The following is a 57,149-nucleotide window of genomic DNA, read 5'->3' as shown; positions in this document are numbered from 1 at the left end:
TCGTATCGCAGGCGCAGGAACAAGGCGGGCGCGTCGTCTAGGTCGTGGGTGTCCCTCTCTTCGCCGTCCTTGTCGTAGACGCCCATTTCGCGCCGGGTCAGGTACTCCGCGCCCAGGGTCAGGGTAAGGTCTTCCAGCGGGGTGATGTCGATGTAGCCGCCGAGGGTGAGGGACGAGGTCTTCATGTACCCCTCGTGCTCCACGGGGCTGTCGTCGGCCAGGCGGTAGGTGGTGCCTTCCAGGCGGCCGCCCAGGCGGAATGAGAAGATGTCCGAGGTGCGATAGCGCAGCATGGTTTCGGGAATGCCCACCGTGGCCGAAAAGCCGGGGTCGTGCTGGTTGCCCCAATCGGCTGCGGCAAGGGGCATGGCCCGCACACCGATGGGGTGCGCCCAGGCGGCAACGCCACCGCGCAGGCGGACGTCGCCCAGCGCCCAGGTAAGCCCGGCCGAACCGGAAACGCTCCAGGCGTCGTCCATTTCCTCTTCCCAGCCCGCGCTCACGGCCGTACCGGCGAACCAGCCCAGTCCACCGACGCCCGACTGGCCGGAGATGTCAGCGCGCAGACGCAGCAGGTGCAACTGTTCCCATGGGGTGTCGCCCTTGCCGAAGGGCAGGTCGCTGGTGTCCGACCAGTCGTATCGGCGGTTCAGGTATTCGACGCCGAACCAGCGGTAGCGAATGGCCGCCCCCGTTTCGGTGACGGAAACGGAGCCGCCGCCGTCCACGTCGGCCTCGCCCACGGCGCGGCCCGTTACCGACACGTCGAAGTCGTTGTCGGCGGCATGGGACGGGGAAGGGGCAAGGCAGCAGGCCGTCCCCAGCAACAGCGCAGACAGGCGGACGAGGCAGGCGGTGCGCCCCAGGGCGGCGAAAATCGGACGGGACATGAACGGCTCCTGCATGCAGCGCGTGGGATGCACGCCGTGTTGCGGTTGACGAACGGGGAAGCGTCGAAGGGTGGTGCGGCGGCAACGTTCGGATAAGCGGACGCCGAAGCATGGCGTGGCATATTAAATGAGCCTTCATATTATTTTGTAGCTAATAATATTTAGGCGCATAATTTGTCTGGCGACGCATGTCAAGCGGATTGCCTGCGGCGGGCAGCGACAGGAGTGGCGGCGGGAGTGGGAAGGAAGCGGGAAGGATCAGGCGGTGCGGGCGCGCCGTGAGCGCGGGGCGTTTTAGCCCCGGCGGTCCCGGAATTCGCGCGCCGCGCGCACCATGGCCGGAGCCCAGTGGGGCACGGCGGGCGCGAAGATGTGGGTGTACGAGGCCATGGTGTTGTGGCGCAGCAGGCCGTCGCGGCCATCGCCCATGCCGGTGACATGGCCGGACTGGGCCGTCAGGCGCAGGACGCAGGGCAGGTCGGCCCCGGCATCGCAGGGCACACAGCGCGAGTAATGGAACTCGTGCCCGCGAAACGACGTGCCCACGGGGTGGAAGGGGTTGTCCAGCACGGGGGCGGCGTCCACGTAGCCGAGGCCTTGCGGCTTTGGGTGGAACTCGGTGCGCACCGGAAAGATGTCGGCCATGGGGTGCTCGACGCCATGCATGATTATGGACCGGCCCAGCACCATGAAGCCCCCGCATTCGGCGTAGATGGGCAGGCCCGCTTCGGAAAGGACGCGCAGCCGGTCCAGCGCGGGGCGGTTGGCCGCAAGGCGGGCCGCCAGTGTTTCCGGAAAGCCTCCGCCCAGGTACAGGCCGTCCAGTTCCGGCCACGGCGCGCCGTCCAGCAGCGAGAGGCGGACGAGATCGGCCCCGGCGTGGCGTAGGGCCTGGAGGTTCTCCTCGTAGTAGAACCACAGGGCTGCGTCGTGCACGTAGCCGATGCGCGGGCGGGGCGCGGCGGGCGGTGCGCCGTCCGGTTGCTCCGCGCCGGGCAGCAGCGACCACAGGTCGGCCACCGGTCCCTGCGGCGCGGGCGCGGCGGTGGCCACCTGGCGCAGGCGGTGCAGGTCCACGTGTTCAGCCATGATGTCCGCCACCCGGTCCAGCCCGGCCACGCATTCCTCGTGCTCCATGCCGGAGACGAGGCCCATGTGCCGCTCGGGGATGGGATTATCGGCGATCTTGGGCAGCACGCCCAGCACCGGCACGTCGGTGTAGTGCTCGATGGTTTCGCGCAGCACGGCGCGATGGCGCGCCCCCGCCGTGCGGTTCAGGATCACCCCCGCGATGTGCACGTCCGGCTCGAAGTGCCGCAGCCCGGCCACGATGGCGGCCGCCGTGCGGGTCATCTTGGTGCAATCCATGACCACCACTACCGGCGCGCCGAGGATGCGCGCCAGCTCCGCCGTGGAGCAGCTGCCGGACAGGTCCCGCCCGTCGAACAGCCCCCGGTTGCCCTCGATGACGGCGATGTCATATGGGCCGGGAGGGCTGAGCGGACCAGCCGGGCCGGGCCGCCGCAATCCGGCGTCGTCCCCTGCCGCGCCGGTCAGGCCGCATTGCGTCCAGAACAGCGAGCGCAGCATGTCCGCGTCGAGGAAATAGGGGTCCAGGTTGGTGGCGGGGTGTCCGGCAGCCAAGGCCAGCCACCAGGCGTCGATGTAGTCCGGCCCCTTCTTGCAGGGTTTCACCGCAAGGCCCGAGCGCGCAAGGGCGCGCACGACGCCAAGGGATACCAGCGTCTTGCCCGAGCCGCCGGAAAGCCCGGCGATGACGATGCGCGGAAGGTTCATGCAGCCAATGCGCCGGGACGTCCGGCCGGTGTGCGGTGGCGGAAAGGGAGGCGGCGCGCGGCCCGGCAAGGCCGGGCGGCACTGCCGGGGCGAGCTTCAGTGGGCCGCGTCGTGCACGGGCATGCACGGGCGTGCATATGAAAAGAGCGTATGAACCTTGCAGTCCATACGCCTTTTCGGAAAAACAGTTCCCCGGCGTGGAGAACTACTATTCGCCCTCGGCCCCGGCCTGCTTGCCGGCGCCCTTGAGGCCGTACATGGTGGTGCTGCCGGAGGACCAGTATTCCAGAACTTCGGCGTTCACCAGCGCGGTGAGGATCTTCTTCACTTCGCGCGGGCCCTTGTCGGGGAACAGGTCGAGAAAGTCGTTGAAGTAGAACTTGCTCTTCGAGCCGGCCTTGGACTGCAGGAATCCCACGACCTTGTTCTTGGCTTCTTCCATGGATAGCCCCTTTGGTTATCCGGGGGCGGCAAACCCGCCCCCGGAATGTGATTGCCGTCCGGCTTAGAACTTGAACTGGGTGCTCTGACGCCAGGTGTAGTAGGCCGGGTCGCGGAAGTCGTCGATGAGGTGGTGGGTGAACTCAAGGCCGGTCAGCTTGAAGAAGCTTTCCCAGCCGATGCGCTCGGCCCATTCGCCCAGACGTTCGTACTTGTTCGCGTTGGCGGCGTACACCTCGATGATGTGCTTGATCTTCGCGGTGAGCGAGGGCCAGCGCGGCATTTCGTTCGGGATGTAGGCCACGACGACCTTGGAGAACTTGGGCATGGAGATGCGGTTGGAAACCTTGCCACCCACCATGATCACGCAGCCGTCGCCTTCGCCGTCGGAGATCGGCAGGGCGGGGCACATGGTGTAGCAGTTACCGCAGTACATGCAGCGGTCGTTCTTGATGGCGATGGAGTTCAGCTTCTTGTCGCCGATTTCCACCTTGGTGGGACGCACGGCGGCGGTGGGGCAGGCGGAAACGGCCAGCGGGATTTCGCACAGCTGGTCGGTCCACTCGTGGTCGATCATCGGGGGCTTGCGGTGGATGCCCACCACGCCGATGTCGGAGCAGTGCACCGCGCCGCACATGTTGATGCAGCAGGCCAGCGAGATGCGGACCGGGGCGGGCAGACGCATGGACTGGAAGTCGGAGAAGACTTCGTCCATGATCGCCTTGACCGGGCCCGAGGCGTCGGTGGCGGGGGTGTGGCAGTGCACCCAGCCCTGGGTGTGCACGATGTTGGACACACCGGCGCCGGTGCCGCCGATGGGGAACTTGTTGGAGCCGCCGGCGAACTTGCGCGAGGCCAGGTCTTCCTTCAGCGCCTTCAGGCCCGCTTCGGTGTCGACCATGAACTCGACGTTGTTGCGGGTGGTGAAGCGCAGGAAGCCGCCGCAGTGCTTGTCGGCGATGTCGCACATCTCGCGGATGTGGGTGATCGACATCAGGCGGGCGGCGCCCACGCGCACGGTGTACACCTTGTCGCCGGATTCGGCGGCATGCATGAGCACGCCGGGTTCCAGGATTTCATGATACAGCCACTTCCCGAAGTTCTTGGCGATGAACGGGGGGAAGAAGGAGTCGTGCTTGCGGGGGCCGATGTCCGTGATACGGTTTTCCATCGGCTTTTCGGGATTGTACCCGGAAGAGATGAATGCCATGATGTGCTACCCCTCTTCTTATCTCTGGTGTCTCTTGCGGTATTCCGTGATGTCGCGATCCCAGCCGCCGGGCACTTCTTCTTCCTTGAAGAAGATGTACGGGTTGGAGCGAGGCTCCTGCACGTGCTGCGCCATGGGGGCGATCTCGGTCACCTCGAGCAGCTTCTGGAAGCTGAGACGCTTGATGGTCTCGCCCAGACGCTCGCGGTTCTTGCCTTCTTCCATCCACCAGTCCCAGATCTTTTCGATGACTTCCTTGATTTCATCGAACGGTTCGGTGGCTTCCACGAAGGGAACCAGCAGCGAACCCATCTGGGCGCCGTCGAGGACGGGCGCCTTGGCGCCGACCAGGATGGACGCGCCGCGTTCGTCACCGACGCGCAGGGCGCGGGGCATGGTGTTGATGCAGTGCATGCAGCGCACGCACTCGCTGGTCTTGATGGACAGCGCGGAGCCGTTCCAGGAGATGCACTTGGAGGGGCAGCGTTCCACCACTTCGGCCACGATGTCGAACTTGCCCCAGTCGCGGCCCGAGTGGGCGCCCGCGTTGGGCTTCAGTTCGCCGCCGACGTAGGCCTTGACGGCGGCCTGGTCGATCTTGATGTCGTCCTTCCAGGTGCCGATGACCGAGAAGTCGGAGCGGGCGATGGAGGCGACGCAGCCGTTGGGGCAGCCGTCGAACTTGAACTTGAACTTGTAGGGGAACGCCGGACGGTGCAGTTCGTCCTGGTATTCCATGGTCAGGGCGTAGCAGCAGGCCTGGGTGTCGTAGCAGGCGTATTCGCAGCGCGACATGCCGAGGCACGATTCGGGCGTACGCAGGTTGGAGCCCGAGCCGCCGAGGTCGGTGTTCATCTTGTGGGTCAGTTCGAAGAACAGTTCTTCGAGCTGCGGGGTCTGGGTGCCGAGCAGCACGATGTCGCCGGTGGAGCCGTGCATGTTGGTCAGACCGGAGCCGCGCAGGTCCCACAGGTCGCAGAGCTGGCGGAGGTAATCGGTGTTGTAGTACTTCGCCGCGGGCTGGTTCACGCGCACGGTGTGGAAGTGGGCCACGCCGGGGAACTGTTCGGGCTGGTCACAGTAACGGCCGATGACGCCGCCGCCGTAACCGAACACGCCGACGATGCCGCCGTGCTTCCAGTGGGTTTCACCCTCGTTGTAGGACAGCTCGAGCACGCCAAGCAGGTCTTCGGGGCAGTCCACAGGGATCTGGTAGTCCAGACCCTTGGGGTTTGCGGCCCGGTAGGCAGCTTCCTGCTTGATGTCGGACACGAAGCTGGGCCAGGGCCCGGATTCGAGCTGGTCCAACTTGGGGGTTGCATGTTTCGCCATTGCCTTACCTCCACATTGGTTTGTTGAAGTTCTGGACTCTCAACAGACACGCCCATCGCCCCTGGGGCGCAACAGGACGGCGTCTTCCGGAGGTAAGGGCTTTGGTCGGCGCGGCCCTTGCGCCCGGAAAACTCGTGATTTTTTGGACAAAGTAACGTCATTCCTAAAAGGATTCCGGCGCGTTGTCAAGCCCCGACGCGGGCCGCCGCAACAGGCCGCCACCGGGCGCGGCTGTTGCAACACCTTGTGGGGATTGCCGAAAGGGGCAAGGGCGGCGTGTCGGTGGCGCCGCGAAACCTTCTCCCGTTCCGGTGCCCGCCGCGCGTTTGCGCGGGGACGGGGCATGGCATCTCCCCGTCGGACATCCTGGTGCCGCCATGCAGGGGGTAGGCGACACTTCCCTGCTTGTAGCCCACCCCCCGGGGAATGACAACAGCTTGCGCGCATCGGCGGGATAGGGCATTGACCGTATGCCCGCGACCGGACGCGCGATGCCTGGGCCTTCGTCGGCCCGGCTGACGCGCCCGGCGGGCAATCGCAAGCATTTCAGCGTGTTCAGGAGTGCCCATGCAGGACGATCTTGGCCTTTACTATTACCCCGACCCCAACGACAAACGCACCCGCGTCTACGTGCGCTCGCAGGGCGGCAGCGTGGAATTCCGCCTGTGGCGGGCCGACCGGCCCGAGGTGTGGGAGCGCCACGAATGGGTGCCGCTGGAGGTCATCCGGCATGCCGCGGGGATGTACCGCGACATGGGGCGCGAGGCCGACCCCCTCAAGCTGTATGACGAGGCCGTGGCGCGCGCCCTCTTGAAGGCCAACTGAGGCGCGCGGGAGCGGCGCTCGTGAATTCCGGAGCAAGCCTTGCCGAAAAGGCGGGCTTGCCGGGAGGCCGCATGCACGAAGTCAGCCTTGGGGCCACCCTGCGCGACTACCTGACCGGGCAGGACGTGGACCACACCACCTACGAGGATTTGCGGCAGGCGCTGGCGCGGCTGCTGGTGGAAGAACTCGGGCACCCGCGCGGGCTGGTGGAGCCGCGCGTGCGGGTGCGGTTCGACGTGCCGCCTTCTGACGATGTGGCCTTTTCCCCGTCCTCTTCGCCTTCTCCCGAAGCATCCCAAGCATCCGAAAGCGCCGCCGATCCCGACGAGGGCTGCCGCGTGGTGGACCTGACCCTGCGCGACGACGACGGCACGCCGCTGTGCCTCGTGCTGTTCTGCCCCGGCGCGCCCGGCACCTACGCCCGCGAAAGCGTGGCGGCGGCCCGGCTGTTTCCCGGCGGTCCCGCGCCGCTGGTGGCCGTGACCGATACGCGCGACGCCCTGCTCATCGCCGCCGTGGATGGCGCGGTGCTAGGCGAGGGCATGCGGGCGTTGCCGAAGCGGGATGATTTGCGGCGGCTGGCGGCGGAGCACCCGTGTCCACCGCTGACGCCTGAACGCGCGGCTGGCGAGCGGAGGATACTGGGGGCGTATACGGCGTTTCTGAAGCGCTGCTGCGGCGAGGATGTGTGTTTGTTGTAGCCTGGCGGGGGGGAGAGGAGAGGTGTCGCGCGTTGATGGGTTCGATTGTCTTCGCAGGGGCGGCACCCGCCAAGGCCCATCCCCGGCGGCCAGCATTCTCTCCTTCTCCCACCGCTACGCGCGGTTGGTAATGAACACCCCGCAGGTCACCAGCGCGGCCCCCAGCAGCAGCGACACCGGCAGCGCTTCGCCCAGCATGGCCCACGCGCAGACGATGGCCGTCAGCGGCACGAAATTGATGAACACCCCGGCCCGCCCGGCGCCTATCTCCTTCACCGCCTCGTAGAACCAGGTGAAGCCCAGCACGGTGCCGAACACGCCAAGGTAGGCCGCCGCCACCCACAGCGCCGCCGGGTACTCCGGCAGCGCCGTCCACAGCCCTTCGTGCAGGGCGAACGGCAGCAGCATCACCGTGCCCACCGCGCACGACCAGGTCACCGCCGCCAGCGGCGACAGTGCGCGCATGACCACCTTGCCCAGCAGCGAATACGCGGCCCAGCTTGCCAGGCAGCCCAGCAGCGCCACATCGCCCCATGACAGGGCCGACGAGAACAGCGTCAGCGGGTTGCCCCGGGTGATGGCGATGACCGCGCCGCCCACGGACAGCAGGATGCCCGCGAGCTTGCGGCGCGACAGCGGTTCGCCCAGGAACAGGGCCGCGCCCACGGCGATGGCGATAGGGTTGTTGGTGACGATGACCGCCGCCCGGCTGGCGGGCACGGTGGCAAGCCCGGTGAAGAACAGGGCGTTGTAGGCGAACACCCCGGTGGCCCCCAGCAGCAGCACGCCGGTCCAGCCGTGCATGCCCCATGAGGTCAGGCGCGGCAGCGCGCCCTCGCGGCGGCGCACGTACCAGAACAGCAGCCCCGTGGCCATGGCGAAGCGCAGGAAGGCGGCGGAAAAGGGACCGGCGTGGGTGGCGGCGATGCGCCCGGCAACGAAGGTGCCGCCCCAGAACACGGTGGCCAGCAGCAGCTTGGCGTACAGCAACATGGACGACTCCCGCGTGCATGAAAGGCGCGGCGGCGCGGGCGCTCGGTGCGCGGGGCTCGTCGCGGGAACGGTGGAAAAAAATAACGCCGCAACGCCGCCCCCCGGACACTGTGGCGCGACAGCATGTTACAGCGGCATCGAATCCGTAACATGCCGGGATTGCGGCACGTTGACACGTACGGCGATATACGGGAAAAATACGGTACTGTCGAGGTGTTACCCCCAAGGTTTGCCCGGCAGCCCGTTGCACGACGGGAGATACCGAACGTTGCCCCAGAGCCGCGTCCTTGCGCCGGGCAGGACACGACCCGCCACGACCTTCCGTGGCACGCAACCGCAGGAGGCCCATGACCCGACGCCACCCCCTACGATACCTGACGACCATCCTGATGCTCTGCGCGCTGCTTCCCGTGCCGCTGTCCGCGTCGGCCAGCGAAGCGCCCGCCAGGCGCAGCCGCGCCTCGTGGTACAGCGACGAACTGCACGGCAAGAAGACCGCCAGCGGCGAAGCCTACGACATGAACGCCCTGACGGCCGCGCACAAGACCCTGCCCCTGGGCACCGTGGTCCGCGTGACCAACCTTTCCAACGGCCGCTCCGTGCTGGTCACGGTGAACGACCGGGGCCCCTATCGCGGCAACCGCGACATCGACGTCTCCTATTCCGCCGCGAAACAGCTGGGCATCGTCAAGCCGGGCAGCGCCGCCGTGCGCATCGAGGTGTTGGGCGACGCCAAGGGCCGCCCCCTGGACCCCGGCAGCGCCTATTTCGTCCGCATCAGGTCGTACTCCAGCAAGGCCGAGGCCGAACGGTTGGTCCGCAAGCTCGAACGCGAGGGCGAGGCCGCCGCGCGCGTGCGCCAGCGCACGGAAAACGGCCGCAAGCGCTGGATGGTCTGCGTGGGCCCCTTCCACGATTTCGACGACGCGCGCGCCCTGCGCCGCCACCTGATGCAGCGCCACGCCGACATCGACATCGTGGCCGACCGCGCCCGCGACTGACCGCCGCCCGCCCGCCCCCGTTCAGGTTCGCACATCCTTTCGCGCCCGGCCCGCTGCCCCGCCCCTTGCCCCGCGCCACGGGCCGGGCGGATGCGCGCGTGCGCCCGCCCGCCGGTTCCCGCGCCACGCCTTGCGCCGCAAGACGAGCCGCCGCCACGACGTCACGCCACCGCCCCGAGGTGGCCATTTTTTTGTGGATAATTTCCGCGCTGCTTGGCAATCTCGGATGAGACATATCGCCATCAACATCAGAGCAACCCACAGGGAACTGCCGCCCCATGCTCCAACGGCCCCCCCGCATCCTGACCATCGACGACGACATCAACGTCCGCTCGAACCTGGTCGCCTACCTTGAAGACAGTGGCTTCGACGTGGTCGAGGCGGAAAACGGCCGCCGAGGGCTGGAGGTGTTCGCCGAAAGCTCTCCCGACCTCGTGCTGGTGGACCTGCGCATGCCCGTCATGGGCGGCATGGAGGTGCTGGAACGCCTGCGCGAGAACGCCCCCGACGTGCCCGTCATCGTGGTCTCGGGCGTGGGCGTGCTGGAAGAGGCGGTGGAGGCCCTGCGCCACGGCGCGTGGGACTACGTGACCAAGCCGGTCACCGACATGCGCGTGCTGGAACACGCCGTGAACAAGGCGCTGGAACGCGCCCGCCTGCTGGAGGAGCGCAAGCGCTACCGCGAGCGCCTCGAACAGGAGGTGCAGGAACGCACCCGCGAACTGCGCGAGACCAACGACCGCCTGGTGGAGTACCAGGCCCTGTTGCAGGAGAAGAACCAGTTCCTGGAAGCCCTGGTGGAGGGCATGCCCAACCCGGTGTTCTACAAGACGCTGGAAGGCACCTACATCGGCTGCAACCGCGCGTTCAGCCGGCTGATCGGCCGCGCGTCCGAGGACATCGTGGGCCGCTCGGTACACGAGATATTGCCGCAGGAACTGGCCTGCCGCGTGGGGGAATCCGCCGGCCGGCTCGACGTCGCGGACGAGGACGGGGCGGGTTACTCGTGCATGATCGACCTGCGCGACGCCGCCGGCGAAGAGCGGGTGCTGGTGCTGTACAAGAGCTATTTCCGCGACCGCACCGGCCAGCGCGCGGGCGAGGTGGGCACCTTCCTCGACGTCAGCGAACTGAAGCGCAAGGAAGCCCAGATCGTCCACCAGGCCACCCACGACGAACTGACCGGCCTGCCCAACCGCATGGGCCTGCGCCAGCGCATGGAAGAGCATGCCCGCAGGGGCGGGCCCGAGGCGCGGCTGGCGGTGCTGTACCTGGACATGGACAATTTCAAGACCGTCAACGACAGCCTGGGCCACGCCGTGGGCGACGAATTGCTGCGCACCGTGGCGGGCCGCCTGGTGGGCATGGCCCCCCGGCGGGACATGGTGGCGCGCCTTGGCGGCGACGAGTTCGTGATGCTGCTGCCCCTGTCGCCGGAGGGCGACGGAGAGGTGGCCGAGGCGGAATCGGCACGCATCCAGGAGGCGTTCACCCGCCCCTTCAACGCCGCCGACCACGAACTGTACGTGATGCCCTCCATCGGCATCAGCGTCGCCCCCGACGACGGGCTCGATCCGGCCACCCTGCTGAAGAACGCGGAAATCGCCATGTACCGCGCCAAGGAGCAGGGCGGCGCGCGCTTCCGCCGCTTCACCCAGGCCATGAACGACGACGTGACCCGCCGCCTGGCCATCGAGAAGAGCATCCGCAAGGGGCTGGAGAACGACGAGTTCGTGGTGTTCTACCAGCCGCGCGTGGACATCATGGCTGGGCAGGTCACCGGCATGGAGGCGCTGGTGCGCTGGGCCCGGCCCGACGGCACCCTGGTGCCGCCGGTGGAGTTCATTCCCGTGGCCGAGGACACCGGCCTCGTGGTGGCGCTGGGCGAGCGGGTGCTGCGCGACGCGTGCATCCAGACCCGGCGCTGGACCGAAGAACTGGGCCCGCTGCGCATCGCCGTGAACATCTCCGCCCGGCAGTTCCAGCCCGACCTGCTGGACCGGGTGGAAGCCGCCCTGGCCGAATCGGGCCTGCCGCCCTCGCAGCTGGAACTGGAAATCACCGAAACCACCATGATGCGCGACCTGCCCACCTCCGTGGCCATCCTGGAACGGCTGGCGGCGCAGGGCATCTCCATCGCCATCGACGACTTCGGCACCGGGCATTCCTCGCTGTACTACCTGAAGAATTTCCCCATCGACACCATCAAGATCGACCGTTCGTTCGTGCGCGACGTGCCCGGCGACGAGGGCGACGCCACCATCGTCTCCACCATCGTCACCATGGGGCGCAACCTGTCGCTGAACGTGGTGGCCGAAGGCGTGGAAACCGACGACCAGCTGGACTTCCTGCGCGCCTACGGCTGCCGCGAGGTGCAGGGCTACTACTACAGCAAGCCCCTGCCCGCCGACGGATTCGCGGACTGGATGCGGACGGTTGGAACCACGGGAACCGCGAAGAGCAGGAAATAGGAACGGCCGCGAGCAGCCCAAGGCTGGCGGGGCCGCGCGGAAACGTTCCTCAACCCCGCCTCGCCCCGGCTCGCCCCGCCTTTCAATGACAACGGGGGCCGGATGCATCATGCATCCGGCCCCCGGTTCGTTGCGTATCCGATGCCGTGGAAAAGGCGGCTACACCTGCCCGCGCCCCAGGGTGATCAGCCTGGGCGTGGTGCGCGTGGCCTGGCGATAGCCGGAAAGCCGCTGCGATTCGCGGCGCGACTGCTGCAACTGGCTGCGGATGTTCTCGTGCAGCCTGCGGGCCTCCTCGGTCAGGCGGCCTTGCAGGCATTGCAGGCGCTGCAACTTGTCGCGCAGGTCGTTCAGCGCGGACGGGTCGCGGCGGCTCCAGGCCATCTCCACCAGTTCCGCCCGCTCGCGCGAGGCGGATTCGGCGGTCTCCACGTCACCGGCGGCAAGGGCCCCCAGTTCGCGTTCGCCCAGTTGCAGGGCCATGTCGAGCAGGGAAAGGCTGTCGGCCATGGCGGCTACCCCTTGCTGGCCTGCCGGATATCCTCGCGCAGGGCCTGGATGACCTTCTTCCAGTTTTCGCAGGCGGGCAGGAATTCGTATTCCAGCAGGTCGGCCAGCAGGATCCAGTCCTCGTTCTCGAGCACTTCGGTCATTTCGCCCAACAGGTCGGAAAAACGTTCCACGTTGTCGCTGAAGTCCTTGGTGGTGCGCAGCGAGAACTCGTTGCGCAGCACCCCGATCATGCCCATGAAGTCGCGGGTCACTTCCAGCAGGTCCTGGAACATGTCCAGGGCCTCGGCGTCGTCGGCCTGGCGGAACAGCACGGCCACCTGGCGCGAGCCGTCGGTCATCACCTGCACCACCTTGTACAGTTCGCGGGTGATGTTCACGGCCATTTCGCCCACGGGCATGCTGCGGATCTCGACGGAGCGGATGTCGCGCCGCTCGATGTCCTCGGCCTGGTGGGGATAGATTTCCGAGAACGCCTCGTCGTTGACGAGCACGTCGGTCACCACGCGGTTCTCGAGGTAGCTGCCCTCCATCACCCTGACGAGGATTTCTTCGAGATTGGCGAAGTTTTCCAGCTTGATGTCGGCCTGGCGGCCATCGATAACGATCATGGGGTCTCCCTCCTGCATCCCGGCACCGGGAAAATTTGTCACGTCCGCCTGCGGTAAAGCAAGAAACGGACCATGACGCAGGCAACGCGCCCCGGCAGGGGCACGGGCCATCGCCGCCCCATCGCGGCAAAACGGCATGGGAACTCAGGCCGAAGGGGAAAGGTGCTCCAGCCAGGCCCGCGCCAGCCCGCGATAGGCCGCCGCCAGGGCCAGCACGGAATCCAGCGTGCCGCCCGCCCCCTGCGACTCGCACAGCCACAGGTGGCCCAGCACGTTGAACAGCGCGCTGTTGTCCCACAGGGCCTGCACCCGGCTTACCGTGCCGAGGAAGCGCGACTTGGCCATGTCCGAGGGGCGCACCTTCAGCAGGCCGCCCTGCTCGCCCATGAGGTGCAGCAGCGCGTCGGCCTGGCGCAGCTCGTCCACGGCGCGGGCGCGCAGGGCTTCGGAGAGGACGCAGGGGGATTGCGGCGGCCGGATGGCGAGAACGGCCTGGTCGGGCTGGCCGCCGGAACGGGCCGGAGCCCGGTCAAGAAACTGACGATAGAAGTGGCGTTGCAGGCGTATCCAGCGGGTGCGGTCTTCGCCTTCGTGCCCGGACAGCGAAGCGAGATCCATGAACCCGCGTCCGGCCATGGCGGGGGTGGAGGCCGGGACGGCGGCTGCCGCAAGGGAAACATCCGCCTCGCGCAGGGTGCGCCACACCCGCGCCTCGCGGGGGGCGTCCGATGCGGGGTTCGCCTGCGGCCAGCGCCCGGTGGTCAGTTGGCCGTGGGCCAGGCCGAACGCGGTGTCGGCGGAAATGACCTGGCGGCAGCGCTCGGCGTGCGGGCAGGGCGCGCCGAACGGACATGGGTGGCAGTCCAGCGCGGGCTCCAGGCAGCAGCAGTCCTGGCGGTAGGGGCCGGTGTCCCACGGCTGGGCCGTGGCCAGAAAGATGGCCAGCACCGGCACATCCAGCCCGGCGGCCAGATGCATGGTGCCGGTGTCGTTGGTGACCAGCAGCCGCACGTGGCGCAGGGTGGCGGCCAGTTGCGGCAGGCTGGTGGCGCCGATAAGGTCGATGCACGGCGCCGGGGCCGCACTGGAGGTTCCGGCGTCTTCCGCCAGGGCCGCACGCAGCCGTTCGCCCAGCTTCCGCTCGCCGCCCGCGCCCAGCAGCACCGGCACCAGGCGCAGTTCGCGCCACAGCCGGGCGGCCAGCGCCGCGAAACGGGCCACCGGCCAGCGGCGGCGCTCTTCGCTGGCCCCAAGCTGCATGGCCACGTACCCGGCGTGCTCCGGCGGCGCGGCCTGCGCCAGCCGCACCCCGGCCTCGGCCAGGGCGTCCGGCTCCGGCGCGCGCAGCGCGTACACGGGGTCCACGCTGCCCACGCCCGCCGCCATGCGGAACAGGTCCACGAGGTTGAACGGGCTGCATCCGCGCTGCCGGGTGGATGCCTGCAAAAATGCCGACCACGGGTCCGCGTTGACCCCGAACCCGAACGGGTCCAGCCCGAAGCCGCGCAACTCTCCGTCGTCGCCTGCCAGCAGCCGCCCCAGCAGGCGGCCGCCCAGGGTGGCGGTAAGGTTCAGCACGGCATCGTGGGCATAGGCTCCGCGCAGCCTGCCGGTCCATTCCATGAGTCCGGCCGTGCAGGCCCGCCAGTCGCCGCCGGGCTGCACGCCCGCCAGCAATGCCGAGCCCGGCAAGGCGGCCACGTGGTCCACGCCTTCCAGCAGCGCCGCCGCGCCCGCGAAATTCTCCAGGCACACCAGCCCCACCCGGTGCCCCTGCGCGCGCAGGCCATGCACCACCGGCTGCGTCTGCAACAGGTCGCCGAAGCGGGTCAGGTTCACCAGCAGGAGGTTCATGGCGCATCCTTACCGTGAGCACGTCCGAAAGGAAACGGGCAACGAAGACATGCATTCCCACGTTTCAGCAGGCGTGCGGGCCGGTTGCAGGTGGCGCTGTCGCAAGAGGGATTTTTGTTCTCTGCCGAGGAAGATCGCCTTTTTATGGAGGAAGTGTACTCTTATCGTACTCGACCGGAATAAAAAGGCGATCTGACGAAGGCAGAGGCAAAAAGACCCTTGCGACGGCGCCACCTAATCGGCCACCACGAAGTTGACCGCGAACTCACCCCTCAACCGTTCACGCATCCGTTCGGCCTCGCTCAGGGTGCCCCACGGGCCCACCTGGACGCGCCAGAACCGGACCATGTCGGCCCAGTACATCCGGGCATTCCAGCCCTGGCCCTGCAGGCGGGTCACCAGGCGGCTGGCGTTGTCCTTGTTGGCGAAGGCCCCCACCTGCACGTAGAAGCGGCCGGTCATGTCGCCGTCCTGCAGGCCGGGCACGTCGCCCACGGTTTCCACGCGCACCCGGGCGGTACCGGGTCCCAGCATGCCGATCTGGTTGGCGGCGGTGTTGGTCAGGTCGATGATCCGGTCGCCCACGAAGGGGCCACGGTCGTTGACGCGCACGGTGGTGGAGCGGCCGTTCTGGAGGTTGGTCACCTTGACCACGGTGTTGAACGGCAGCAGCTTGTGCGCGGCGGTCAGCCCGTACATGTCGTAGATTTCGCCGTTGGCGGTCTTGCGGCCGTGAAAGTCCTTGCCGTACCACGAGGCGATGCCCTCTTCCGAGAACCCGTGCGCCGAGAGCAGCGGATGGTAGGTCCTGCCCAGGACCGTGTACGGCTTGGCGCGCGGCCCCTGCGGTTCGCCCTTGGGATACTTCACGGACTGGTCCGACGGCGGCGCGGAAATGCGGCGCGAACCGGAACCGCAGCCCGTGGCCAGCAACGCGGCAAGCAGCAGCAGAACGATGGGCAGAACGAGACGGGACGGCGCGGAACAGGTCTGGCTGGGGCGAAGGTGCGGCATTGAGGCTCCGTCGGGTTGCGCCGGATACGGCGGGTGCGGCGGCCATGAGCGAATCATGACGCAATCGGGCGGCAGCGGAAAACGGTGCTCGGGCGGGCACGGCCACACTACGCCGGGCATGGCGTGCCGGGCGCGGCGGGCGCGACGCGCCGTGCACCTTCCGGACTGTTACCGAAAACCGCTGCGCACGCAACTGCTTGCACATCCTGCCGCCACGGAACGCAGCAGGCCGCGCCGGACGAGGCCCCGCCCCCTTCCGGGCAGGCCGCTGCGGCGGGGCATCCGGCACCGCCATGCGCCGCGCCCGCCCGCAGCAGTCGGACCCTGCCCCGCCCCAACCCGCCATTCCGCCCGGTACAAACAAAACGGCCCGGAAGCGTCGCCGCCTCCGGGCCGTTTCATTCGGCTCCTACTCGTCGGAATCGCTGTCCACCACGTCCTCGATGGCCTCGGCCTGGCGGAGCAGTTGTTCGATCTGGATGTCCGCCCCGATGATCCCGGTGATCTCGTCGCGGTCGTCGGTGACCGCCGTGGACACGGTAAGGATCAACTGGCCGGTGAACTGCGACTGGTACACGTCGGTGATGTGCAGTTCGCCGGTCTGCATGGGCCGGATGAACCACGCGCGGTTGGAGAAGTCGAAACCCAGCGGCAACTGGTCGTACTTCGATTTGTACGCCGGGTCGGTGATGGCGGCGGAGAGCAGCTTGCCCGCCTTGTCGGTGAGGTACAGGTACTGGATGAACGGGTACTCGCGCACGAAGTCGCGCATGCACGGGTACTTGTCCTCGCCGCCAAGGCCGGTGATCTGGCATTCCTGGGCCAGCTTGATGATCAGGTGCGCCGAAAGCTCGCCCGCCAGCTTCTTGATCTGGTCGAATTCCGAGGCGAACAGCTCGGGCATGAAGCGCCGCACCAGGGCCTTCATTTCCTTGTTGGAGAAGGACGTGTTGCGGCCCTTTTCGTAGGCGTCCATGATCTTGGTGTAGATCTTGCCCACGGCCGGGTGCTTCTTGGACACGTGCCGGTCCTCGGCCAGGCCCAGGTACTGGTTGATCCAGTACGCCACCCCGGCGCGCCCCGACTTGTCGGTGATGATGATGGGCACCGGCCGGTTCAGGATCTTGCGCGTGTCGAAGATGTTGTAGATTTCCTCGTTCTTGGCCAGGCCGTCCACGTGGATGCCCGCGCTGGTGGCGTTGAAGTCCTTGCCCACGAACGGGTAGTTGTCCGGGATGCGGTAGTCCAGTTCCTTCTCGAAGTATTCGGCTATCTCGTTGATGACCCGGGTGTCGGCGGCGTCGTCGTCGCCGGTCAGCGAGACGTATTCGATGACCAGCGCCTCCAGCGGGGTGTTGCCGGTGCGCTCGCCGAAGCCCAGCAGCGTGCAGTTGACGCCCGAGCAGCCGTACAGCCACGCGGTGGCCCCGTTGATGAGCACCTTGTGGAAGTCGTTGTGGCCGTGCCATTCCAGCCACTGGCCGGGCACGCCGCCCTCGTCGGTCAGGGCGCGCACGATGCGCGGCACCGAGCGCGGCAGGGTGGCGCCGGGGTACGGCACGCCGTAGCCCATGGTGTCGCACATGCGGATCTTGACCGGCTGGCCGCTCTGCTTCGAAAGGTCCATCAGCTTGCGCGCGAAGGGCAGGCAGAAGCCGTGGATGTCGGCGCGGGTGATGTCCTCGAAGTGGCAACGCGGGGTGATGCCCCATTCCAGCGCCTGTTCCACCACGCGCAGGTAGCTGTCCATGGCCTTTTCGCGGTCCATGCCCAGCTTGAGGTACAGGTGGTAGTCCGACACGCTGGTCAGCAGGCCCACTTCCTCGAACTCCATGTCCCGCGCGATCTTCAGGTCGTTGACGTTGGCCCGTATCCACCCGGTGACGCGGGGGAACTTGTACCCCTTGGCCCGGCAGGCCTCGATGGCCTTGCGGTCCTTGTCGGAGTACATGAAGAACTCCGAGGCGTGGATGAGCCCGCTGCGGCCGCCAAGGCGGTGCAGCATGTCGAAGATGTGGACGATCTGCTTCACCGTGTAGGGCGGGCGGGCCTGCTGGCCGTCGCGGAAGGTCGTGTCCGTGATGAACATCGGCTCCGCCGGGCGCGGCATCAGGAAGATGTCGTCGAACTCCACGCGGCTGATCTTGGAATAGGGAAAGATCTCGCGGTACAGTTCGGGGTCGTCGCGGTTCTCCAGCCTGACGCGGGAGGAAGCGCGGTTGAGATGCAGCAGGCTCATGGCTAGATGGCCCTCCTTCGGGGGGTCTGATCGATACGCTGTTCCGCCTCGGCCACGAGGCGGTGCGCGCGCTGGCAGCCGGGCGCAAGGGCCACGGCCGCGTGCGCGGCGCGCAGGGCGTCTTCCGGCCTGCCGCCGTCAAGCAGGGATTCCCCCGCCTGGATGAACATGCGCTCCGGCTTGTGGCCGTACAATCCTTGCAGCAGAAGGCCGTACTCCTCGCCGAACACCGAGCGCACAAGCTCGTCACGGTCGAACAGCAGCCGCGCCAGCAGCCTGTTGCCGCCGTGCGCGGCGTAGTACAGGCACATCAGCCTGCGGATGCGGCCAAGGATGTAACGGATGCGCCGGATTTCGCGCTCCATGCTTTCCCGCGTCTGGGCCAGCATGGAGGCGAGCGGCTCGACGATGGCCCGCACTTCCTCTCCCATGTCCTGCTCGCGCAGGGCCCGGTACTGCGGCGCGTAGTGCTGGTGCTGGTAGGCGTCTTCCTTCAGCTTCACGCATTCATGAAAGGCGTAGCCCACGGCCCAGTCCAGCATGGGCGCCACAGGGTCTTGCGCCGGGTCGTTGCGGAAGAGGTGGTGCGCGGTGTCCTTGAGACGCCAGAGCAGCCCCTTGTTCATCATTTCGCCCAGAAGGTCGCGCATGACAGGGAAGGAAACGGCGCCGGCCTCGTCGAACCGGTGGAACTGCCCCTCAAGCACGACGCTCGCCATGCAGAAATCCCGCATGACGTCCCGTGCGAACTCGGCCAGATTGGCCTCTACCCAGCGTCTCGACATGGTGCGTGGTACTCCGAAGGGGGATGTATAGCGTGATTTGACAAGAACGGGAAGAGAGGGGTGGTGGGGGGCTCCGGCAAGGATGGTGGCCGCAAACGGGTACACCGGCGGGATGAGGGGCGAGAGCAGGCGACGGGGCAGCATTTCTGGAAATATTCCGGCTTACGTGGTGCGGCAGGCGGGTACGGCGCGGCTTGCAATGGATGCGCCGCTGCACTACGTTGCGCGGACGTGAGGGCGTGCAGCCGGCCGCAGGCAGGCAGCTTGCCGGGCACGGCGTTCGTTCCCTTTACCGCACCGTCAACGACAAGCGAGGCATTTCATGGCCCTGTTCACCAAGGAAGAGGCGCTGCGCTATCACGCGTCCGGCCACCCGGGGAAGGTGGAGGTGGTTCCCGTAAAGCCCTGCGCCACGCAGAAGCATCTTTCCATGGCCTACACCCCCGGCGTCGCCGAGGTGTGCCGGGCCATCCACGCCGACGTGGCGCTGGGCTACGACTACACCAACAAGGGCAACCTCGTGGCGGTGGTCAGCAACGGCACCGCGGTGCTGGGGCTCGGCAACATCGGGCCGCTGGCGGGCAAGCCGGTGATGGAAGGCAAGGGCGTGCTGTTCAAGATCTTCGCGGACGTGGACGTGTACGACCTGTCCATCGACCAGAAGGACCCCAAGAAGATCATCGAATTCGTGAAGATGCTGGAGCCCACCTTCGGCGGCATCAACCTTGAGGACATCAAGGCGCCGGAGTGCTTCGAGATCGAGCGGACGCTCATCGAGCAGATGGACATACCGGTGTTCCACGACGATCAGCACGGCACGGCCATCATTTCGGGCGCGGGTCTCATCGCCGCGCTGGAGATGACCGACCGCCAGCCGCAGGACGTGAAGCTGGTGATCAGCGGCGCGGGGGCCGCGGCCATCGCCTGCACCAGGTTCTTCGAATCGCTTGGCGTGCGGCGCGGGAACGTGTTCATGTTCGATTCGCGCGGGCTCATCCACAAGGGCCGCACCGACCTGAACGCCCAGAAGCTGGAATTCGCGCAGGACCGCGACCACGGCAGCCTGGCCGACGTCATGCGCGGCGCCGACTGCTTCCTGGGGTTGTCCGTGGGCGGCATGGTCACCCAGGACATGGTGCGCTCCATGGCCCCGAACCCCATCATCTTCGCCTGCGCCAACCCCGACCCGGAAATTTCCTACGAGGACGCCAGGGCCGCGCGCGCCGACGTGATCATGGCCACGGGCCGTTCCGACTACCCCAACCAGATCAACAACGTGCTGGGCTTCCCGTTCATCTTCCGGGGCGCGTTGGACACCCGCGCCACCGCCATCAACGAGGAGATGAAGCTGGCCGCCGCCCGCGCCTTGGCCGCCCTGGCGCGCGAACCCGTGCCCGCCGACGTGCTGGCCGCCTACGGCCTTTCGGAACTGGCGTACGGGGTGGACTACATCATCCCCAAGGCGCTGGACCCGCGCGTCATCGAGTGGGTGGCCCCGGCCGTGGCCGAAGCCGCCATGCGCACCGGTGTGGCGCGTCGCCAACTGGACCTGGCCGCCTACAAGGTGGAACTGCGCGAACGCATGCAGGCCGCGCGCGCCCGCATCGGGCAGTTTATCGATACGTATGGCCTGGACTTCTAGTTTGGTACTGCAAACCGTCCTTTTGCCCGCTGGCGTCGTCAAACGTCGCCTGCCATGGCTTTGCTGTCCTTATCCGTAAGACTCGCGCTGTGCGCTCGCCTAACGGCTAAGGCTCGGCCGAATACGATAAGAGTACGCTCTGCGGTCGCCATCCGTAATGCTCGAAGACTCGCAGAACGGCTGCCGCGCTTTGCGGTCCTCATCCGTAAGACTCGCGCTGCGCGCTTGCCTAACGGCTGAGGCACTCCCTCATGGCAGGCTAGTTTTCCTCGCCAGCGAACAAAAATCCTGGTTTGCACGCGCCCGGTAACGCCAAGGGCGCTTGGGAGGAGGCATTGCACGCCTCTCCGGTCAAAGTATTATTTGCTGGGCACCGGCGGCTTTATGCCGCCGGTGCCGTTGCGTGGACGCATCCGGTGCCTTATTTCCCAAGAATTGCTACGCCGCCGGAGAGGCGCGTGATGGAGGTGTGACGTGGACATTCGCTTTCAGGTGGGCGGACCTGCCCAGTGGCGCGCGGATGCGGTGATCGTGTTCCTGTTCGAGGGCGAAGCCTTGTCGGACGGGGCGCCGGAACTGCTGGAGGCGGCGCCGTGGCTGGGCATTGCCCCGGCGGTGCGTGATTTCAGGGGCAAGAAGGACGAGGTCGCCGTGTTCCACGGGCACCCGGACTTGGCCGTGCCGCGCGTGATCGCGGCGGGGCTGGGCAAGCGCGAGGCGTTCGCGGCCACGGCTCCGGCCGGGCTGCGCGCGGCGGCGGGCGCGGCCCTGCGCCGCTGCCGAGAACTGAAGATCGAGACGGTGGGCCTGGACGCTTCGTCCTTGGCTCGTTTTGACGCGCCGTCCCTTGCCTTGGTGGCTGCCGCTGCGGCGGGAGAGGGCGGCACCCCGCCCTGGTCCCCATTCGAGGAGGTCGTGTGCGGCGCGCTGCTGGGCCTGTACCGCTACGACCGCTTCAAGACCAACGGTACTGGCAACGGCGGGAATGGCGGTCCCGAAGCTGGCGAAGACGCCCGTTTCGAGCCGCGCTGGCTGGCTCTGCTGTGCGCCGAAGCCTCTGTGCCGGACGACCTGCACGCCGCCGCCCGCAGGGGAGAGGCGGCCGCCGCCGGGGTGGCCCTGGCGCGCGACCTGGTCAACGGCCCGCCCAACTTCGTCACCCCCGGCCATCTGGCCGGACAGGCCGAGGCCATTGCGAAGAAATACGGCATGCGGGCCCGTTCGCTGGGCCGCGCCGAACTGGTGGAGATGGGCATGGGGGCGTTCGCCTCGGTGTTCCGTGGCGCGGAGGAGGAGCCCCGGCTGGTGGTCATCGAGCATGCCCCCAAGGGCACCGAGGACCAGAAACCGCTGGTGTTCGTGGGCAAGGGCATCACCTTCGACACGGGCGGCATCAGCCTGAAGCCCGCCGCCAAGATGCACGAGATGAAGGGCGACATGGCGGGCGCGGCGGCCATCCTGGGGCTGTTCGAGGCGTTGGGCCGCTCCGACGTGCCCCGCCGGGTGGTGGGCATCATGCCCTGCACCGAAAACATGCCCGACGGCCGGGCCACCCGTCCCGGCGACATCGTGACCACCCTGTCCGGCAAGACGGTGGAGATCATCAACACCGACGCCGAAGGGCGGCTGGTGCTGTGCGACGCCCTGACCTGGGCCCAGCGCGAATACGCCCCCGAGGTGGTGGTGGACCTGGCCACCCTGACCGGGGCCTGCGTGGTGGCGCTGGGCACTGACGTGGCGGCGGTGTTCGCCAACGACGATGGGTTGTCCGGCCGCATCCGCGGGGTCGGCGACGTGGTGGGCGACCGTTTCTGGCCCCTGCCGCTGTGGGACATGTTCTTCGAAAACCTGAAGAGCGACGTGGCCGATATGGCCAACGTGGGCCCGCGCGAGGGCGGGGCCGTCAACGCGGCGCTGTTCCTGAAGCAGTTCGTGGACAAGGGGGTGCGCTGGGCGCACCTGGACATCGCGGGCCCGGCCTACACCGCCAAGAAGACCTCCACCTGCCCCGGCGGCGGCACCGGCTTTGCGGTGCGCACGCTGCTGGAACTTGCGCGCGGCGGCGTGTAAGGGCTGCATCCGGGAATCCGGGATACGGAAAACGGCCAGCGGGCCGCGAGGGGAAACCTTCGCGGCCCGCGTTCGTTGCGTGGGGCAGGGGGCGTGCCCGGCAGGCGCCGGGGAAATATCCGAAGGAGGCCCTACGCCTCTTCCTCGTCCAGCAGCAACCCCTCGGGCAGGAAGATGTCCGGCACCTCGCCCGCGAACACCCGGTTGCGGCCCTGTTCCTTGGCCAGGTACAGCTTCTGGTCGGCCTTGCGGATGTGGTAGTCGATGTCGCCTTCCGGGCCGCAGGTGTGCACCCCGAAGGACAGGGTCACGCCGACCGGGATGCCGTGGTACGAGTATTCCGTCTGTTCGATGAGGCCGCGCAGTTTTTCGGACAGCCGGGCGGCCCCGGCCTCGTCGGTTTCCGGCAACAGCAGCAGGAATTCCTCGCCGCCCCAGCGGCAGATGGTGTCCTGGTGGCGCAGGTTGTCGTGCAGCAGCCCGGCCACCGATTGCAGCACCTGGTCGCCGCACTGGTGGCCGTAACAGTCGTTCACCGACTTGAAGTGGTCGATGTCGCAGATGGCGATGGACAGCGGCCTGCCGGTGCGGCGGGCGCGCACCTGCTCGTATTCCAGCCGTTCGCACAGGGCGCGGCGGTTGGCGAGGCCGGTCAGTTCGTCGGTGCGGGCGCTTTCGGCCAGTTGCTGGGTCAGCAGGATGAGCAGGCGCTGGGTGTGGCGGCGGGTGTATTCGGCAAGCCCCGCGAAGATGCCGCAACACAGCAGGGCCACCATGTAGCGGATGCGGAAGGCCTGCGAGTAGTCGGCGTACAGGAAGGGATCGCCCGGCAGGAACAGGATGGCGCCCACCCCCAGCAGCAGGGAGGCCATCAGCAGGATGCCGATGGACAGGCCGAAGGTCAGCATGACCACGGGCGGAAAGATGAACAGCCACACGAAGCCGCTGCCCTCCACCCCGCCGTGGGCCACCAGGTACAGCGACAGGCAGAACAGCACCAGCACCAGCGCGGTGCTGGGCAGCACGTGACGCCCGGTGCGGCGCACCCAGAACAGCCCGAACAGGGCCAGGCCCAGCAGCACCAGCAGGAAGACCATGAAGGTGGTCTGCCCCTGGATGAAGTCCAGTATTCCCATCACCGAGGCGAACAGCGCCGTGACGCCATAGAAAAGGTTCGCCACTCCGGTGACGCGTGCGGTCTCCGGGTCGGCGTCTTCCTGCAGGCCATTGGCAAGCAGGGCGTTCACGCAGCGGTGCAGCCTGCTTTTGTCGAGCACTGAAGCCTCTCGTACAGCCATGAGGGCGGACAAAGCCGCGCATGCCCGCAACGCGCCACGGCGCATGCGGCCGGGCGAGGGTCGGGCTGGCTTGTTCCATGCGCGAGGGGAACGCAAGGGCGGTGCCGGGCGGGCCGGATGGCGGCGTCCTCCCCGCACGTTTCCCCGAACGTGCCGCACGCGCGCATACCGGAATGGGACCTGGATACAGCGAAATCGTGAATTCGTGACGGACCGGAACTCCCCCCGGCCTTCGGGCCGGAGTGGCCCCGCTGACGGACCGGAGCCGACGGCTTTCCCCTTTACGGCGGAATTCGGCTGGCCCTTTAGGGCTTGTCGGATATGGTCTGCACGAAGTACGCCCACGCCATACCACAGCGGCGGCTACCTGTCAGCGGCAAGTCCCGTCTCATGTCGTGCCCTACCGCAAAATGGGTAAAAATCCCACCTGGCGCGCGCTCCGTGCCGTGTACGCCCAATGATTGCGGGGTACTGTGACATTCGCACGAAATGGGGGAAAATACCGTTGACAAGGCCCCCCGCTGTCAATAGAAGGTGCCACTCTTCCCATGCATGCGCGCCCCTGTCCTGTACGGGCGCGCGGGGGAGGAGAGAGGCTCTGGTCGGCCCGCCCCCGTGGCGTGGCCGTGGCATGCACCTGTAGACGGGGTATGTATGAGGTTCGGGAATTGGCAAGAAACCGTACGCTGCAACAGTGGAGTGTCGACGACTCCGCTGAGCTCTATGGCATCCGCAATTGGGGTGCCGGGTACTTCGATGTCGCCCCGGGCGGCGATGTCGTCGTCTATCCTTTCGGAGACAACCGCGGTCCTGCCGTAAGCATCCCGGAAATCATCCGGGGCATGCGGGAGCGCGGCTATGACATGCCGGTGCTCCTGCGCATCGAGAACATTCTCGATTCCCAGATCACCAGTCTTCACCAATCCTTCCGCAAGGCCATCGGGTCGCTCGGCTACAAGGGCGAATACCGGGGCATCTTCCCCATCAAGGTCAATCAGCAGCAGCAGGTGGTCGAAAAGATCGCCCAGTTCGGTTCGCGCTACCACCACGGGCTCGAGGTGGGCAGCAAGGCCGAACTCATCGCCGCCGTCTCGCAACTGCGCGACCGCGAAGCCTGTCTGGTCTGCAACGGCTACAAGGACGAGGAGTTCATCGACCTCGGCCTGCACGCCGTGCGCATGGGCTACAAGTGTTTCTTCGTGGTCGAGATGGCCAGCGAACTGCCGCTCATCCTCCAGCGCTCCAAATGCCTTGGCGTGCGCCCGCTCATCGGCGTGCGCGCCAAGCTGTCCGTGAAGGCGGGCGGCCACTGGACCGACTCCGGCGGCGAGCGGTCCACCTTCGGCCTGACCACGGCGCAGATCGTGGACGTGGTGGACATGCTGAAGGACAACGGCATGCTCGACTGCTTCCAGCTGCTGCACTACCACCTGGGCTCGCAGGTGCCGAACATCCGCGACATCCGCGCCGCCGTCATGGAAGCCTGCCGCATCTACGGCGGGCTGGTGGCCGAGGGCGCGGCCATGGGCTACCTGGACCTTGGCGGCGGCCTTGCCGTGGACTACGACGGCTCGCACACCAACTACGTGAGCAGCCGCAACTACACCCTCGACGAATACTGCGCGGACATCATCGAGGCGGTGATGAACATCCTCGACGAGGAAGGCATCGCCCATCCGCACATCGTCACCGAATCGGGCCGCGCCACCGTGGCCTACTACTCCATGCTGCTGTTCAACATCCTGGACGTGAGCCGCGTGGAGATCGGCAACCTGCCCGACATCCTGCCCGACGACTGCCCCGAGCCCGTGCGCAACATGCGCGAGGCGCTCGCCGGGCTGACCCTGCGCAACCTTCAGGAATGCTACAACGACGCTGTGTACTACCGCGACGAAGTGCGCCAGCAGTTTCTGACCGGGCGCATCACCCTGCGCGAACGCACCCTTGGCGAGCGCTACTTCTGGGCCATCATGAAGCGCATCGCCCAGGAGAAGCAGAAGCTGAAGCACGTGCCCAAGGACCTTGCCGAGATAGACGTGGCCCTGGCCGACATCTACTACGGCAACTTCAGCGTGTTCCAGTCACTGCCCGACTCGTGGGCCATCGACCAGCTGTTCCCGGTGGTGCCCCTGCACCGCCTGAACGAGCTGCCCTCGCGGCAGGGCATCCTGTCCGACATCACCTGCGACAGCGACGGCCGCATCGACCACTTCATCGACCCGCAGGGCGTGAAGGGCACCCTTGACCTGCACCCCCTGAGGGACGGCGAGGAATACTACCTCGGCGTGTTCCTGGTGGGGGCGTACCAGGAAACCCTGGGCGACCTGCACAACCTGCTGGGTGACACCAACGTGGTCTCGGTGCGCGTGCACGAGGACGGCAGCTACGAATTCGTGCGCGAACTGCGCGGCGATTCCGTGGCCGACATCCTGTCGTACGTGGAATACGACCCCCGGCGCATCATCGAGGACATCCGCGAGGCCGCCGAACAGGCCGTGCGCGAGGGGCGCATCACCCCCTCGGACCGGTACCGGGTGATGCAGGCGTATGAGGATGGGCTTCGCGGGTACACTTACTTCGAACGCTAGGCACCAGCGCCGACAGGCGATTTCGCCCGCTGGACTTCGTCAGGCGGCGGGCCGCATATCGGTCACGTACCAAAGAGCGCGCTGCGGTCGCCAGCCGTAACACTCGCACAGCTCGTGTAACGGCTGCCGCACGCTCCCTCATGCGGCCCTTGCCTTCCTTGCCAGCGAACGAAATCGCACTGTCGGCGGGAGCAGCGGTGCTTTTGCCAGCGGTTGAAGCTCAAGACTCCTCAGTTCATCGAGCAGGGTACACCGTGGGCATGCCATGCAGTGAACTGCGTGGTATGCGGTAGATACAGGCGACAAGCGGAGCCGCCCTGCATCATGGGGCGGCCGTCGGGGATAACCACAGCAGTGTGGCGCGGCCGCGCGTCCGGCGGGCATGGGTGCATGCCGGGGCGGGCGGGGCGCGCAAAAAGGAGTGCGTCATGGCGCGTGTCCTCATCATCGGCGCTGGCGGCGTGGGCGGCGTGGTCGTCCACAAGTGCGCGCAGGTTCCCTCCGTGTTTTCCGAAATCATGCTGGCGAGCCGCACCAAATCCAAGTGCGACGCCATCGCCGCGGACGTGAAGGCCCGCACCGGGCGCACCATCGAGACGGCCCGTGTGGACGCGGACAACGTGCCCGAACTGGTCGCGCTGATTCGCGCGTACAAGCCGGACATGGTCCTGAACATCGCCCTGCCGTACCAGGACCTGACCATCATGGACGCCTGCCTCGAAACCGGCGTGCACTATCTGGACACGGCCAACTACGAACCGCTGGACGAGGCCAAGTTCGAGTACAAGTGGCAATGGGCCTACCGGGAGCGCTTCGAGAAGGCCGGGCTGATGGCCCTGCTGGGCAGCGGCTTCGACCCCGGCGTGACCAACGTGTTCTGCGCCTACGCCATGAAGCACCTGCTGGACGAGGTGCATGTGCTGGACATCATCGACTGCAACGCGGGCGACCACGGCCACCCCTTCGCCACCAACTTCAACCCGGAAATCAACATCCGCGAAGTGACCGCGCGCGGCCGCTACTGGGAACGGGGCGAATGGGTGGAGACCGACCCCCTGTCGTGGTCCATGAACTACGACTTTCCCGAGGGCATCGGCGCGAAGAAGTGCTACCTGATGTACCACGAGGAACTGGAATCGCTGGTGCTGAACCTGAAGGGCCTGAAGCGCGCCCGGTTCTGGATGACCTTTTCCGACAACTACCTGAACCACCTGAAGGTGCTCGAAAACGTGGGCATGACCCGCATCGACGAGGTGGAGCACGACGGCAAGAAGATCGTGCCCATCCAGTTCCTGCGCGCGCTGCTGCCCGACCCGGCCTCCCTCGGCCCGCGCACCAGGGGCAAGACCTGCATCGGCTGCCTGATGCAGGGGGTGAAGGACGGCAAGCCCAAGACCGTCTACATCTACAACGTGTGCGACCATCAGGAAGCCTACCGCGAGGTGGGTTCGCAGGCCATTTCGTACACCACCGGCGTGCCCGCCATGATCGGGGCCATGATGATGGTGACCGGCAAGTGGTCCGGCAAGGGCGTGTTCAACATGGAGCAGCTCGACCCCGACCCGTTCATGGACGCCCTGAACCGGCACGGGTTGCCGTGGGTGGTGGTGGAGAAGTAGGCATTCAGACGCTTTTGCCCTCCGACTGCGTCAGAAAGGTCTTCCGCTTCGGTCACGTACCAAATCCGTACGCTCCCTCAGCGGAAGACCTTTCTTCCTTGCCGGAGAACAAAATCCCTCTGAATGCCGATCGCCTTGGTGCGACGGGTAGAGCGAATTCCGGGGGATCGCGTCAGCGGTTCCCCGATTCTCGTCTTTAAGCACATGGTGTTGATGACAGGGCAATTTTCAGAAGAGACTTGCGATATTCTAGAATCTAGAATATGAAATAACCATGAACCTGCTTCCCCAAGATGTTCTCGTCATGCTCAAGCTGTCGGTGGCGCGGCGTACCCGGTGGACCTACGACCAGTTGGGGATGGCGCTCGGCATGAGCATGTCCATGGTGCACAGTTCCATCAAGCGGGCCACGCAAGCCCGGCTGTACGATGAGAACAGGCGCAGGCCCATGCGCGCCGCGCTGGAAGAGTTTCTGGTGCACGGCGTGAAGTACGCCTTTCCGCCGGACATCGGCACGGTGACGCGCGGGGTGCCGACGGCGTTTGCCGCCCCCGCATTGAAGGGGGAACTCCTGCATGATTCGGGCGCCGAAGCGGTCTATGTCTGGCCGTATCCGGAAGGGGAACATCGGGGAGTGTCCTTGTCGCCGTTGTACAAGTCCGTGCCCGAGGTTGCCCTGCGCAACGCCCGCCTGTACGACGCCCTGAGCCTGCTCGACGCCATCCGCATCGGGCGTGTGCGCGAGCAGCAGCGGGCGGCGGAACTTCTGAAAGGCATGCTGCGGAGCGACGATGCGCCGACTGCGTAACATTGGCCATGTGCTGGACGCCGCGCGCCTGCTGGGCGACCTTGCCGACGAGGTGGCCTTTGTGGGCGGGGCCAGTGTGGCCCTGCTGCTGACCGACCCGGCGGCCCCCGACGTGCGGCCCACGCTGGACGTGGACGTCATCGTCGAGGCCGCCACGCGCCACGCCTACTACCGCATGGCCGACCGTCTGCGGGCACGCGGCTTCGTGGAGGACATGGACGTGGTGTGCCGCTGGCGGCACGGTGAGCTGGCGCTCGACGTCATGCCCACGGACGAGGCGATCCTCGGTTTTTCCAATCGCTGGTACGCCGATGCGCTGCGCCATGCCGTGTCCATGACCGTGGACGGCGTGCCCTTGCGGGTGGCCGCCCCGGCGTATTTCCTGGCCACCAAGCTGGAAGCCTTCAGGGGGCGTGGCAACGGCGATTACATGACCAGCCACGACATGGAAGATATGGTGGCCGTGCTGGACGGACGACCGGACATTACGGATGATGTGACGGCAGCGGACGCCGCCGTGCGCGGGTATCTTGCCGCGGCCTTCGCCGCGCTGCTGGCCGATGAGGACTTTCTGGACGCCTTGCCCGGCTACCTGCCGTCCGACCCGGCCAGCCAGGGGCGCGTTCCGCTGCTCATGGCGCGCATGCGCGCCATCGCCACGGGCGGGGCGTAACCGCTTTCCGGTTTCCGAACTGCCGACAGCGCACCCGCATTCCGCTTTCGCAAGGAGTATACCCGGATGATGGACGAAGCCTATCTCGCCAAGCTCGACCCCAGCCGCTTCCCGTCGCCGTGCTTCGTGGTGGACGAGGCGCGCATCGCGGCCAACGCCGCCATTCTGGACACGGTGCAGCGCCGCACCGGGGCCAAGGTGCTGCTGGCGCTGAAGGGCTTCGCCATGTGGAGCCTGTTCCCGCTGCTGTCGCGCGCGCACGGCGGGGTGCTGCACGGCGTCTGCGCCAGTTCGCCGCACGAGGCGCGGCTGGGCCGCGAGGAATTCGGGGGCGAGGTGCACGCCTTCGCCGCCGGGTACAGCGACGCGGACATGGCCGAACTGGTGACCCTGGCCGACCATCTGGTGTTTAACTCGTTCGCCCAGTGGCACAGGTTCCGCCCGGCGGTGGCGGCGGCCGGGCGGCCCATCGAGTGCGGCATCCGCATCAACCCGGAGCACTCGGAAGGGGCCGTGGCCATCTACAACCCGTGTTCGCCGGGCTCGCGCCTGGGGGTGCGGCCGCACCACTTCGAGGCCGCCCTGGCCGAGGCCGCGGCGCGCGGCGGCGACGCGCTGGACGGCATCTCGGGCCTGCACTTCCACACCCTGTGCGAGCAGGACGCCGACGCGCTGGACCGCACCCTGCACGCGGTGGAGGCGAAATTCGGCGCGCATCTCGGCCGCATGAAATGGCTGAACTTCGGCGGCGGGCACCACGTCACCCGGCCGGGCTATGACCTCGACCTGCTGTGCCGGTGCATCGACCGCATGCGGCAGAAGTACGGGGTGCAGGTGTACATCGAGCCGGGCGAGGCCGTGGCCCTCGACGCCGGGGTGCTGCTGTGCACCGTGCTGGACGTGGTGCGGGCCGACATGCCCGTGGCCATCCTGGACACCTCTGCCGCCGCGCACATGCCCGACGTGCTGGAGATGCCCTACCGCCCCGGCTGCATCGGCTCCGGCCTGCCGGGCGAGAAGGCGTGGACCTGCCGCCTGGCGGGCAAGTCGTGCCTGGCGGGCGACGTCATCGGCGAATACTCGTTCGACGCGCCCCTGCAACCGGGCGATCGGCTGGCCTTCCTCGACATGGCCATCTACAGCATGGTCAAGACCACCACCTTCAACGGGCTGCAACTGCCCGCCATCGCCCGCTACCGTCCGGCGGATGCGGATGGGCGGGGAGCGCGGCGCGAGGTGGTGCGCGCCTTCGGCTACGAGTCGTTCAAGTACCGCCTGTCCTGATGTGGGACCGTGCTTGCCCGGCCCGGCCGCCATGCTTACCGTCCGGAAATGAGCGCATGCACCCGGAGGCCGTCATGATCGACATCAAGTCCGATGCCCTGCGCCACGTGGCCTCGCGCGGCGGGCACGTGGTATTGTACTACCAGCCCCTGCGTGGCTGCTGAGGCGGCGGCTCGCTGCTGAGCCTCCCCGCCGTGCGCGTGGGCAAACCCAAAGGACGCGAGGCCGCCCGGTTCCGGTGCGAGGAACGCGGCGGCGTGACCATCTGGTCCGACCCGGACCTGCGGCCGGAACGCACCGGCGGCGACGTGGTGGTGCGGCTGCGCCGCCTGCTGTGGCTGTGGCCGTATCTGGACATCATCGCGGGCGAAAAGTCCGCCCTGTAGCGCCGGGGGCGGGCGGCGGGCCATTGGCCAGACACGTTTCCGCTTCGTGGTTTCGGACCGCCGCCTCCCCGTGGGGCGGCCCTTCCGGATGGATGGGTAAACAGCCGCCTCCCCGCGCGGGAAGGCGTTACCGGAGCTTGCCATGCGGCACGCCCAAGGGCGTTTCCTGGCCTCTGAACTGGACGACATGGCGCCCGACAAGGCGCGTTTTCATGTGATTCCCGTGCCCTACGAGGAAAGTGTTTCCTATGGCGGGGGCACTGCGGCGGGGCCTGCGGCCATTCTTGCGGCATCGGACCAGCTGGAACTGTGGGACGGAGAATCGGTGCCCGCCGAGCTTGGCATCCACACCGCGCCCGCCGTGGACTGTTCCGGCGGGGCGGAGGCGGTGCTCGACCGCATCGAGACGGCCACGTCCACGGCCCTGTCCCACGGCGGCCTGCCCGTGCTGCTGGGCGGCGAGCACACCGTGACCCTGGGCGCGCTGCGGGCGCTGCACCGCCAGCACGGCACTTTTGGCGTACTCCAGTTCGACGCCCACGCCGACCTGCGCGACAGCTACGGCGGCACGCCCTACAGTCACGCGGCGGTGATGCGCCGCGCCGTGGCAGACCTGGGCCTGCCGCTGTTCCAGATCGGGGTGCGCGCCCTGTGCCGCGAGGAAGTGGACTGCCGCGCCGCCTTGGGCGTCGGGCATCTGGACGCCGCCGCGCTGGCCCGTCACGGCATCCCCGACCCGCTGCTGCCGCCGGACTTTCCCGAACGCATCTACGTGACCTTCGACGTGGACGGGCTGGACCCGTCCATCATGCCCGCCACCGGCACTCCGGTGCCCGGCGGCCTTGGCTGGTACGACGCCCGGCGCTGCCTGGAACTGGCCATGGCCGGGCGGCGGGTGCTGGGCTTCGACGTGGTGGAACTGGCCCCCATGCCGGGTTTTCACGCGGCGGACTTCGCGGCGGCGCGGCTGGTGTACGACATCATGGGGCTGGTGCAGCGGCTCTGCCGCTGACGGTGCGGCGGTGCTGGCGGGGCGGGCGGGACAGGCAGGGTCAGGCAGGGTCAGGCGCCGCGCAGGGGCCTTCGCCGGTCAGGCGCCGCCCTCGTCACTCCCGTCACGGGGCACGGTCAGCCTTCTGCCTCTGGCCAGCAGCGCGGTGAACCCGTCCGGCGGCAGGGGACGGCTGAACAGGAATCCCTGCACCTCGTGGCAGCCTTCCAGCAGCAGGAAGTTGAGCTGCTCTGGAGTTTCCACGCCCTCGGCGACGACGCGCAGCCCCAGCCGGTCGGCCATGGTGATGATGGTGGCGGCGATGGCGGCGTCGTTGGGGTCGTCGGGGATGTCCCGGATGAACGAGCGGTCGATCTTCAGGGAAGTCAGCGGCAGGTTCTTGAGCTGGTACAGCGAGGAGTACCCGGTGCCAAAGTCGTCCACCGAAAGGGCGATGCCCATCTCCGCCAGTTGGTTCAGCTTGCGGATGGCGTGGTCCACGTCGGTGACGATGGTGGATTCGGTGATTTCCAGTTCCAGCAGGTGCGGGGGCAGGCCCGTTTCGCGCAGCACGTCGTCCACCATGCCCACCAGGTTGGGGTGGCGGAACTGATGCGGTGAAAGGTTCACGGCCACATGCAGGCCGGCGTGGCCCGCGTCGCACAGGGCGCGGGTTTTCGCGCAGGCCAGGCGCAGCATGTGCTCGCCAAGGGGCACGATGAGCCCCGTGGATTCGGCCAGGGGAATGAACTCCGCCGGGTGCTCCTGGCTGCCGTCGGCGCGGGTCCAGCGGGCCAGGGCCTCCATGCCGGTGATCAGGCCGGTGTGCAGGTCCACCCTGGGCTGGTAGTGGGCGGTGATGTCCCCGGCGGCCAGGGCGCGGTGCAGGTCGCCTTCCAGCGACAGGCGGCGCACGGCGCGCTCGTTCATGGCCGGGGTGAACAGGTGGTAGCGGCGCTTGCCCTGCTCCTTGGCCCGCGACATGGCGATGTCGGCGTTGCGCACCAGGGTGTCCGGGTCGTCTCCGTCGTCGGGGAACAGGGCGATGCCCACGCTGGCGCCCACGAACAGCTCGTGCTCCTGCACGCGCACCGGATCGGTGAACCGGGCCAGCAGCCGTTCAGCCACCTGGGCGGCGTCACGTTCGTTCTCCACGTCCTGCAACACCACCACGAATTCGTCGCCGCCCACGCGGGCCAGAGTGTCCTGCGGGCGGACCATCTGGCGCATCTGTTCGGCGGCCTGCTGAAGGTAGATGTCGCCCACCATGTGGCCCAGGCTGTCGTTGACCTGCTTGAAGTTGTCCAGGTCCACCGACAGCACGGCCACCTTGCGCCCCTCGCGCCGCGCGCCGTTGATGGCCATGCCCAGGCGGTCGCGCAGCAGGGCGCGGTTGGGCAGGCCGGTGAGCGCGTCGTGGTGGGCCTGGTGCTGGATCTGCGATTCCTTGGCCTTCAGTTCCGTGATGTCGTGGAACACGGCCACGTAGTATTCGGTGCGGCCGGTGGGGCCGGGTATGGCGCTGATGCTCAGCCACTCGGGATAGACCTCGCCGTTCTTGCGGCGGTTCCAGATCTCGTCTTCCCAGCGGCCTTCCTCCACCAGGGCGCGCCACATGTCCTCGTAGAAGGCGCCGTCGTGGTGGTGCGATTTCAGGATGCGGGGGGTGTGGCCCACGGCCTCTTCGGCCGGATACCCGGTGATGGTGGTGAAGGCCGGGTTCACCGCCATGATGGTTCCTTCCGGGTCGGTGATGCAGATGCCTTCCAGCGCGTTGCGGAAGACCCGTTCGAACAGCCGGGCCTGCCGTTCGGCGGCGCGGCGGCCGGAAATGTCGTGCACCACCACCAGCGCGGAGCGCCCCCCGTTCCGGCCCGGCGTCAGGGACAGGGCCGGGGGCAGGGGTTCCACGCTCACCTCGGCCTCGTGGGTGCCCCGCGTGGTGCGGCACACCCCTTCCATGCAGAACCCGCCGGTGGGGCAGAACCCGCCCGTGGGGCCGGCGTCGTCGGCCGTCGCGCCGGGAATTCCGGGGGTCTCCGGGGGGCACCCGGACAGCAGGTGGTCGATGCGGACTTCCACGTCCTCGGGCAGCAGATCCGCCGTGCGCAGGGCCAGCAGGGTTTCGCGGGGGTAGCCGGAAAGGCGTTCGGCGGCGCGGTTGCAGTCCAGGATGCGGCCCCCCTGGCCGCGCACGTACACGGCATCCGGGGCCAGTTCGAACAGGGAGCGGAAGCGGGCCGTGCTTTCGGCCAGTTCCCCGGTGCGCTGGCGCACCTCCTCCTCTATTTCGGTCTGGACCACGGCGGTGACGTCGAAGGCAAGGCCCAGTATGGCGCCAGGGCCCGCCACCTCGGGCGGCAGGGGCAGCTTGGCCACGCGGAACACCCGCTCGGCGCCGCTGCCGGGCAGCATGCGTTCGCACATCAGGGGGGCGGAGGTGGCGGTCACCCGCCGGTCTTCGTCCAGCAGGGCGCTGGCCACGGCGGGGGGAAAGACGTCGCGCGGGGACAGGCCCACCACGTCGGTGCCGGGCACCCCGGCCAGGTCGGCATACAACTGGTTGGCGGCCAGGTAGCGGCCGTCGCCGTCGCGCAGGAACAGGGCCACCATGGGGTTGTCCAGCAGGGCGCGCAGCAGGCCGGGCGCCTGGCCGCCGGGCAGGCCGGAGGAAGGCGCGGGGGACGCCGTGGTTGCATCCGGCCCGGCATGCCCGGAGGATGCGCCCCGAGTGACGCGTAGTTCCATCCCGTCGTCCCGCATGTCGCCCGTCATCGGACCCCCCCTTGAAAGCATGGCGCGCGTGATCGCCCAGATGGCATGCCATATCAGAAAGCGCCGATGGCCGGAAGAGGCGCGGGGGCTCCTTGCCCGGCGCCTGCCCGTGGCGGGCGGCGAATCGGGGCGGGGGTTGCGCAGGTCGCGTCGGTCGTGCCATTGTGCATGCATCGGCATCCCCCCGCCATGCAGTGAAAACCGTCCGCCCGCGCCGTTGCGGGGCCAAACGGCGGCGACGGGGGATGCGCCCACGCGACGCCATCGGCGGGCACGGCATGAAGGAGTCCGCGTCATGTCCTACGCAAGAATACTGCTTCCCATGGATGGTTCGGAGCATGCGCGCCTGGCCTTGCGCCACGCGGTGAACCTGGCCCGCTGCGGCGGCGGGGGACACGTGGTGCTGATGCACAGCTTCGGCGAGATACCGGCCCTCATCGGCGGCAAGGCGCGCGAGGAACTGGTGCGCGAATGCACCCGTGAGGCGGAAGCCCTGCTGGCCGAGCCGCGTGCCCTGCTGGACGAGCTGGGCGTGTCCAATTCCGTGCGCATCGTGGACGGCGCGCCCGGCAGGGCCGTGGTCCGCGTATGCGACGGGGAAGGGTGCGACACCATCGTCATGGGTTCGCGCGGGCTGGGCGAACTGGGCGGCATGCTCATGGGCAGCGTCACGCATCAGGTGCTTCAGTTGTCCAGGGTGCCGGTTCTGGTCGTGCGCTAGACCGCCATGGTCATGGATACGCTCCGGATGTCCCGAACGCCTCAAATGCCCCGCACGCCGCGCCGCCCGCGCCGGGGTGGAGCATGACGGCGGCCACCCTGACCATCATGCAATGGGTGCTCATTCCCGCCATGTACGGGGTGTCCGTGTATGCGGCGGGGCACGCCCTGCTGCACAAGCGCGACCCGCGCGCGGCGCTGGGCTGGATCGCCGTGTGCCTGACCTTTCCCGTGGCCGGGCCGCTGCTCTATTTCCTGTTCGGCATCAACCGCGTGCACAGCCGCGCCGCCCGCCTGCTGGAAGAATCGGAAACCCGCCGCCTGCGCGAGGGCGGCCGCCTGCACGGCGGACCTGCCCGCTACGAGCCGCCGGGGGCCATGCCCGCGGGCATCGCGCCCCCGCGCTACGAGCGGCTGGCCAGGGTGGGCTACGCGGTCACCGGCCGTCCCCTGGCCGGGGGCAACCACGTGCAGCCCCTGCACAACGGCGAGCAGGCCTACCCCGCCATGCTCGAGGCCATCGACAACGCCGAGCACAGCGTCTTCCTGACCACCTACATCTTCGGCACCGGGGACGTGGGCCAGCGCTTCGTGGACGCCCTGGCCGAGGCCGCGGCGCGCGGGGTGGACGTGCGGGTCATCGTGGACGGCGTGGGCGGCCTGTACCACTGGCCGCGCGCGTGGCGGCGGCTGGCCCGGCGCGGGGTGCGGGTGGAGCGCTTTCTGCCGCCGCACCTGGTGCCGCCGCAGCTTTCGGTGAACCTGCGCACCCACCGCAAGGTGCTGGTATGCGACGGCAAGGTGGGCTTCACCGGGGGCATGAACATCGCCCAGAACCACATGGCCGCGCAGGGCTGCACCCGTTGCGTCACCGACCTGCACTTCCTGTTCAGCGGGCCCATCGTGGCCCAGTTGCAGGAAGCCTTTCTGCGCGACTGGGGCTTCGTCACCGGCGAATACGCGCCCGGCCCCCCGGTGCGCGAGGAACCCTGCGGCGATTCGCTGTGCCGCATGGTGCTGGACGGTCCCGGCTTCGGCTTCGAGCGGGTGCACGACCTGCTGGCGGGCGTGGTGGCCGGGGCGGAACACTCCATCCACATCATGACCCCCTATTTCCTGCCCTCGCGCGAGATGATCAGCGGGCTGCGCGCCGCCTCCCTGCGCGGGGTGGACGTGCATTGCGTGCTGCCCGGCCGCAACAATCTGCCCTTCGTGCACTGGGCCACCCGCAACATGCTGCCCTCGCTGCTGGAAAGCGGGGTGCGGGTGTACTACCAGCCGCCGCCGTTCTGCCACACCAAGCTGCTGCTCATCGACGGCTGCTACGCCCACGTGGGCTCGGCCAACATCGACCCGCGCAGCCTGCGCCTGAACTTCGAACTGACGGTGGAGGTGCTGGACACCACCGTGGCCCGCCAGTTGGGCCAGCACTTCGAGGCGGTGCGGGCCATGTCCGGCGAGGTGACGCCCGAATCGCTGACCGGCCGCAGCATGCCGGTGCGCCTGCGCGACGCGGTGTGCTGGCTGTTTTCGCCTTACCTGTAGGGGCTGGTCCCCGCCGTCCGCCGTTCTCCACCGGAAAAATCGCCCGTCACCGCGCGCCGGACGGGTTTTGCAGCCCACCGGCATCATGGCGCTTTTCGCGGCGGCGGAACGGCCATGGCCGGGCGCACCGGCGCACGGCGGGTTGGCGGATATGCGGAATGCAATGATGGCGGCATGTTGTCAGGGGGCGTCGGGGCACGCCGGGCGGCCTGGCGGGGGACAGGCACGGGGTTGACACCCCCCGCAGGGGGATTAGTAAGGGGGCTCGCAACGCAGTTTTCCCGGAAGGTAGCCTTCGGAATGAATACGCCTCTCCCGCGCCCGGTTTCGTGCGGTATGCCGCGCGGCCGGGACGCATCCGATACCGGTTTTCGCCCCTCGTCCCGTTCCCGCGATGCCCGTGGCGGCGCGTCCGCCCTTGGGTCATCCCTGGCGTCGGCGTGCTGCGCCGTGCTGGCGATGCTGTGCATGGTGCTGCTGCCCGACGCGGCCTTCGCCTGGGGTCCCGGCGTGCACATGGTGGCCGCGCACTGGCTGCTGCAGAACGCCTCGCTCCTGCCCGCCGCCGTGGGGTCCGCCCTGCTGGCCCACCCGGACGCCTTCCTGTACGGCAGCCTTTCCGCCGACATCTTCATCGGCAAGGGTTGCACCGTCACCCCCGGCCACAGCCACAACTGGAGCACCGGCCACGCCCTGTACCAGGCGGCGGACACCCCGCGCCTGCACGCCTACGCCTGCGGCTACCTTTCGCACCTCGCCGCCGACACCGTGGCCCACAACCACTACGTGCCCACGCTGCTGGGGGGCACCCCCGGCACCGGCAAGCTGAGCCACGTGTACGTCGAGATGCAGGCCGACCGCATGGTGGAATGGGACGCGGCCGAGGCCGCCCGCCTGTTCCGCCTGCCCAACGGCGCCGCGGACCGTACCCTGCTGGAGGCCACCCACGGCGGGCACTGGCCCTTCGCCTTCAAGAAGCGCCTGTACCAGGGCAGCCTGGCCATGACCGGCAAGCAGTCGTGGCGGCGCTCGCTGCGGCTGATGCACCGGGTCATGCCCCATGCGGCCGACCGAGCCTACCTGCGCGACATGATCGACGTCAGCGTGCGCGCCGTGCTGGACGTGCTGCGCGATCCGCACGGGTCGGCGGTGACGGGCATCGACCCCATCGGCAGCGATCATCTTGCCGAGGCCCGCGACGTGTGCCGGGGCGTGCGGCCCCTGGTGGCGCGCAGGCTGGACGGCATGCGCTTTCCGCTGGACGCGCGGCTGGTGGACCTGCCCTACCTGCCGGTGCCGTGCCGGGCGGCCTGAGCGCCGTATCTTTGCACATGACGAAGCCAGGACGGCGGGAGCGATCCCGCCGTTTTTTCGTGTTGCGACAGTATCCTTTTGGTGCGTACTTGCCGGGACGTTTCCATTGAGCCACAGTGCGCCATGGCCTGCGGGTGGGCGCGACGCCCTCGGCGGAGCCATCACCAGATCACCGGAAGCAGCCCAAGGAGCACCGCCCATGTCCGAAGCCGATCACCCCGTGGCCGTCACCGCCATGCTCACCGCCCGCCCCGGCCGGGAAGCCCGCGCGGCGGAACTCATCGCGGGCATCGTGGCCGCCACCCGGCGTCATGCAGGCATGCTGCGCTACGAGGCGCAGCAGCAACTGGACGAGCCGCGCAATTTCACCTTCATCGAGCAGTGGACATCCAGGGACGCCCTGGACGCCCATCTTGCCACGCCCGACCTGCTGGCCTTCCGCGAGGCGGCGGCCGAAGTCTTCGAAGGCCCGGCCGACGTGCGGCTGTGGCGGCTGGTGAAGTAGGCGGCCCCACGCCCCCAACCCCAGGGAGGACGGCATGACGACCATTTCCGGACGGGTGGACATCGGACTCAACGCCTTCGTGGTGCCCATGGCCCAGACCATCGTGGGCAGCATGGCGGACGGCAGGCCCAACTTCATGGCGGCGGCGTGGCTGACGCGGGTGAACTCCAAGCCTCCGCTGCTCGGCGTGGCCATCAGCAAGCGGCATCACACCCATGCCGCCATCACCGCCACCGGGCAGTTCAGCGTGAACGTTCCCACCGTGGAGATGACGGCGGTGACCGACTACGTGGGCCTCGTCTCCGGGGCGTGGGTGGACAAGTCCGGCCTGTTCGAGGTGTTCCACGGCCACCTGGACGCGGCCCCGCTGATCCGCCAATGTCCGCTGGCCATCGAATGCCGGGTGTACACCGCCGTGGACCTGCCCGGCGACACCTTCTTCATCGGCGAGATCGCCGGGGCGTGGTGCGCGGACGACTGCCTGGACGCCGACGGCGCGCCCGACCCCAGGCTGCTGCGGCCCGTGCTGCTGACCATGCCTGATAACCGCTACTGGTCCATGGGCGACGTGGTGGGCCGGGCGTGGCACGACGGCAAGGCCCTGCGGGGCGGGGGCGGCGAGGCCGGGTAACGCCGCTCATCCGCATGTCCGGAACAGAGCGGGGCGTGGCTTGCGCCACGCCCCTTCCGTTCCGGGTCGTTTCTCCCCGCTTCCCGGTCAGCTCTCAAGGCAGCCGCGCGTCCGGCATCCGCTATGCCGGACGCGCGGGGTATTCGTCTAGGCTTCGGGAGCGGCCGCTTCGGCGGGCTTGTCGGCGCTCTTCTCGGCCTTCTTGGACTTTCTGGGCGTGCCCTTCAGGCTCACCACGAACTTGCTGGGCGCGGGCTTGCGATGGTTGTTCTCCATCGACAGGCAGTGCGTGGGGCACGCATCGACGCACACCGAGCAGTACACGCAGGCAAAGGGATCGCAATCCCAGACGCCTTCCTTGGGATCCACGGTGATGCACTGCGAAGGGCACTTGATCTGGCAGCTCTTGCAGAAGATGCAGTCGTGGATGTTGTTCACCAGTTTGCCGCGGAACCCCTCGAACGGCGCCCGCGTCTCGAACGGGTAGAGCCGGGTGGAGTATTTCCCCATGATGTTCCGCAGCACGTTGCTGAGCATGTACATGGTCTTGTCTCCTTGCTTACCGCTCGGTGCAGCTGATGCACGGGTCGATGGTCAGGGCCACGATGGGCACGTCGGCAAGCTGCGCGCCGGGCAGCATGGCCAGAAGCGGCGGGATGTTGGCGAAGGTGGGCGTGCGGATGCGTACCCGCTCCATGTTCTTCGAGCCGTTGCCCTTGAGGTAGTAGAACAGCTCGCCGCGCGGCTGTTCCACGCGGCAGACCACCTCGCCGGTGGGCTTGCCGGGGACCTTGACGGCAAGTTCGGTGTCGGGCAGGCGCGAAATGGCCTGACGCACGAGATCCATGGATTGCAGCGTTTCCATGAACCGGACCTTGGTACGGGCCCAGCAGTCGCCCTCGGGCGAGGTGACGGGCTCGAAGTCCAGTTCGTTGAAGGCCGCGTAGCCAAGCTGGCGGGCGTCCAGGGCCACGCCGCTGCCGCGCAGGGTGGGGCCGGCCGCGCCGAGCTGCAGGGCCTGCTCGCCCGTCAGCACGCCGATGCCCACGGTGCGCTTCTTCACGGTGTAGTCGTCGAGCATGGTCTTCATCAGCTGGCGCAGTTCCTTCTCCAGCTTGTCCAGCTCGTCGAGGATCCAGCGCTGCTGGGTCTTGTCGAGGTCGCGGCGCACGCCGCCCACCACGTTGACCGAGATGACCACGCGGTTGCCCGCCGTGGCTTCGTTGATGTCCATGACGCGTTCGCGGATCTTCCAGAACTGCATGAACAGGCTTTCGAAGCCGAAGCCGTCGGCGAACAGGCCGAGCCACAGCAGGTGGCTGTGGATACGGTGCAGTTCCGACCAGATCACCCGCAGGTATCTGGCGCGGTCGGGCACCTCGACGTTCATCATGGTCTCGAGGCCGTGGCAGTAGCACATGGCGTGGATGCACGAACAGATGCCGCACACCCGTTCCACGATGTAGACCATCTGGTTGTAGTCGCGGATGCTGGCGAGGGTTTCGAGGCCGCGATGCACGTAGCCCAGCGCGGGCACGGCTTCAACGACGGTCTCGTCCTCGACGACCAGTTTCAGGTGCAGGGGTTCCGGCAGGACCGGATGCTGCGGACCGAAAGGAATGATGGTGCGGGACATGAGACCTACCTCTTAATCCTTTTTCTGGATGGTGGAGATCTTGCAGAACGGCGCCGACATGGTCGAGGTGATCTCGTCGTCCAGGTACAGGGTGCGGTTGAAGTCCAGCACCAGGCCGTCGAACTGCAGGTTGAAGTGGTCGCGCGACTCGTTCTCGATCAGCAGCGCGGCGAAGTAGACGGGCGAGATGCTGGGCACCGGCTGGTCCTTGGGATGGGTCAGCCGGAAGTGGGTCATCTCGTTCTCTTTGTCGTAGTGGTAGAAGATATCCACATTGCCGTCGCAAAGGTCCACCACGGACATGGTGACCAGGCGGTAGCCCTGGTCGAGCATGCTCTTGGCCTGCGCGACCACGGCGTCTGCGGCGATGGGCGTTGCGTTCAGTATTTCGCTGTGCGTGGGCATTGCTGTCCTCGTTGCCCCGTGCCGGGGCTCGCCGGTCGTTCCGGCGCTTGAGGGTTCGCGCCCGTCCCGTCCGCGGGGTGCGGAAGGACGGCGCGGACGTCGGCGGGGCACCCCGCCGTGCGGCCTAGTCGATGACGGTCACCTTGGGCATCTCGCCAAGGCCGAGCTTGGCCTTCACCACGTCAAGCGCGGTGACGACGCCGTCGATGATGGCGTCGGGCTTGGCCGGGCAGCCGGGCACGTAGACGTCCACCGGGATGACCTGGTCGACGCCGCCCACCACGTTGTAGCACTCGCGGAACACCCCGCCCGAGGTGCCGCACGCCCCGATGGCGATGACGGCCTTGGGGTCGGGCATCTGGTCGTAGATGTTCTTCAGCACCTTCTTGTTGCGGTGGTTCACCGTGCCGGTGACCAGCAGCACGTCGGCATGCTTGGGGTTGCCCACGTTGATGATGCCGAAACGCTCCACGTCGAAGACGGGGGTAAGGCAGGCCAGCACCTCGATATCGCAGCCGTTGCACGACCCGCAGTCGAAATGCACGACCCACGGGGACTTCAGACGGCCCTTGTTGATCCAGTTCTCAAGCAGACCCATTATCGCCTCCTCCCCTTAGCTGACGTAGAGCCAGAGCAGGTTGAACACCGACAACACAAGACCCACGCCCAGCGCGTTCTTGAGCATCCACGGCCACGTCATGCGCGCGCAGATGTTGTCGATCAGGATTTCCGCCGCATAGGTCACCACCAGCAGGACGAGCATGCCGACGATGCTGGTGTGCCAGAACAGCGAGCACAGGCCGAGGATGAGCACCACGTCGAACCAGTGCCCGATTTCCAGCAGCGCCAGGTGCGGCCCCGAGTATTCGGTCAGCACGCCGCGCACCAGTTCCTGGTGGGCATGGTGGCTGGCCGAGATGTCGAAGGGCGACTTGCGCAGCTTGATGGTCAGCGCGTAGCCCAGCGCGATGAACAGGAAGGGCATGCTGAGCAGCAGCGGCGTGTCCATGGCGTAGACGTCGGCGATCTTGAAGCTGCCGGTGGCCATGGAGATGCCCACGAACACCACGATGATCAGCGGCTCGTAGGCCAGCATCTGCAGGAGTTCGCGCTGGGCGCCCACCTGGGCGTAGGGAGAGGGGACGGACAGCGCGCCCACCACCTGGAACACCGCGCCGATGGTCATGACGAAGAAGAGCAGCAAGAGGTCGCCCTGCATGAAGAACAGGAACACGGCCAGGGCAGAGGACACCACGTAGATGTAGGCCGACATGACCTGCCACGAGTTGACCACCATGGGCGCCTTGCCCAGCAGTTTCAGCACGTCGTAGAAGGGCTGGAGGATGGGCGGCCCGAAGCGGGACTGCAGGCGGGCGGTGACGCGGCGGTCAACCCCGGCCAGAAGGCCCCCGAGCACCGGGGCGAGGGCAAGCCCGATGAGAGCGGCGACGAACGTGAACATTACAGCACCCCCCCGAGCATGACCGCAAGCAGCACGATGGCGATCACGTTGATGGACTTGGACAGCTTGGATTCACCGAACAGGGCTTCCAGATAGTAGTTGCCCGCGGCGGTCTCCACGAACCCGTTCATGGGGCCGTTGAAGCCGATCTTGCCGTTCTCCACCCGCTGCGAGCCGCCCATGTAGGGCAGGCTGGCGGCTTCGGGACCCACCTTCTTCGCCGCGCGCAGGGCGTACACGAAGCCCACGCCCAGCAGCAGGAACAGCGGGTACACCGCGAACACGCCGACGTTGTTCTCGAACACGCCCATGGAGACGGTGTAGGCGGACGCCTTGGCGTACAGGGCCGTGGCCGGGGCCACCAGCGCGCTGTAGACGAAGGGCGAGAGCAGCGACAGGCCCACGGCCCCGGCGGCCAGCAGCAGCAGCGGCAGGCGCACCGTGAAGGGCTGGTGTTCGGCGGGCGGGTTTTCGCCCGGCATGGTGGAGCCCAGCATCACGCCGGCCCAGCGGGCCCAGAACAGCACCGTCAGGGCGCTGCCCAGCGCCAGCATGATCACCAGCGGGGGCATGGCGGCGGTGGCGGTGGCGGCGGATTCCAGCGCCATCCACTTGGCCAGCAGCATGCCGAAGGGCGGCAGCATCATGGTCACGATGCCGATGACGGTGATCACCGCGGTGCGGGGCATCACCTTGAACAGGCCGCGCATGGCCTCGATGTCGCGCGAGCCGATCTTCTGCTCGATGGCGCCCACGCACAGGAACAGCAGGCCCTTGGAGATGGCGTGGAAGATGATCAGCATCACGGCGGCGGCGATGGCGGCCGAGGTGTTGATGCCCGCGCAGGCGATGATCAGGCCCAGGTTGGCGATGGTGGAGTAGGCCAGCACCTTCTTGCCGTTGCTCTGGCCCACGGCCAGGGCGGAGGCGCTGATGAAGGTGAACGCGCCGAAGATGGCCACGGCGGCGGACAGCATGGTGCCCTGGTAGGCCGGGGCCATGCGGATGACCAGGTACACGCCCGCCTTGACCATGGTGGAGGAGTGCAGCAGGGCGGAGACGGGGGTGGGCGCCACCATGGCGCCGCACAGCCAGCTCTGGAAGGGCACCTGCGCGGCCTTGGTGAAGCCCGCGAAGCACAGGAAGGCCATGGGCAGCAGCAGCGCCGCGGTCTTCATGCCCGGGGCGGACGCCTGGGCCAGGATGTCCTGCACCGAAAGGGTGCCCGCGCTCTTCTGCAGGAACATGAGCGCGGCCACGAAGGCGACACCGCCCGCCATGTTCATCCACAGGGCGAGGGTGGCGTTTTTCTTGGCTTCGTCGGTGCCGTCATGCCCGATGAGCATGAACGAGCACAGGGTGGTCACTTCCCAGAAGAAGTACATCCACGACAGGTTGTTGGCCAGCACCAGGCCGTTCATGGCGCCCAGGAAGAGCAACATGAAAAAGAAGAACCGCGGCTGGCGGCTCTTGGCGAGGTGCAGGTGTTCCTCGTGTTCCTTCATGTAGCCGAGGCCGTAGAAACAGATCAGGCCCCCCACGATGGAGATGATCAGCACCATGGTCAGCGACAGGCTGTCGGCGTAGAAGCCGGTGACCTGCGCCCCGTGGTCCATCAGGAAGAAGTCCAGATAGACCATGCCGAGCACCTGCAGCGCCGTGAGCCCCATGATGAGCAGGTGGCCCATGCGCAGCGCGATGAGGAAGATGAACCCGAGCAGGGCGAAATCAAGAACGGTGATCAGGCCGTTGAGGCTGATGCCAAGAATGGCTTGGGGCGAGTAGGAGAACGAGCCGAGGCCCGCCAGTCCCACCGCCGCCGCGGCGGTTATCGCCACCGATACCGGGACGATGATGTTGCGCGCGGCGTCGCCCCTGACGAAATAGACCGCCAGGGCAGCTAAGAGTGGAAACACGACGCTTCCGAAGACAAGGGTGTCCAGCATACGCACCTCGTAACAAAGGACAAAGGAGAGCTGCGACACCTCCGGGTGGATGTCGCCGCTCACGGATTGCATGCCCCTACAGGCATGGGCCCTTGGATTCCCGCACGGATTCTATGTCCCGCCAACACGGAAACGTCAAGGGAATTGTAAGGTAGTACAGGTGGTTGGTCGCACAGTCCAATTGGCAGGTAGGAATTAGCGCAAGTCTCTTATGTTAGCATTGCTTTTATTTGCGCAAGCATGGCGAGTAATCGGAGGTGCGCGAACGTTCCGGATTGCGCGTTATGCCGCAGGGGGCGCGGTGCGGGTGCGGCCAGACGGGGGCGCACCGGCAGGCAAGGGAGGGAGGCCCGGACGCGCGGGCGCTGCTGTCCTGCGCACTGTGCGGCGGGGGGCCGCGCGTTTCGGGGGCCTGATCCGGCCGGACTCGACCGGACCCGACCGGGCCCGACGCGCCGCGCGGCGGCCCGCATCCGTTGCCGCTGGCGGCTCGGGGGGCGGAAACGGGCATCGCGCCGGGTCATGGGCGCGGCAAGGCGGCCTGCGGAGCATGTGACGAACCGGCACAAGCGGGCCGCCGGGTGGAACCGCCGCGAAGGTTCCGCAGATGGGCATTTATTACAATGTGTTGACGGCCTATTGACTTTCTTAAACACTCGTTTAAGTAGGCCGAACGCCCTCCGGAGAAGACCGGAGATACCCGGCCCCTCCCGCGGGCCCGCACACGGCCCGCCAGCCCGGGCCGCTCCCTTTTTGCCGTGGCCGCCCCGTGGCCGCGCCCTTCCGGATACTTCATGCACGACGCCCTGCCGGACCGCAGAACCCCCGCCGCCCCGGCGCCGGACCATCCGGCCCCGGACCATCCGGTGGAGAACGGCCAGGCCCCGGACAGCCGGGCGCGCATCCTGTCCGCCGCGGGCGAGACCTTCGCGGAACTGGGCTTCCACCGCGCCTCGCTGCGCGAGATATGCCGCCGCGCGGGCGTCAACGTGGCCCTGGTGAAATACCATTTCGGCGACAAGAAGGGCCTGTACCGCGCGGTGCTGCTGCAACCCTTCCCCGAGCCGCCGCTGCCCCCGTCCGAGATGTCGGGCGCATCGGGCGCAGCGGGCGGACCCGGCATGCCCGCGCCCGCGCCTGGCGAAGGTTCCGGCGCCGCGTCCGTTCCTGCCGACCCGGAAGTCCGGCTGCGCGCCTTCATCCATTCGCAACTGCACCGCACGCGCGGCTCGCGTCGGCCGGAATGGTACAACCGGCTGCTGATCCGCGAGATGACCGACCCCACCGGCGTCATCGGCGACATCGTGGGCAAGGTCATCGGCACGCGGGCGGGCTATCTGGCGGAAACGGTGCGCGAACTGCTGGGCGAGCAGGAGCGCAGCCGCGTCGTGGCGCTGTGCGCGCTGAGCGTGGTGGGGCAGAGCCTGCACCACCACTTCGCGCGGAACGTCATTCCGCTGCTGTACCCGGAAATTTCGTACGATGCCGCCAGCCTCGACGAGTTGGAGGAACACATCACCGCCTTTTCCCTGGCGGGCATCGCCGCCCTGCGCGAGCGACTGCGCTCCCCGCAGCCCGAATCACCCGACGGCGCGACGTCGAGCGCCGCATCCACCCCCCCCACTCCCAGCCGCCAACGGAACCCCGCATGAACACCGACGTCCAGTCCAAATCCCGATTCCGGACCAGCACCGTTGCCCCGTCTCCCGCTGCGTCAGTCCGGCGCGTGGCGGCCCTCCTCGCGCTGATCGTCCTGCTGCCGCTGCTGGCCGCGCTGGTGGGCTGTTCCGGCGGCGACGACGCCGCCAAGGCCAAGCCGCAGAAGCGTCCCGTGCCGGTCACCACGGCCCTGTCCGAAAAGCGCGACCTGCCCGTGGTGGTGCGCACCGTGGGCAACGTGGAGCCCTATGCCACGGTGTCCGTGAAGTCGCGCGTGGACGGCCAGATCGTGGGCGTGCACTTCAGGGAAGGGCAGGACGTGCGCAAGGGCGACCTGCTGTTCTCGGTGGACCGCCGGGCCCTGGAGGCCGCCCTGAACGAGGCCCAGGCCAGGCTGCAACGCGATCGCGTGCTGCTGGCCAAGGCCGACGAGGACGTGCGCCGCTTCGAAACCCTGGTGGCCGACGGCTACGTCAGCCGCGAGCAGTTCGAGCAGTACCGCTCCACGGCCGATTCGCTGCGGGCCACGGTGCGCGCCGACGAGGCCGCGGTGGAGACGGCCAGGGTGCAGCTTTCGTATTCCACCATCACCGCGCCCATGTCCGGCCGCGCCGGGCAGGTCAAGGTGGACCAGGGCAACATGGTGCGGGCCGGGGCGGACACGGTGCTGGTGGTCATCGACCAGATAGAGCCCATCTATGTGGGCTTCGCCCTGCCGGAAATGCACCTGGCCGCCGCCCGCGCGCGCATGGCCGCCGGGGGCGTGCCGGTGGAGGCGCGGGTGCCCGGCCCCGGCACGGGCACGGCCGTTGCCGCGCGGGGCGCGGTGACCTTCGTGGACAACGCGGTGAACACCGCCACCGGCACCATCCGCATGCGCGGCACCTTCGCCAACGAATCACGGGTGCTGTGGCCCGGCCAGTTCGTGGACGTGTACGTGGAACTGGGCATCCTGCCCGGCGTGGTGGTGGTGCCCTCGCAGGCGGTGCAGACCGGCAGCCAGGGGCTGTTCGCCTACGTAGTGGGCCGGGACGACACCGTGCAGCTGCGCAAGGTGCGCACCGGCCTTGCGTACGGCGGCCTGGTGGTGGTGGAGGAGGGCGTGGCCGAGGGCGAGCGGGTGGTGGTGGACGGCCACCTGCGCCTGACCCCCGGCGCAGTGGTGGAGGAAAAGGCCCCCGCCGGGGCGGTTCCCGCCGCCAAATCCGGCGACCCGGCCGCCCAGTCCGGCCAGTCCGGCCAGTCCTCCCCGTCCTCCCCGTCCTTCTCGTCTGGCCAGCCCGGCCAGTCCGGCCAGCCCGGTGAACCCGGCGGCAAGGGCGCGGCCCCGGCGGAGGCGCGCCAGTGAACATCGCGGCGTTCTTCATCCGCAGGCCGGTGACCACCTGCCTGGTCATGCTGGCCATGTTCCTGTTCGGGGTGGTGGGCTACCGCAACCTGCCGGTCAGCGACCTGCCCAACGTGGACTTTCCCACCATCCAGGTGACGGCCGAGCTTTCCGGGGCCGATCCGGAAACCATGGCCAGCGCCGTGGCCACCCCGCTGGAGCGCCAGTTCGCCACCATCGCGGGCATCGACTCCATGACCTCGTCGAGCACGCTGGGGCGCACCCGCATCACCATCCAGTTCGCCCTCGACCGCGACATCGACGCCGCCGCGCTAGACGTGCAGTCGGCCATCTCGCAGGCGCAGCGCCGCTTGCCCGACGACATGACCACGCCGCCCTACTTCCGCAAGGTCAACCCCGCCGACCAGCCCATCCTGTACATCGCGCTCACCTCGCCCACCCTGCCCCTGTCGCAGGTGAACGAATACGCGGACACCATGCTGGCCCAGCGCATCTCCATGGTGGCCGGGGTGGCCCAAGTGCAGGTGTACGGTTCGCAGAAGTACGCGGTGCGCGCCCAGGTGGACCCGCGCGCCCTGGCCACGCGCGGCCTCGGGCTGGACGAGGTGGCCACGGCCATCGCCGACTCCAACGTCAACCTGCCCACCGGCACCCTGCAGGGCGACCATACCTCGCGCAACATCCAGGCCAGCGGCCAGCTGTTCGACGCGGCCTCGTACCGGCCCATGGTGGTGGCCTGGCGCGACGGCGCGCCGGTGCGCCTGGGCGAGCTCGGCCGGGTCATCGACAGCGTGGAGCAGGACAAGCAGTTCACCTGGTTCAACGACACGCGCGGCATCGTGCTGGCCGTGCAGCGCCAGCCCGGCTCCAACACTGTGGCCGTGGTCAACGCGGTGAAGGACCTCCTGCCCTCGTTCGAGCGGCAGTTGCCCGCGTCCGTGCAACTGAACGTGATGTACGACCGTTCGCAGACCATCCGCGAATCGGTGGACGACGTGAAGTTCACCCTGGTGCTCACCGTGTTCCTGGTGGTGCTGGTGATCTTCCTGTTCCTGCGCAGCCTGTCGGCCACGGTCATCCCCAGTCTGGCCCTGCCCATGTCGGTGGTGGGCACCTTCGCGCTGATGTACGTGTTCGGGCACAGCCTGGACAACCTGTCGCTGATGGCCCTGACCCTGGCCGTGGGCTTCGTGGTGGACGACGCCATCGTCATGCTCGAGAACATCGTGCGCCACAAGGAAATGGGCAAGCCGGTCATGCAGGCGGCCCTGGACGGCTCGAAGGAGATAGGCTTCACCATCATCTCCATGACCATCTCGCTGGCGGCGGTGTTCATTCCCGTGCTGTTCATGGGCGGGGTGGTGGGGCGGCTGTTCCGTGAATTCTCGGTGGTCATCATGGTGGCCATCGGCCTTTCGGGGGTGGTCTCGCTGACGCTCACGCCCATGCTGTGCAGCCGCTTCCTGAAGCCGCACGGCGCGGAGCGCCACGGCCGCGTGTACAACGCGCTGGAGGCGTTCTTCGACGGGCTGCTGCATATCTACGAGCGCACCCTGCGCATCACCACGCGCCACCACTTCATGACCTTCCTGGTGTCGCTGGGCGTGCTGGGGCTGACGGCGTGGCTGTTCGTGGTCATGCCCAAGGGCTTCCTGCCCAGCGGCGACACGGGCCAGCTTTCGGGCTTCACCGAGGCGGACCAGTCCATCTCGTTCGACGCCATGGTGCGCAACCAGACCGCCCTGCACGCGGTGCTGGCGGCCGACCCGGCCGTGGCCTCGTTCACCTCCGTCGTGGGCGCGGGCGGGCCCAACCTGGGGGGCAACGCCGGGCGGCTGATCATCATGCTCAAGGACCGCCACCAGCGCAAGGAAACGCCGGAACAGGTCATCCAGCGGCTGCGCCCGAAACTGAACACCCTGCCCGGCATCCAGGCCTTCGTGTCCAACCCGCCGTCCATCAACATCGGCGGCCGCACCACCAAGAGCCTGTACCAGTACACCATCCAGGGGCCGGACACCGAGGAACTGTACCGGGTGGCCCCCCTGCTGGAAGAACGGATGCGCACCCTGCCCGGGTTGCAGGACGTGACCAGCGACCTGCAACTGAAGAACCCCGAGGTGCGCGTGACCATCCACCGCGACAAGGCGGCGGCCCTCGGCGTATCGGCCCAGCGCATCGAAGAGGCGTTGCAGTCGGGCTTCAGTTCGCGGCAGGTGTCCACCATCTACGCGCCCACCAACGACTACGCCGTGCTGCTGGAACTGCTGCCGGAATACCAGCGCGACGCCTCGGTGCTGCCGCTTTTGTACGTGCGGGCCAATTCCGGCATGCTGGTGCCGCTGGACACCCTGGCCAGCCTCAGCGAAGGGGTGGGGCCGCTGTCGGTGAACCATTCCGGCCAGCTGCCCTCGGTGACCGTGTCCTTCAACCTGCGGCCCGGCGTGGCCCTGGGCGAGGGGGTGGCGCAGGTCGAGCAGGTGGCCGCGCCCCTGCTGCCCGCCGACGTGGTGGGCTCGTTCCAGGGCACGGCGCAGGCCTTCCAGAACTCGTTGCAGGGCATGGCCGTGCTGCTGGTCCTGGCGGTGTTCGTCATCTACATCGTGCTGGGCATCCTGTACGAGAGCTTCATCCACCCGCTGACCATCCTTTCGGGCCTGCCCTCGGCGGGCATGGGCGCGCTGCTCACGCTGATGTTCTTCGGGTACGACCTGAACCTGTACGCCTTTGTGGGCATCATCATGCTCATCGGCATCGTGAAGAAGAACGCCATCATGATGATCGACTTCGCCATCGAGTCCGAGCGCGTGGAGGGCCGCGCCCCGGCGGACGCCATCTTCCACGGCTGCCTGGTGCGCTTCCGGCCCATCATGATGACCACCATGGCCGCGCTCATGGGCGCGCTGCCCATCGCCGTGGGCTTCGGCGCGGGCGCCGAGGAACGCAGGCCGCTGGGCCTGGCCGTGGTGGGCGGCCTGATGGTGTCGCAGTTGCTGACCCTGTACATCACCCCGGTGTACTACATGTACCTGGACAGGCTGAGCCGTTGGCTGCAACGCAAGATGGGGCGGGCGCTGGGCAACGAGCGGGCCGCGCCGCAACCGCAGGCGTAGCCTGGCTGCGGGCGCGGACACACGAATACGATCATGACGAAACACCCCGCCGATGCAGCGCATCAGCGGGGTGTTTCCGTCCGGCGGGGCGGAGTGTGCGGTTGGGGACGGTCTTGCCCCTAGCGCACCGCGATGCCGTTGCCGCCCCGCCGCTTCACCGCGTACACGGCGCCGTCGGCGCGGGCCACCATGGCCTGCACGGCCAGGGGCGCGCCCTCGCCCGCGCTGGCGGCGTTGCCCGCGTCGGTCACCGGGGCCAGCTGGCAGGCGGCGTCGGCTCGGCCTTCGCCCTGCTGGCGGTAGCGGGCGATGCCGATGCTCAGGGTGCAGCCGTGGTTCTGGCACTGGGCGAAGCGGTGGCGGATGCGTTCGGCCACGGCGCGCACGGAATTCTCGTCCGGGCAGGCGAACAGGATGCCGAACTCGTCGCCGCCGATGCGGCAGGGGGTGTCGGTGCCCGCGCGCACCGCCTCGGCGATGACGTCGCCCAGCAGGCGCAGCAGTTCGTCGCCCGCCGAATGCCCGTGGGTGTCGTTGACGGCCTTGAAGCGGTCGCAGTCCACCAGCATCAGGTGGAAGGGCGGGCGCAGCCGGGCCTCGGCGGCCAGTTCGGCCAGGCGCCGTTCGAAGTGGCGGCGGTTGAACAGGCCGGTCAGGGCGTCGCGCACGGCCAGTTCCTCCATGTGCCGGGCGCGGCTGTCCGTGGCCTCCAGCCGGGCCATCAGGTGCCGTTCGCGGCTGGCCACCAGGTGGGCCATCCACTCCAGGTTGCGCTTCAGGCGCAGCAGGTCGTGCTCGTCCTCCTGCTCGTTGGGCAGCGACAGGGGGCGCGGCTGGCGGCCTTCGCGCAGGGCCAGGCAGAAGGAGTTGATCGCGCGGATGTCGCGCATGAGCACGAAACGGCAGATCAGCCCGGCCACGGGGATGCACAGCACCAGCGCCCCGGCCAGGTACAGGGCCACGGCCAGGACCACGTCCTCGAACACGGACAGGGGCAGCGCCCGCGGCAGTCCGGGCAGCACGGCGCGGCCCTGCGATTCCAGGTGGTGCAGCAGCACCCCGGCGGGCGCCACCACCACCAGGAACAGCGCGATGGCCAGCCGGGTGCGCGGGCTCAGGGTGTCCACGCCGCGCCAGAAGGCGTCGATGAGGCGGCGCAGCCAGCGCGGGGTGGCCAGGTGCAGGCCGGCGATGCTTGCGGCGGAGGTCCGGCCGGTGGTGCGGGCGGCGTTGGCGGCGTCGGTATTGCACGAGGGGGTGTGGTTCATGCGGGCACCGGGATCAGCAGGCCGCGCGGAGCGGCGCGACCGTCTTCCCACGTGTCTTCCCATGTGGCGCTCCGTGGGGCGGTGATGTCGTTGCGGCGGACGGGGTCGGCCGTGCCCGACCCGCCTGGGCCGTTGGGCGTTGCCGCCGTGGTGGCGGATGTTTCGGGCGACAGGGCGTGGCCGGTGCCGGAGAACGCCGGGGCGTGGTGGCCGTGGCGGCAGCAGGCGGCCACCGCGCAGGCGACGGCGGCGCCCGTCAGTTCGGAACGGGGCGGATGGGGCGTGCTGAAGGCGCGGTACAATTCGTCGCGCACGGTCACGAAGGCCCGCACCACGGCGGGGTCGAACTGGCTGCCCGAGCAGCGCAGCAGTTCCGCCTCGGCCTGCTCGAAGCGCATGGCCGGGCGGTAGGGACGGTGCTGGAGCATGGCGGACAGGCTGTCCGCCAGGGCGATGATGCGCGCGCCAAGGGGGATGGCCTCGCCGCGCAGGCCGTGCGGGTAGCCCCGGCCGTCCCACCGTTCGTGGTGGTGCAGGATCATGGCGGCCACGCCCTCGTCGGCCAGGTCCGCCACCGGGCTGACGATGCGCGCGCCGATGACCGGGTGGGCGCGCATGTGTTCCCATTCCTCGGGGGTCAGGGTGCCCGCCTTCAGCAGCACGGCGTCGGGCACGCCGATCTTGCCGATGTCGTGCAGGTGCCCGGCCACGTGCACCCGGTCGGCGTCGGCCGGGGAAAACCCCATGGCCTGCGCCAGCAGATAGGCGGCCAGGGCCACTTCCTCGGAATGCGAGCGGGTGTGGGCATCCTTGGCGTCGATGGCGTTGCCGAGCGATTCCGCGAACTGGTGCAGCAGGGTGCTTAGCATGGCGCGTTCCCCGCGTCGCCGGAAGGAGGCACGCCCCGGCGGGAAGGGGGGGCGGATATCCTGTCCGCTTTTTTGAAGTTGAAAATCATTCTCATGAACAGAAGGAATATCCCTATCATCCCGCGAGGTCAATAGGGGCGGAGTGGGGGAAACCCGGATTGTCCGGAAAAAGCGGACGGGCGGATCATTGGAACAACGGGCCGCCGGGCCTGACGAAACCGGGCGGAGGCCCGTCTGGCGGTCGCGGCGGGGAGGTGCGTGCCGCAGGGGTGGACGCCGCGCGCGCCCGGCCCCTTGCGGCAGACTCCCTATGGCAGGTCCCTACGGCAGGTCCCTACGGCAGATCTATGACGGCCTCGATCTCGATGTTCGAGCCCAGCGGCAGCGCCGCCACCTGGATGGTGGAGCGGGCCGGGAAGGGCGCGGCGAAGAATTCCGCGTAGGCGGCGTTCATGGCCGCGAAGTCGGCCAGGTCGGTGAGGAATACGGTGACCTTGACCACCTGGTCCAGGTCCGCGCCCGCGGCCTGGGCCACGGCCTGCACGTTGCGCAGGCACTGGCGGGCGCGCGCGCCCATGTCGCCTTCCACGAAGACGCCGGTGGCCGGGTCCACGGGCAACTGGCCAGAGACGAACAGCAGCCCGCCGCAGGCGAGGCCGGGGGAATAGGGGCCGACCGGGGCGGGGGCCCCGGCGGGGATGATGGCGGTGCGTTGGGCCATTGGCGCGCTCCTGCGATGCGGGTGGGGCGGATGTCCCGGCGGCGGTCCGCCGGGGGCACGGGGACGATGGCGCAGCCTAGCCGCGCGGCCCCGTGCTTGTAAAGCCGGGGGAGGGGCGTCCGTGCGGCCCCCACGCGGGGCTTGCGCTCCGGCCCGGCTTCCCATAGGCGGAAGGGCAACGAGGACCGCATGAAATACCTGCTCGCCGTCACCCCCCACGAAGACGCCCTGCACGTGCTGCGCGCCAGCTTTTCCGGCGACGTCACGGTCATTCCCTGCCGCACCAGGCCAGAGGCGCTGGCCCAGGCCACCGGCCGGGCGATGGACATGGTGATGATCGACCTCGGCCTGTTGCTGGAAGGGCGCGAGCCCTCGCGCCGGGTGCTGCACGAGGCGGTGTGGGAGGTGAAGCGCCGGGTGCCTTCGGCCGAAATCATCGTGCTGGCGGAAGCCGACGCCGTGCGCCACGCTGTGGACGCGGTGCAGGCCGGGGCCGGGGGCTACCTGTCGTACCCCCTGCTGGAGGAGGAGGTGCGCCTTGTCGCCCAGAAGCTGCACGAATCGGCGCTGGTGCGCTCGGAGTTGGACTACCTGCGCGACCGCCACTGGGCGGGCGACGCGGTGGACCTGGCCCACACCAACAGCCCGCGCATGCGCGAGGTGTTCGACAAGGTGCGGCTGGTGGCGGGCACGCGCAGCACCGTGCTGCTCACGGGCGAGACGGGCACCGGCAAGAGCCTCATCGCCCGGCTGATCCACAACCACAGCAACCGGCGCTCGCGGCGGTTCATCAGCGTGCACTGCGGGGCCATCCCTGACACGCTCATCGAAAGCGAACTGTTCGGCCACGAGAAGGGCGCGTTCACCGGCGCGGTGCGCAAGAAGCCGGGCAAGTTCGAGATCGCCGAGGGCGGCACCATCTTTCTGGACGAGATAGGCACGGTCAGCCAGTCGGCCCAGATCAAGCTGCTGGGCGTGTTGCAGGACCGGGCCTACCAGCGGGTGGGGGGCGAGGCGGTGCTGCGGGCCGACGTGCGGGTCATCGCCGCCACCAACGAGGACCTGGCCGCGCTGTGCGCGCAGGGGCGCTTCCGGCGCGACCTGTACTACCGGCTCAACGTGTTTCCCGTGGACGTGCCGCCCCTGCGCGAGCGCAAGGAAGACCTGCTGCTGCTGGCCGAACTGTTCGTGCGCCGCTACAACGCCCAGATGGTCAAGGACATCCGGTCCATCCACCCGGAGGTCATTGACGCCTTCATGGGCTACGACTGGCCGGGCAACGTGCGCGAACTGGAAAATCTCATCGAGCGGGCGTGCATCCTTGAAAGCAGCAACGTGCTCACGCCGGACAGCTTTCCGGCGGAATTCTTCGGCCCCGGCGGGGGCGGGCGGCTGGCCACCGTGGACACCACCCTGCCCCTGGCCGAGGCGCGCCGCCGCTCGGTGGACGTGTTCGAGCGGGCCTACCTGGAGCGGGCTCTGGCCCAGTGCGGGGGCAGCGTGCAGCGCACCGCCGCGCTGGCCGGGGTGACCACCCGGCAACTGCACAAGCTGATGACCCGGCACGGGCTGCGCAAGGAGGACTACAAGCTGCGCGGCTAGGAGCTGTTTCTAAATTGTTCTTTCGCGCGCCGGGCACGGGATTTCTTCCGTGACCGGCGCGCGGCGTTATGGCGGGGGGGGACCGGGTGTGAAGAAAGGAGAATTCTGAGGTCTTGTTTATGGTTATCGGAATTTTTAGTTCTGTTTATTGTATATATTATTTATACACAGTATGATACAATCGAATTTTGTAAGCGGAGATGGCGGGTTGATGGATAATCCGGGGGGCATTGATCGGCCAACCCGCAAAAATAGGAATTTTAAATTCCTGTTTTTGCCGTGCCTATACAAAAAGTCTAGAAACAGCGCCAACTTGGCGATATGGCGCGGAAAGTGCTCTGCGCGCGGCATGGATTCCCGGCAGCACCCGCACAAGGACCGGAGCGGCGCGGCCATTGTGCCCGCCGCACCCGAACACCCTGTCCCCGGCCTGGGCGGCGGGCTTCCCGAGGGCCTTAGGGAGCCCGCCAGCGCCGTTGGCGCGGCAGGGGCCCGGCAGCCGGTCCGGGACGGCGAATCCCTGGTGTCCGTCATCGGCTACGTGCTGCCGGACGCCTGGGGAGAGAATTACGAGGTTTCGGGCGTGCTCATCGCCGACGACCGCGAGCGCGAGCTGGTGGTGGGCAACGTGGCGGACCATCCGGCGCTGCTGACCCTGTGCCGCCGCAAGGTGACGGCCACGGGCCGGTTGGCGGCGCGCGACGGAAGGCTGCTGTTCACGGTGCGCGATTTCGTGGTGATGGACGCGGCGGGTTGAGATTCCGGGGGACTGCGGCCGGGACGGGACGGAAGGGAAAGGGCCCGTGCAGGGCGGGCGTGGCGGATGTCTGCGGATGTCTAAGGAAGAGGGCCGGATCATGATGGCGCGGACGGAGGAAGGAATGCGCGGCGCGGCGGCGCGCGCGGGCGGCAGGCTGCCTGCGGTTGCGGCCATGGTGCTGTTGTCGCTGTTGGTGCTGCTGTCGAACTGGATGCTCGTGAGCCCGGCGGCCCACGCGGCGGGCATGACCATGGGGCCGGAAACCCCCGAGGTGGTGGTGACCGGCGTGGTGGTGGTCACCGACGATGGCCCGCTGCTGGAAACCATGGACGACCGCATCTTTCTGCTGCGGGGCGTCACCGATCTGGAACTGGACGGGCTGGAAGTGGTGGTGACGGGCATCGCCAACCAGATCGAGGATGGCTATTTCACCCTTGACGTCACCGGTTATTCGGTGGTGGACGAGGATAATGGGGAATCCGCGCCGCAGGCGTCGCACCTGTACGGCGTGGATACCGCGTACCTGGGACGCAGGATTTAGATTCGGTTCCGGCAGGCGGATTGCCCGCAGCGCCACGGCGCGTGAAATATTGAACATGTAATATCATGGAATAGCACGCAATTTTCCGCGCGGGAAATTTTTTGCACACCGGGCCTCACCAAACGCTTGCGTTTTCAGGAAAGGGGTAATATTCCGCAGTGTTGTGTGGGTCCGAAAGGCGGACCCTTTCCCGTTCGCGCGAGAGCCATTTGTGAACACCATGGAAGGCATCAGGACTATTCAGGGGTACATCGTGCCGCTCACCCTGAAGGGGCACGACGACATGGCCGCCAAGG

At 67.9% G+C, this 57,149-nt stretch carries 48 protein-coding genes (2 of these 48 cut by a window edge); 25 read left to right on the top strand and 23 right to left on the bottom strand.

The window, feature by feature from the left end; all coding sequences use genetic code 11:
• The 5 genes from ACR4XJ_RS10135 to dsrA all read right to left on the bottom strand — a co-directional run.
• On the bottom strand, positions 1-890 hold the 5' portion of the coding sequence (locus ACR4XJ_RS10135; RefSeq protein ID WP_434755096.1) for a hypothetical protein. Its footprint begins 7 nt before the window's first position; 890 of the gene's 897 nt are visible here — the first part of the coding sequence; its start codon is at positions 888-890; its stop codon lies off the left edge, out of view.
• A 294-nt stretch (positions 891-1,184) separates the two neighbouring features.
• On the bottom strand, positions 1,185-2,687 hold the full coding sequence (locus tag ACR4XJ_RS10130; protein ID WP_434755095.1) for a cobyrinate a,c-diamide synthase: 1,503 nt from the start codon (positions 2,685-2,687) through the stop codon (positions 1,185-1,187).
• Between the two features lie 208 nt (positions 2,688-2,895).
• On the bottom strand, positions 2,896-3,129 hold the full coding sequence (locus tag ACR4XJ_RS10125; protein WP_333504709.1) for a dissimilatory sulfite reductase D family protein: 234 nt from the start codon (positions 3,127-3,129) through the stop codon (positions 2,896-2,898).
• A gap of 63 nt (positions 3,130-3,192) precedes the next feature.
• On the bottom strand, positions 3,193-4,338 hold the full coding sequence (gene dsrB, locus ACR4XJ_RS10120) for a dissimilatory-type sulfite reductase subunit beta (protein ID WP_333504710.1): 1,146 nt from the start codon (positions 4,336-4,338) through the stop codon (positions 3,193-3,195).
• An 18-nt stretch (positions 4,339-4,356) separates the two neighbouring features.
• The gene (dsrA, locus tag ACR4XJ_RS10115) at positions 4,357-5,670 is read right to left on the bottom strand and encodes a dissimilatory-type sulfite reductase subunit alpha (protein ID WP_333504711.1); all 1,314 of its coding nucleotides are present in this window, start codon (positions 5,668-5,670) and stop codon (positions 4,357-4,359) included.
• 567 nt (positions 5,671-6,237) lie between these two features.
• On the opposite strand from dsrA, the gene ACR4XJ_RS10110 reads away from it, so the two are divergent.
• Both ACR4XJ_RS10110 and ACR4XJ_RS10105 read left to right on the top strand, forming a co-directional pair.
• Positions 6,238-6,495, top strand: a complete 258-nt coding sequence (locus ACR4XJ_RS10110) for a hypothetical protein (RefSeq protein WP_333504712.1) — start codon at positions 6,238-6,240, stop codon at positions 6,493-6,495.
• Between the two features lie 71 nt (positions 6,496-6,566).
• The gene (locus ACR4XJ_RS10105; protein WP_434755094.1) at positions 6,567-7,196 is read left to right on the top strand and encodes a type I restriction endonuclease subunit R; all 630 of its coding nucleotides are present in this window, start codon (positions 6,567-6,569) and stop codon (positions 7,194-7,196) included.
• A gap of 114 nt (positions 7,197-7,310) precedes the next feature.
• Here the strand turns inward: ACR4XJ_RS10105 and ACR4XJ_RS10100 are convergent, their stop codons facing one another.
• Positions 7,311-8,189: a DMT family transporter gene (locus ACR4XJ_RS10100; protein WP_434755093.1), complete on the bottom strand. Its 879-nt coding sequence runs from the start codon at positions 8,187-8,189 to the stop codon at positions 7,311-7,313.
• Between the two features lie 347 nt (positions 8,190-8,536).
• On the opposite strand from ACR4XJ_RS10100, the gene ACR4XJ_RS10095 reads away from it, so the two are divergent.
• Together ACR4XJ_RS10095 and ACR4XJ_RS10090 are read left to right on the top strand one after the other, a co-directional pair.
• Entirely contained in the window at positions 8,537-9,190 is a 654-nt protein-coding gene (locus ACR4XJ_RS10095) for a septal ring lytic transglycosylase RlpA family protein (protein ID WP_434755092.1), read from the top strand.
• Between the two features lie 278 nt (positions 9,191-9,468).
• Positions 9,469-11,661: a GGDEF/EAL domain-containing response regulator gene (locus ACR4XJ_RS10090; RefSeq protein ID WP_434755091.1), complete on the top strand. Its 2,193-nt coding sequence runs from the start codon at positions 9,469-9,471 to the stop codon at positions 11,659-11,661.
• Between the two features lie 159 nt (positions 11,662-11,820).
• On the opposite strand, the gene ACR4XJ_RS10085 is transcribed toward ACR4XJ_RS10090, so the two are convergent.
• From ACR4XJ_RS10085 to ACR4XJ_RS10060, 6 genes are all read right to left on the bottom strand, one after another.
• Complete coding sequence (locus ACR4XJ_RS10085; protein WP_333504719.1) at positions 11,821-12,171, bottom strand: hypothetical protein; 351 nt, start codon at positions 12,169-12,171, stop codon at positions 11,821-11,823.
• Positions 12,172-12,176: 5 nt separating this feature from the next.
• Positions 12,177-12,782 (bottom strand): hypothetical protein, encoded by a 606-nt coding sequence (locus tag ACR4XJ_RS10080; RefSeq protein WP_333504718.1) that lies wholly within the window; start codon positions 12,780-12,782, stop codon positions 12,177-12,179.
• A 144-nt stretch (positions 12,783-12,926) separates the two neighbouring features.
• Positions 12,927-14,636: a glycosyltransferase family 9 protein gene (locus tag ACR4XJ_RS10075; RefSeq protein WP_434755090.1), complete on the bottom strand. Its 1,710-nt coding sequence runs from the start codon at positions 14,634-14,636 to the stop codon at positions 12,927-12,929.
• Positions 14,637-14,870: 234 nt separating this feature from the next.
• Positions 14,871-15,650, bottom strand: coding sequence for a septal ring lytic transglycosylase RlpA family protein (locus ACR4XJ_RS10070; RefSeq protein WP_434755089.1), 780 nt, complete (start codon positions 15,648-15,650; stop codon positions 14,871-14,873).
• Positions 15,651-16,059: 409 nt separating this feature from the next.
• Entirely contained in the window at positions 16,060-17,889 is a 1,830-nt protein-coding gene (locus ACR4XJ_RS10065) for a triose-phosphate isomerase (RefSeq protein ID WP_434755088.1), read from the bottom strand.
• 2 nt (positions 17,890-17,891) lie between these two features.
• Entirely contained in the window at positions 17,892-18,608 is a 717-nt protein-coding gene (locus ACR4XJ_RS10060; RefSeq protein ID WP_434755087.1) for a hypothetical protein, read from the bottom strand.
• Between the two features lie 388 nt (positions 18,609-18,996).
• On the opposite strand from ACR4XJ_RS10060, the gene ACR4XJ_RS10055 reads away from it, so the two are divergent.
• Both ACR4XJ_RS10055 and ACR4XJ_RS10050 read left to right on the top strand, forming a co-directional pair.
• Entirely contained in the window at positions 18,997-20,316 is a 1,320-nt protein-coding gene (locus ACR4XJ_RS10055) for a malic enzyme-like NAD(P)-binding protein (RefSeq protein ID WP_434755086.1), read from the top strand.
• 474 nt (positions 20,317-20,790) lie between these two features.
• Positions 20,791-22,386, top strand: coding sequence for a leucyl aminopeptidase (locus ACR4XJ_RS10050; RefSeq protein WP_434755085.1), 1,596 nt, complete (start codon positions 20,791-20,793; stop codon positions 22,384-22,386).
• A gap of 131 nt (positions 22,387-22,517) precedes the next feature.
• Here the strand turns inward: ACR4XJ_RS10050 and ACR4XJ_RS10045 are convergent, their stop codons facing one another.
• Complete coding sequence (locus ACR4XJ_RS10045) at positions 22,518-23,663, bottom strand: GGDEF domain-containing protein (RefSeq protein ID WP_434755084.1); 1,146 nt, start codon at positions 23,661-23,663, stop codon at positions 22,518-22,520.
• 689 nt (positions 23,664-24,352) lie between these two features.
• On the opposite strand from ACR4XJ_RS10045, the gene speA reads away from it, so the two are divergent.
• The 7 genes from speA to speB all read left to right on the top strand — a co-directional run bounded on the left by speA (position 24,353) and on the right by speB (position 32,054).
• A complete protein-coding gene (speA, locus tag ACR4XJ_RS10040) occupies positions 24,353-26,272 on the top strand; it encodes a biosynthetic arginine decarboxylase (RefSeq protein ID WP_434755083.1) in 1,920 nt (639 codons plus the stop codon).
• Positions 26,273-26,700: 428 nt separating this feature from the next.
• Complete coding sequence (locus tag ACR4XJ_RS10035; protein ID WP_434755082.1) at positions 26,701-27,891, top strand: saccharopine dehydrogenase family protein; 1,191 nt, start codon at positions 26,701-26,703, stop codon at positions 27,889-27,891.
• Between the two features lie 274 nt (positions 27,892-28,165).
• A complete protein-coding gene (locus ACR4XJ_RS10030) occupies positions 28,166-28,699 on the top strand; it encodes a hypothetical protein (RefSeq protein WP_434755081.1) in 534 nt (177 codons plus the stop codon).
• Positions 28,683-29,372, top strand: coding sequence for a hypothetical protein (locus tag ACR4XJ_RS10025; protein WP_434755080.1), 690 nt, complete (start codon positions 28,683-28,685; stop codon positions 29,370-29,372). Before ACR4XJ_RS10030 ends, ACR4XJ_RS10025 begins: the two co-directional genes overlap by 17 nt.
• Positions 29,373-29,438: 66 nt before the next feature.
• The gene (nspC, locus tag ACR4XJ_RS10020; RefSeq protein ID WP_434755079.1) at positions 29,439-30,656 is read left to right on the top strand and encodes a carboxynorspermidine decarboxylase; all 1,218 of its coding nucleotides are present in this window, start codon (positions 29,439-29,441) and stop codon (positions 30,654-30,656) included.
• A 257-nt stretch (positions 30,657-30,913) separates the two neighbouring features.
• Positions 30,914-31,042, top strand: a complete 129-nt coding sequence (locus tag ACR4XJ_RS10015; protein WP_434755078.1) for a hypothetical protein — start codon at positions 30,914-30,916, stop codon at positions 31,040-31,042.
• A gap of 142 nt (positions 31,043-31,184) precedes the next feature.
• Positions 31,185-32,054: an agmatinase gene (gene speB / locus ACR4XJ_RS10010; protein ID WP_434755077.1), complete on the top strand. Its 870-nt coding sequence runs from the start codon at positions 31,185-31,187 to the stop codon at positions 32,052-32,054.
• A 78-nt stretch (positions 32,055-32,132) separates the two neighbouring features.
• Here the strand turns inward: speB and ACR4XJ_RS10005 are convergent, their stop codons facing one another.
• Positions 32,133-34,781 carry a sensor domain-containing protein gene (locus ACR4XJ_RS10005; RefSeq protein ID WP_434755076.1) on the bottom strand — a complete coding sequence of 883 codons (2,649 nt, stop codon included), beginning with the start codon at positions 34,779-34,781 and terminating at the stop codon, positions 32,133-32,135.
• A 322-nt stretch (positions 34,782-35,103) separates the two neighbouring features.
• Between ACR4XJ_RS10005 and ACR4XJ_RS10000 the strand changes: the two genes are divergently transcribed.
• The 5 genes from ACR4XJ_RS10000 to ACR4XJ_RS09980 all read left to right on the top strand — a co-directional run bounded on the left by ACR4XJ_RS10000 (position 35,104) and on the right by ACR4XJ_RS09980 (position 39,523).
• Positions 35,104-35,529, top strand: coding sequence for a universal stress protein (locus tag ACR4XJ_RS10000; RefSeq protein WP_434755075.1), 426 nt, complete (start codon positions 35,104-35,106; stop codon positions 35,527-35,529).
• An 83-nt stretch (positions 35,530-35,612) separates the two neighbouring features.
• On the top strand, positions 35,613-37,073 hold the full coding sequence (cls, locus tag ACR4XJ_RS09995; RefSeq protein ID WP_434755074.1) for a cardiolipin synthase: 1,461 nt from the start codon (positions 35,613-35,615) through the stop codon (positions 37,071-37,073).
• A gap of 459 nt (positions 37,074-37,532) precedes the next feature.
• On the top strand, positions 37,533-38,387 hold the full coding sequence (locus tag ACR4XJ_RS09990) for a zinc dependent phospholipase C family protein (RefSeq protein WP_434755172.1): 855 nt from the start codon (positions 37,533-37,535) through the stop codon (positions 38,385-38,387).
• 199 nt (positions 38,388-38,586) lie between these two features.
• Entirely contained in the window at positions 38,587-38,892 is a 306-nt protein-coding gene (locus tag ACR4XJ_RS09985; RefSeq protein WP_333505133.1) for a putative quinol monooxygenase, read from the top strand.
• A 34-nt stretch (positions 38,893-38,926) separates the two neighbouring features.
• Positions 38,927-39,523 carry a flavin reductase family protein gene (locus ACR4XJ_RS09980; protein ID WP_434755073.1) on the top strand — a complete coding sequence of 199 codons (597 nt, stop codon included), beginning with the start codon at positions 38,927-38,929 and terminating at the stop codon, positions 39,521-39,523.
• 147 nt (positions 39,524-39,670) lie between these two features.
• Here ACR4XJ_RS09980 and ACR4XJ_RS09975 read toward each other — a convergent pair whose 3' ends face one another.
• The 6 genes from ACR4XJ_RS09975 to ACR4XJ_RS09950 form a co-directional block, all read right to left on the bottom strand.
• Entirely contained in the window at positions 39,671-40,066 is a 396-nt protein-coding gene (locus tag ACR4XJ_RS09975; protein ID WP_434755072.1) for a 4Fe-4S dicluster domain-containing protein, read from the bottom strand.
• Between the two features lie 16 nt (positions 40,067-40,082).
• Positions 40,083-41,159 carry a nickel-dependent hydrogenase large subunit gene (locus ACR4XJ_RS09970; protein WP_434755071.1) on the bottom strand — a complete coding sequence of 359 codons (1,077 nt, stop codon included), beginning with the start codon at positions 41,157-41,159 and terminating at the stop codon, positions 40,083-40,085.
• A 12-nt stretch (positions 41,160-41,171) separates the two neighbouring features.
• On the bottom strand, positions 41,172-41,564 hold the full coding sequence (locus ACR4XJ_RS09965) for an NADH-quinone oxidoreductase subunit C (RefSeq protein WP_434755070.1): 393 nt from the start codon (positions 41,562-41,564) through the stop codon (positions 41,172-41,174).
• A 124-nt stretch (positions 41,565-41,688) separates the two neighbouring features.
• Positions 41,689-42,162, bottom strand: coding sequence for an NADH-quinone oxidoreductase subunit B family protein (locus ACR4XJ_RS09960; protein ID WP_007524163.1), 474 nt, complete (start codon positions 42,160-42,162; stop codon positions 41,689-41,691).
• Positions 42,163-42,177: 15 nt separating this feature from the next.
• The gene (locus ACR4XJ_RS09955) at positions 42,178-43,026 is read right to left on the bottom strand and encodes a respiratory chain complex I subunit 1 family protein (protein ID WP_434755069.1); all 849 of its coding nucleotides are present in this window, start codon (positions 43,024-43,026) and stop codon (positions 42,178-42,180) included.
• The gene (locus tag ACR4XJ_RS09950; RefSeq protein ID WP_434755068.1) at positions 43,026-44,972 is read right to left on the bottom strand and encodes an NADH-quinone oxidoreductase subunit 5 family protein; all 1,947 of its coding nucleotides are present in this window, start codon (positions 44,970-44,972) and stop codon (positions 43,026-43,028) included. Before ACR4XJ_RS09950 ends, ACR4XJ_RS09955 begins: the two co-directional genes overlap by 1 nt.
• Before the next feature lie 794 nt (positions 44,973-45,766).
• Between ACR4XJ_RS09950 and ACR4XJ_RS09945 the strand changes: the two genes are divergently transcribed.
• The 3 genes from ACR4XJ_RS09945 to ACR4XJ_RS09935 are packed head-to-tail and all read left to right on the top strand — an operon-like array spanning position 45,767 to position 51,092.
• Entirely contained in the window at positions 45,767-46,624 is an 858-nt protein-coding gene (locus ACR4XJ_RS09945; RefSeq protein ID WP_434755067.1) for a CerR family C-terminal domain-containing protein, read from the top strand.
• On the top strand, positions 46,621-47,979 hold the full coding sequence (locus tag ACR4XJ_RS09940; protein ID WP_434755066.1) for an efflux RND transporter periplasmic adaptor subunit: 1,359 nt from the start codon (positions 46,621-46,623) through the stop codon (positions 47,977-47,979). The genes ACR4XJ_RS09945 and ACR4XJ_RS09940 overlap by 4 nt, the downstream gene beginning before the upstream one ends.
• Positions 47,976-51,092, top strand: a complete 3,117-nt coding sequence (locus ACR4XJ_RS09935) for an efflux RND transporter permease subunit (RefSeq protein ID WP_434755065.1) — start codon at positions 47,976-47,978, stop codon at positions 51,090-51,092. Before ACR4XJ_RS09940 ends, ACR4XJ_RS09935 begins: the two co-directional genes overlap by 4 nt.
• 119 nt (positions 51,093-51,211) lie before the next feature.
• Here the strand turns inward: ACR4XJ_RS09935 and ACR4XJ_RS09930 are convergent, their stop codons facing one another.
• The 3 genes from ACR4XJ_RS09930 to ACR4XJ_RS09920 form a co-directional block, all read right to left on the bottom strand.
• Positions 51,212-52,360, bottom strand: a complete 1,149-nt coding sequence (locus tag ACR4XJ_RS09930; protein WP_434755064.1) for a diguanylate cyclase domain-containing protein — start codon at positions 52,358-52,360, stop codon at positions 51,212-51,214.
• Entirely contained in the window at positions 52,357-53,229 is an 873-nt protein-coding gene (locus ACR4XJ_RS09925) for an HD-GYP domain-containing protein (RefSeq protein WP_434755063.1), read from the bottom strand. The genes ACR4XJ_RS09930 and ACR4XJ_RS09925 overlap by 4 nt, the downstream gene beginning before the upstream one ends.
• 334 nt (positions 53,230-53,563) lie before the next feature.
• Positions 53,564-53,950 (bottom strand): Rid family detoxifying hydrolase, encoded by a 387-nt coding sequence (locus ACR4XJ_RS09920; protein WP_434755062.1) that lies wholly within the window; start codon positions 53,948-53,950, stop codon positions 53,564-53,566.
• 189 nt (positions 53,951-54,139) lie between these two features.
• On the opposite strand from ACR4XJ_RS09920, the gene ACR4XJ_RS09915 reads away from it, so the two are divergent.
• From ACR4XJ_RS09915 to ACR4XJ_RS09900, 4 genes are all read left to right on the top strand, one after another.
• The gene (locus ACR4XJ_RS09915; RefSeq protein ID WP_434755061.1) at positions 54,140-55,552 is read left to right on the top strand and encodes a sigma 54-interacting transcriptional regulator; all 1,413 of its coding nucleotides are present in this window, start codon (positions 54,140-54,142) and stop codon (positions 55,550-55,552) included.
• Positions 55,553-55,901: 349 nt separating this feature from the next.
• Positions 55,902-56,309, top strand: coding sequence for a hypothetical protein (locus tag ACR4XJ_RS09910; RefSeq protein ID WP_434755060.1), 408 nt, complete (start codon positions 55,902-55,904; stop codon positions 56,307-56,309).
• 100 nt (positions 56,310-56,409) lie between these two features.
• Complete coding sequence (locus ACR4XJ_RS09905) at positions 56,410-56,853, top strand: hypothetical protein (RefSeq protein WP_333505156.1); 444 nt, start codon at positions 56,410-56,412, stop codon at positions 56,851-56,853.
• A gap of 220 nt (positions 56,854-57,073) precedes the next feature.
• Positions 57,074-57,149: the beginning of a hypothetical protein gene (locus ACR4XJ_RS09900; RefSeq protein WP_333505246.1), read on the top strand. It continues 197 nt past the right edge of the window; the window shows 76 of its 273 coding nt (coding positions 1-76); the start codon lies at positions 57,074-57,076; its stop codon lies beyond the right edge, outside the window.

The sequence above is a fragment of the Nitratidesulfovibrio sp. D1 genome (genome assembly GCF_051133415.1).
GTDB lineage: Bacteria > Desulfobacterota > Desulfovibrionia > Desulfovibrionales > Desulfovibrionaceae > Cupidesulfovibrio.
This window is presented reverse-complemented; position numbering and strand designations above follow the sequence as displayed.

Excerpts from the sequence above, each read along its gene's own strand:
- ACR4XJ_RS10130 (WP_434755095.1), bottom strand. The coding sequence starts at position 2,687 with ATGAACCTTCCGCGCATCGTCATCGCCGGGCTTTCCGGCGGCTCGGGC.
- ACR4XJ_RS10125 (WP_333504709.1), bottom strand. The coding sequence starts at position 3,129 with ATGGAAGAAGCCAAGAACAAGGTCGTGGGATTCCTGCAGTCCAAGGCC.
- dsrB (WP_333504710.1), bottom strand. The coding sequence starts at position 4,338 with ATGGCATTCATCTCTTCCGGGTACAATCCCGAAAAGCCGATGGAAAAC.
- dsrA (WP_333504711.1), bottom strand. The coding sequence starts at position 5,670 with ATGGCGAAACATGCAACCCCCAAGTTGGACCAGCTCGAATCCGGGCCC.
- ACR4XJ_RS10110 (WP_333504712.1), top strand. The coding sequence starts at position 6,238 with ATGCAGGACGATCTTGGCCTTTACTATTACCCCGACCCCAACGACAAA.
- ACR4XJ_RS10105 (WP_434755094.1), top strand. The coding sequence starts at position 6,567 with ATGCACGAAGTCAGCCTTGGGGCCACCCTGCGCGACTACCTGACCGGG.
- ACR4XJ_RS10100 (WP_434755093.1), bottom strand. The coding sequence starts at position 8,189 with ATGTTGCTGTACGCCAAGCTGCTGCTGGCCACCGTGTTCTGGGGCGGC.
- ACR4XJ_RS10095 (WP_434755092.1), top strand. The coding sequence starts at position 8,537 with ATGACCCGACGCCACCCCCTACGATACCTGACGACCATCCTGATGCTC.
- ACR4XJ_RS10090 (WP_434755091.1), top strand. The coding sequence starts at position 9,469 with ATGCTCCAACGGCCCCCCCGCATCCTGACCATCGACGACGACATCAAC.
- ACR4XJ_RS10085 (WP_333504719.1), bottom strand. The coding sequence starts at position 12,171 with ATGGCCGACAGCCTTTCCCTGCTCGACATGGCCCTGCAACTGGGCGAA.
- ACR4XJ_RS10080 (WP_333504718.1), bottom strand. The coding sequence starts at position 12,782 with ATGATCGTTATCGATGGCCGCCAGGCCGACATCAAGCTGGAAAACTTC.
- ACR4XJ_RS10075 (WP_434755090.1), bottom strand. The coding sequence starts at position 14,636 with ATGAACCTCCTGCTGGTGAACCTGACCCGCTTCGGCGACCTGTTGCAG.
- ACR4XJ_RS10070 (WP_434755089.1), bottom strand. The coding sequence starts at position 15,650 with ATGCCGCACCTTCGCCCCAGCCAGACCTGTTCCGCGCCGTCCCGTCTC.
- ACR4XJ_RS10065 (WP_434755088.1), bottom strand. The coding sequence starts at position 17,889 with ATGAGCCTGCTGCATCTCAACCGCGCTTCCTCCCGCGTCAGGCTGGAG.
- ACR4XJ_RS10060 (WP_434755087.1), bottom strand. The coding sequence starts at position 18,608 with ATGGCGAGCGTCGTGCTTGAGGGGCAGTTCCACCGGTTCGACGAGGCC.
- ACR4XJ_RS10055 (WP_434755086.1), top strand. The coding sequence starts at position 18,997 with ATGGCCCTGTTCACCAAGGAAGAGGCGCTGCGCTATCACGCGTCCGGC.
- ACR4XJ_RS10035 (WP_434755082.1), top strand. The coding sequence starts at position 26,701 with ATGGCGCGTGTCCTCATCATCGGCGCTGGCGGCGTGGGCGGCGTGGTC.
- ACR4XJ_RS10030 (WP_434755081.1), top strand. The coding sequence starts at position 28,166 with ATGAACCTGCTTCCCCAAGATGTTCTCGTCATGCTCAAGCTGTCGGTG.
- ACR4XJ_RS10025 (WP_434755080.1), top strand. The coding sequence starts at position 28,683 with ATGCGCCGACTGCGTAACATTGGCCATGTGCTGGACGCCGCGCGCCTG.
- nspC (WP_434755079.1), top strand. The coding sequence starts at position 29,439 with ATGATGGACGAAGCCTATCTCGCCAAGCTCGACCCCAGCCGCTTCCCG.
- speB (WP_434755077.1), top strand. The coding sequence starts at position 31,185 with ATGCGGCACGCCCAAGGGCGTTTCCTGGCCTCTGAACTGGACGACATG.
- ACR4XJ_RS10005 (WP_434755076.1), bottom strand. The coding sequence starts at position 34,781 with ATGGAACTACGCGTCACTCGGGGCGCATCCTCCGGGCATGCCGGGCCG.
- ACR4XJ_RS10000 (WP_434755075.1), top strand. The coding sequence starts at position 35,104 with ATGTCCTACGCAAGAATACTGCTTCCCATGGATGGTTCGGAGCATGCG.
- cls (WP_434755074.1), top strand. The coding sequence starts at position 35,613 with ATGACGGCGGCCACCCTGACCATCATGCAATGGGTGCTCATTCCCGCC.
- ACR4XJ_RS09990 (WP_434755172.1), top strand. The coding sequence starts at position 37,533 with ATGCTGTGCATGGTGCTGCTGCCCGACGCGGCCTTCGCCTGGGGTCCC.
- ACR4XJ_RS09985 (WP_333505133.1), top strand. The coding sequence starts at position 38,587 with ATGTCCGAAGCCGATCACCCCGTGGCCGTCACCGCCATGCTCACCGCC.
- ACR4XJ_RS09980 (WP_434755073.1), top strand. The coding sequence starts at position 38,927 with ATGACGACCATTTCCGGACGGGTGGACATCGGACTCAACGCCTTCGTG.
- ACR4XJ_RS09975 (WP_434755072.1), bottom strand. The coding sequence starts at position 40,066 with ATGTACATGCTCAGCAACGTGCTGCGGAACATCATGGGGAAATACTCC.
- ACR4XJ_RS09970 (WP_434755071.1), bottom strand. The coding sequence starts at position 41,159 with ATGTCCCGCACCATCATTCCTTTCGGTCCGCAGCATCCGGTCCTGCCG.
- ACR4XJ_RS09965 (WP_434755070.1), bottom strand. The coding sequence starts at position 41,564 with ATGCCCACGCACAGCGAAATACTGAACGCAACGCCCATCGCCGCAGAC.
- ACR4XJ_RS09960 (WP_007524163.1), bottom strand. The coding sequence starts at position 42,162 with ATGGGTCTGCTTGAGAACTGGATCAACAAGGGCCGTCTGAAGTCCCCG.
- ACR4XJ_RS09955 (WP_434755069.1), bottom strand. The coding sequence starts at position 43,026 with ATGTTCACGTTCGTCGCCGCTCTCATCGGGCTTGCCCTCGCCCCGGTG.
- ACR4XJ_RS09950 (WP_434755068.1), bottom strand. The coding sequence starts at position 44,972 with ATGCTGGACACCCTTGTCTTCGGAAGCGTCGTGTTTCCACTCTTAGCT.
- ACR4XJ_RS09945 (WP_434755067.1), top strand. The coding sequence starts at position 45,767 with ATGCACGACGCCCTGCCGGACCGCAGAACCCCCGCCGCCCCGGCGCCG.
- ACR4XJ_RS09940 (WP_434755066.1), top strand. The coding sequence starts at position 46,621 with ATGAACACCGACGTCCAGTCCAAATCCCGATTCCGGACCAGCACCGTT.
- ACR4XJ_RS09930 (WP_434755064.1), bottom strand. The coding sequence starts at position 52,360 with ATGAACCACACCCCCTCGTGCAATACCGACGCCGCCAACGCCGCCCGC.
- ACR4XJ_RS09925 (WP_434755063.1), bottom strand. The coding sequence starts at position 53,229 with ATGCTAAGCACCCTGCTGCACCAGTTCGCGGAATCGCTCGGCAACGCC.
- ACR4XJ_RS09920 (WP_434755062.1), bottom strand. The coding sequence starts at position 53,950 with ATGGCCCAACGCACCGCCATCATCCCCGCCGGGGCCCCCGCCCCGGTC.
- ACR4XJ_RS09915 (WP_434755061.1), top strand. The coding sequence starts at position 54,140 with ATGAAATACCTGCTCGCCGTCACCCCCCACGAAGACGCCCTGCACGTG.
- ACR4XJ_RS09910 (WP_434755060.1), top strand. The coding sequence starts at position 55,902 with ATGGATTCCCGGCAGCACCCGCACAAGGACCGGAGCGGCGCGGCCATT.
- ACR4XJ_RS09905 (WP_333505156.1), top strand. The coding sequence starts at position 56,410 with ATGATGGCGCGGACGGAGGAAGGAATGCGCGGCGCGGCGGCGCGCGCG.